This is a genomic window from Chryseotalea sanaruensis (genome assembly GCF_003990915.1).
Taxonomy (GTDB): Bacteria; Bacteroidota; Bacteroidia; order Cytophagales; family Cyclobacteriaceae; genus Chryseotalea; species Chryseotalea sanaruensis.
In genome coordinates, this window is record NZ_BHXQ01000002.1 from 1 (window position 1) to 57671 (window position 57671).

51 protein-coding genes and 1 pseudogene (1 of these 52 running past the window's edge) are annotated in these 57671 nt (G+C 39.0%); 21 read left to right on the top strand and 31 right to left on the bottom strand.

Annotated elements, in window-relative coordinates:
• Nucleotides 1–295 precede the first annotated feature (295 nt).
• The 8 genes from SanaruYs_RS04475 to SanaruYs_RS04510 all read right to left on the bottom strand — a co-directional run bounded on the left by SanaruYs_RS04475 (nucleotide 296) and on the right by SanaruYs_RS04510 (nucleotide 8794).
• Nucleotides 296–1081, bottom strand: coding sequence for a hypothetical protein (locus SanaruYs_RS04475; protein ID WP_127121341.1), 786 nt, complete (start codon nucleotides 1079–1081; stop codon nucleotides 296–298).
• Between the two features lie 297 nt (nucleotides 1082–1378).
• The gene (locus SanaruYs_RS04480) at nucleotides 1379–1936 is read right to left on the bottom strand and encodes a hypothetical protein (RefSeq protein ID WP_127121342.1); all 558 of its coding nucleotides are present in this window, start codon (nucleotides 1934–1936) and stop codon (nucleotides 1379–1381) included.
• 615 nt (nucleotides 1937–2551) lie between these two features.
• Nucleotides 2552–3886 carry an LA_2272 family surface repeat-containing protein gene (locus SanaruYs_RS04485; protein WP_127121343.1) on the bottom strand — a complete coding sequence of 445 codons (1335 nt, stop codon included), beginning with the start codon at nucleotides 3884–3886 and terminating at the stop codon, nucleotides 2552–2554.
• A 287-nt stretch (nucleotides 3887–4173) separates the two neighbouring features.
• Entirely contained in the window at nucleotides 4174–5034 is an 861-nt protein-coding gene (locus SanaruYs_RS04490) for a ChaN family lipoprotein (RefSeq protein ID WP_127121344.1), read from the bottom strand.
• Nucleotides 5035–5651: 617 nt separating this feature from the next.
• Nucleotides 5652–6398: a hypothetical protein gene (locus tag SanaruYs_RS04495; RefSeq protein ID WP_127121345.1), complete on the bottom strand. Its 747-nt coding sequence runs from the start codon at nucleotides 6396–6398 to the stop codon at nucleotides 5652–5654.
• 296 nt (nucleotides 6399–6694) lie between these two features.
• A complete protein-coding gene (locus SanaruYs_RS04500) occupies nucleotides 6695–7453 on the bottom strand; it encodes a DUF4097 family beta strand repeat-containing protein (protein ID WP_127121346.1) in 759 nt (252 codons plus the stop codon).
• A gap of 41 nt (nucleotides 7454–7494) precedes the next feature.
• The gene (locus tag SanaruYs_RS04505; protein ID WP_127121347.1) at nucleotides 7495–8262 is read right to left on the bottom strand and encodes a HEAT repeat domain-containing protein; all 768 of its coding nucleotides are present in this window, start codon (nucleotides 8260–8262) and stop codon (nucleotides 7495–7497) included.
• Nucleotides 8255–8794 (bottom strand): RNA polymerase sigma factor, encoded by a 540-nt coding sequence (locus SanaruYs_RS04510; RefSeq protein WP_127121348.1) that lies wholly within the window; start codon nucleotides 8792–8794, stop codon nucleotides 8255–8257. Before SanaruYs_RS04510 ends, SanaruYs_RS04505 begins: the two co-directional genes overlap by 8 nt.
• 125 nt (nucleotides 8795–8919) lie before the next feature.
• Here SanaruYs_RS04510 and SanaruYs_RS04515 point away from each other — a divergent pair, with 125 nt between their 5' ends.
• Together SanaruYs_RS04515 and SanaruYs_RS04520 are read left to right on the top strand one after the other, a co-directional pair.
• Complete coding sequence (locus tag SanaruYs_RS04515) at nucleotides 8920–9252, top strand: PadR family transcriptional regulator (RefSeq protein WP_127121349.1); 333 nt, start codon at nucleotides 8920–8922, stop codon at nucleotides 9250–9252.
• Nucleotides 9252–11888 carry an ABC transporter permease gene (locus SanaruYs_RS04520; RefSeq protein WP_127121350.1) on the top strand — a complete coding sequence of 879 codons (2637 nt, stop codon included), beginning with the start codon at nucleotides 9252–9254 and terminating at the stop codon, nucleotides 11886–11888. The genes SanaruYs_RS04515 and SanaruYs_RS04520 overlap by 1 nt, the downstream gene beginning before the upstream one ends.
• Nucleotide 11889: 1 nt before the next feature.
• On the opposite strand, the gene dinB is transcribed toward SanaruYs_RS04520, so the two are convergent.
• Nucleotides 11890–12996 (bottom strand): DNA polymerase IV, encoded by a 1107-nt coding sequence (gene dinB / locus SanaruYs_RS04525; RefSeq protein ID WP_127121351.1) that lies wholly within the window; start codon nucleotides 12994–12996, stop codon nucleotides 11890–11892.
• Nucleotides 12997–13562: 566 nt separating this feature from the next.
• On the opposite strand from dinB, the gene SanaruYs_RS04530 reads away from it, so the two are divergent.
• Nucleotides 13563–15236, top strand: a complete 1674-nt coding sequence (locus tag SanaruYs_RS04530) for a S8 family peptidase (RefSeq protein WP_127121352.1) — start codon at nucleotides 13563–13565, stop codon at nucleotides 15234–15236.
• Nucleotide 15237: 1 nt separating this feature from the next.
• Here the strand turns inward: SanaruYs_RS04530 and SanaruYs_RS04535 are convergent, their stop codons facing one another.
• The 4 genes from SanaruYs_RS04535 to SanaruYs_RS04550 all read right to left on the bottom strand — a co-directional run bounded on the left by SanaruYs_RS04535 (nucleotide 15238) and on the right by SanaruYs_RS04550 (nucleotide 19816).
• Nucleotides 15238–15966 carry a hypothetical protein gene (locus tag SanaruYs_RS04535; protein ID WP_127121353.1) on the bottom strand — a complete coding sequence of 243 codons (729 nt, stop codon included), beginning with the start codon at nucleotides 15964–15966 and terminating at the stop codon, nucleotides 15238–15240.
• Between the two features lie 56 nt (nucleotides 15967–16022).
• Nucleotides 16023–17735: an ABC transporter ATP-binding protein gene (locus tag SanaruYs_RS04540; protein WP_127121964.1), complete on the bottom strand. Its 1713-nt coding sequence runs from the start codon at nucleotides 17733–17735 to the stop codon at nucleotides 16023–16025.
• Nucleotides 17736–17840: 105 nt separating this feature from the next.
• Nucleotides 17841–18587 (bottom strand): tRNA pseudouridine(38-40) synthase TruA, encoded by a 747-nt coding sequence (truA, locus tag SanaruYs_RS04545; protein WP_127121354.1) that lies wholly within the window; start codon nucleotides 18585–18587, stop codon nucleotides 17841–17843.
• Between the two features lie 32 nt (nucleotides 18588–18619).
• A complete protein-coding gene (locus tag SanaruYs_RS04550) occupies nucleotides 18620–19816 on the bottom strand; it encodes a thiolase family protein (protein ID WP_127121355.1) in 1197 nt (398 codons plus the stop codon).
• A 74-nt stretch (nucleotides 19817–19890) separates the two neighbouring features.
• Between SanaruYs_RS04550 and SanaruYs_RS04555 the strand changes: the two genes are divergently transcribed.
• From SanaruYs_RS04555 to htpG, 3 genes are all read left to right on the top strand, one after another.
• Nucleotides 19891–20355: a DUF4293 domain-containing protein gene (locus tag SanaruYs_RS04555; protein WP_127121356.1), complete on the top strand. Its 465-nt coding sequence runs from the start codon at nucleotides 19891–19893 to the stop codon at nucleotides 20353–20355.
• Between the two features lie 32 nt (nucleotides 20356–20387).
• On the top strand, nucleotides 20388–20831 hold the full coding sequence (locus SanaruYs_RS04560; protein WP_127121357.1) for a hypothetical protein: 444 nt from the start codon (nucleotides 20388–20390) through the stop codon (nucleotides 20829–20831).
• A gap of 86 nt (nucleotides 20832–20917) precedes the next feature.
• Nucleotides 20918–22816, top strand: coding sequence for a molecular chaperone HtpG (htpG, locus tag SanaruYs_RS04565; protein WP_127121358.1), 1899 nt, complete (start codon nucleotides 20918–20920; stop codon nucleotides 22814–22816).
• A 94-nt stretch (nucleotides 22817–22910) separates the two neighbouring features.
• Here the strand turns inward: htpG and SanaruYs_RS04570 are convergent, their stop codons facing one another.
• The 6 genes from SanaruYs_RS04570 to SanaruYs_RS04595 form a co-directional block, all read right to left on the bottom strand.
• Nucleotides 22911–24146, bottom strand: a complete 1236-nt coding sequence (locus SanaruYs_RS04570) for a 7TM-DISM domain-containing protein (RefSeq protein ID WP_127121359.1) — start codon at nucleotides 24144–24146, stop codon at nucleotides 22911–22913.
• 126 nt (nucleotides 24147–24272) lie between these two features.
• Entirely contained in the window at nucleotides 24273–24743 is a 471-nt protein-coding gene (locus SanaruYs_RS04575) for a DinB family protein (RefSeq protein WP_127121360.1), read from the bottom strand.
• Nucleotides 24744–25211: 468 nt separating this feature from the next.
• Entirely contained in the window at nucleotides 25212–25916 is a 705-nt protein-coding gene (locus tag SanaruYs_RS04580) for a hypothetical protein (RefSeq protein ID WP_127121361.1), read from the bottom strand.
• A 68-nt stretch (nucleotides 25917–25984) separates the two neighbouring features.
• On the bottom strand, nucleotides 25985–26947 hold the full coding sequence (locus SanaruYs_RS04585) for a tetratricopeptide repeat protein (protein ID WP_127121362.1): 963 nt from the start codon (nucleotides 26945–26947) through the stop codon (nucleotides 25985–25987).
• A gap of 39 nt (nucleotides 26948–26986) precedes the next feature.
• Nucleotides 26987–27688 (bottom strand): response regulator transcription factor, encoded by a 702-nt coding sequence (locus tag SanaruYs_RS04590; protein WP_127121363.1) that lies wholly within the window; start codon nucleotides 27686–27688, stop codon nucleotides 26987–26989.
• Entirely contained in the window at nucleotides 27685–28953 is a 1269-nt protein-coding gene (locus SanaruYs_RS04595) for a sensor histidine kinase (protein ID WP_127121364.1), read from the bottom strand. Before SanaruYs_RS04595 ends, SanaruYs_RS04590 begins: the two co-directional genes overlap by 4 nt.
• Nucleotides 28954–29099: 146 nt before the next feature.
• Between SanaruYs_RS04595 and SanaruYs_RS04600 the strand changes: the two genes are divergently transcribed.
• Nucleotides 29100–29468, top strand: coding sequence for a DUF1573 domain-containing protein (locus SanaruYs_RS04600; RefSeq protein WP_127121365.1), 369 nt, complete (start codon nucleotides 29100–29102; stop codon nucleotides 29466–29468).
• Nucleotides 29469–29715: 247 nt separating this feature from the next.
• Nucleotides 29716–30837, top strand: a complete 1122-nt coding sequence (locus SanaruYs_RS04605) for a fatty acid desaturase family protein (protein ID WP_127121366.1) — start codon at nucleotides 29716–29718, stop codon at nucleotides 30835–30837.
• Between the two features lie 53 nt (nucleotides 30838–30890).
• Here SanaruYs_RS04605 and queG read toward each other — a convergent pair whose 3' ends face one another.
• Nucleotides 30891–31823 (bottom strand): tRNA epoxyqueuosine(34) reductase QueG, encoded by a 933-nt coding sequence (gene queG, locus SanaruYs_RS04610; protein WP_127121367.1) that lies wholly within the window; start codon nucleotides 31821–31823, stop codon nucleotides 30891–30893.
• A 176-nt stretch (nucleotides 31824–31999) separates the two neighbouring features.
• Complete coding sequence (ruvB, locus tag SanaruYs_RS04615; protein ID WP_127121368.1) at nucleotides 32000–33034, bottom strand: Holliday junction branch migration DNA helicase RuvB; 1035 nt, start codon at nucleotides 33032–33034, stop codon at nucleotides 32000–32002.
• Nucleotides 33035–33124: 90 nt separating this feature from the next.
• Here ruvB and SanaruYs_RS04620 point away from each other — a divergent pair, with 90 nt between their 5' ends.
• The 4 genes from SanaruYs_RS04620 to SanaruYs_RS04635 all read left to right on the top strand — a co-directional run bounded on the left by SanaruYs_RS04620 (nucleotide 33125) and on the right by SanaruYs_RS04635 (nucleotide 38115).
• Entirely contained in the window at nucleotides 33125–34156 is a 1032-nt protein-coding gene (locus SanaruYs_RS04620) for an FAD:protein FMN transferase (RefSeq protein ID WP_127121369.1), read from the top strand.
• A gap of 4 nt (nucleotides 34157–34160) precedes the next feature.
• Nucleotides 34161–34925, top strand: a complete 765-nt coding sequence (locus SanaruYs_RS04625) for a ZIP family metal transporter (protein WP_127121370.1) — start codon at nucleotides 34161–34163, stop codon at nucleotides 34923–34925.
• 185 nt (nucleotides 34926–35110) lie between these two features.
• Nucleotides 35111–36703 (top strand): hypothetical protein, encoded by a 1593-nt coding sequence (locus SanaruYs_RS04630; protein ID WP_127121371.1) that lies wholly within the window; start codon nucleotides 35111–35113, stop codon nucleotides 36701–36703.
• Nucleotides 36700–38115 carry a DUF5723 family protein gene (locus tag SanaruYs_RS04635; protein ID WP_127121372.1) on the top strand — a complete coding sequence of 472 codons (1416 nt, stop codon included), beginning with the start codon at nucleotides 36700–36702 and terminating at the stop codon, nucleotides 38113–38115. Before SanaruYs_RS04630 ends, SanaruYs_RS04635 begins: the two co-directional genes overlap by 4 nt.
• A 163-nt stretch (nucleotides 38116–38278) precedes the next feature.
• On the opposite strand, the gene SanaruYs_RS04640 is transcribed toward SanaruYs_RS04635, so the two are convergent.
• On the bottom strand, nucleotides 38279–39034 hold the full coding sequence (locus tag SanaruYs_RS04640) for a hemerythrin domain-containing protein (protein WP_127121373.1): 756 nt from the start codon (nucleotides 39032–39034) through the stop codon (nucleotides 38279–38281).
• 129 nt (nucleotides 39035–39163) lie between these two features.
• Between SanaruYs_RS04640 and SanaruYs_RS04645 the strand changes: the two genes are divergently transcribed.
• From SanaruYs_RS04645 to SanaruYs_RS04665, 5 genes and pseudogenes are all read left to right on the top strand, one after another.
• A complete protein-coding gene (locus tag SanaruYs_RS04645) occupies nucleotides 39164–40792 on the top strand; it encodes a S41 family peptidase (RefSeq protein ID WP_127121374.1) in 1629 nt (542 codons plus the stop codon).
• A 46-nt stretch (nucleotides 40793–40838) separates the two neighbouring features.
• The gene (locus SanaruYs_RS04650; protein WP_127121375.1) at nucleotides 40839–42020 is read left to right on the top strand and encodes a cation:proton antiporter domain-containing protein; all 1182 of its coding nucleotides are present in this window, start codon (nucleotides 40839–40841) and stop codon (nucleotides 42018–42020) included.
• Between the two features lie 39 nt (nucleotides 42021–42059).
• Nucleotides 42060–43253: a homogentisate 1,2-dioxygenase gene (locus tag SanaruYs_RS04655; protein WP_127121376.1), complete on the top strand. Its 1194-nt coding sequence runs from the start codon at nucleotides 42060–42062 to the stop codon at nucleotides 43251–43253.
• Between the two features lie 4 nt (nucleotides 43254–43257).
• Nucleotides 43258–43665 (top strand): DUF3592 domain-containing protein, encoded by a 408-nt coding sequence (locus SanaruYs_RS04660; protein ID WP_127121377.1) that lies wholly within the window; start codon nucleotides 43258–43260, stop codon nucleotides 43663–43665.
• Nucleotides 43666–44034: 369 nt separating this feature from the next.
• A pseudogene (locus tag SanaruYs_RS04665) lies at nucleotides 44035–44389 on the top strand (GxxExxY protein).
• A gap of 352 nt (nucleotides 44390–44741) precedes the next feature.
• Here SanaruYs_RS04665 and SanaruYs_RS04670 read toward each other — a convergent pair.
• On the bottom strand, nucleotides 44742–45350 hold the full coding sequence (locus tag SanaruYs_RS04670) for a Pr6Pr family membrane protein (protein ID WP_127121378.1): 609 nt from the start codon (nucleotides 45348–45350) through the stop codon (nucleotides 44742–44744).
• A 97-nt stretch (nucleotides 45351–45447) separates the two neighbouring features.
• The gene (locus tag SanaruYs_RS04675) at nucleotides 45448–46305 is read right to left on the bottom strand and encodes a bile acid:sodium symporter family protein (RefSeq protein ID WP_127121379.1); all 858 of its coding nucleotides are present in this window, start codon (nucleotides 46303–46305) and stop codon (nucleotides 45448–45450) included.
• A 73-nt stretch (nucleotides 46306–46378) separates the two neighbouring features.
• Between SanaruYs_RS04675 and SanaruYs_RS04680 the strand changes: the two genes are divergently transcribed.
• Entirely contained in the window at nucleotides 46379–46828 is a 450-nt protein-coding gene (locus SanaruYs_RS04680; RefSeq protein WP_127121380.1) for an acyl-CoA thioesterase, read from the top strand.
• A gap of 30 nt (nucleotides 46829–46858) precedes the next feature.
• Nucleotides 46859–47320, top strand: a complete 462-nt coding sequence (locus SanaruYs_RS04685) for a hypothetical protein (protein ID WP_127121381.1) — start codon at nucleotides 46859–46861, stop codon at nucleotides 47318–47320.
• Nucleotides 47321–47444: 124 nt separating this feature from the next.
• On the opposite strand, the gene SanaruYs_RS04690 is transcribed toward SanaruYs_RS04685, so the two are convergent.
• Nucleotides 47445–48101, bottom strand: a complete 657-nt coding sequence (locus SanaruYs_RS04690; protein ID WP_127121382.1) for a phosphatidylserine decarboxylase family protein — start codon at nucleotides 48099–48101, stop codon at nucleotides 47445–47447.
• A 147-nt stretch (nucleotides 48102–48248) separates the two neighbouring features.
• A complete protein-coding gene (locus SanaruYs_RS04695) occupies nucleotides 48249–49523 on the bottom strand; it encodes a Glu/Leu/Phe/Val family dehydrogenase (RefSeq protein ID WP_127121383.1) in 1275 nt (424 codons plus the stop codon).
• A gap of 121 nt (nucleotides 49524–49644) precedes the next feature.
• On the opposite strand from SanaruYs_RS04695, the gene SanaruYs_RS04700 reads away from it, so the two are divergent.
• Nucleotides 49645–50316, top strand: a complete 672-nt coding sequence (locus SanaruYs_RS04700; protein ID WP_246011842.1) for an RluA family pseudouridine synthase — start codon at nucleotides 49645–49647, stop codon at nucleotides 50314–50316.
• A complete protein-coding gene (locus SanaruYs_RS04705) occupies nucleotides 50313–50630 on the top strand; it encodes a DUF6787 family protein (RefSeq protein ID WP_127121384.1) in 318 nt (105 codons plus the stop codon). Before SanaruYs_RS04700 ends, SanaruYs_RS04705 begins: the two co-directional genes overlap by 4 nt.
• A 39-nt stretch (nucleotides 50631–50669) precedes the next feature.
• Here the strand turns inward: SanaruYs_RS04705 and SanaruYs_RS04710 are convergent, their stop codons facing one another.
• The 5 genes in view from SanaruYs_RS04710 to SanaruYs_RS04730 are tightly spaced (at most 29 nt apart) and all read right to left on the bottom strand, a layout consistent with a single transcriptional unit that may run on beyond the window.
• Nucleotides 50670–51926 (bottom strand): M16 family metallopeptidase, encoded by a 1257-nt coding sequence (locus SanaruYs_RS04710; protein ID WP_127121385.1) that lies wholly within the window; start codon nucleotides 51924–51926, stop codon nucleotides 50670–50672.
• Nucleotides 51927–51929: 3 nt separating this feature from the next.
• Nucleotides 51930–53102 (bottom strand): type IX secretion system outer membrane channel protein PorV, encoded by a 1173-nt coding sequence (gene porV / locus SanaruYs_RS04715; protein WP_127121386.1) that lies wholly within the window; start codon nucleotides 53100–53102, stop codon nucleotides 51930–51932.
• A 29-nt stretch (nucleotides 53103–53131) separates the two neighbouring features.
• Nucleotides 53132–56500: a type IX secretion system sortase PorU gene (gene porU / locus SanaruYs_RS04720; protein WP_127121387.1), complete on the bottom strand. Its 3369-nt coding sequence runs from the start codon at nucleotides 56498–56500 to the stop codon at nucleotides 53132–53134.
• 10 nt (nucleotides 56501–56510) lie between these two features.
• A complete protein-coding gene (gene pssA, locus SanaruYs_RS04725; RefSeq protein ID WP_127121388.1) occupies nucleotides 56511–57212 on the bottom strand; it encodes a CDP-diacylglycerol--serine O-phosphatidyltransferase in 702 nt (233 codons plus the stop codon).
• On the bottom strand, nucleotides 57209–57671 hold the 3' portion of the coding sequence (locus SanaruYs_RS04730) for an MBL fold metallo-hydrolase (protein WP_246011843.1). Its footprint extends 209 nt past the window's final position; only the last 463 of its 672 coding nucleotides appear in the window; the start codon falls outside the window, past its right edge; it ends in the stop codon at nucleotides 57209–57211. Before SanaruYs_RS04730 ends, pssA begins: the two co-directional genes overlap by 4 nt.

A 57671-nucleotide genomic window follows, 5' to 3' on the forward strand; every position in this document is an offset into this window, starting at 1 on the left:
CGAATTGGTTTTGATTCACAAGTGGTTTTTAGTTGAATCAAAGTCACACGATGGTTTTAATGTCAACCAGAAGTTGTTAGCTATACTAAAGTCAACCGAAGTAGGGTGGTGGTCGTTTAGTCGTCACGGTCTTACGAAGCACTTCAACCGCCTTGTGCCTAACGCTGGGCTACATGGCGTGCCGCTTAGCGAAGCACGTATGATTCCAACGTTACAAAGCGAATTTAGTAGTTTGTGTGTAATTGGCAAACTGTCACGCGGCATGACATGTAGCTATTGTTGTGTGGCGTGCGTATCATTTGCTCAATTGTCTAATTCGTTTCTGTTTAAAATTCTCCCACTTTCTCCTTTCTCTCGGATTATAATATTTAATGTAAATGTCGTTGTCGGTCGTGGGTTCTATATTCAAAAATGTCCAGCTAATTTTTTTCTCTTTCTTGTCCATTTTGTAATTGGATGGTGCAATCGTCTCTACAGTATTTACCTTGACGTTATCCAGTTTAACATTTACTTCAGCTCTACTGATTTTGTCTTTCCAACCTGTCCCAGTGCTTAATAGGTATTTCATAAACCTGTATTCTCCACCGTAGCCAATTCCACTTGGTACCATGTAATTAACTTTAATCGTTTTCGATTCGCCCTTATGAAACTTTACTTTCCAGATGTACCATGCATAATCGCCAGCTGTCATTAAACTGTCAAATTCCATTATTAAATCAGAGTCGAGGTTTGGTTCATTTTCTTTCCAATTGTAAACTTTGGTTTGGGCTCGCTCAAAAGCGGAGTAAGATCCCTTAGTTACTTTTGTCCAATTTCTTTTTTCAATTACTCCAAAGTGTGTATTTATACTGTCTAGTTTTCGTTTATACTCTTCTTCAATATGAATTACTTTCATGTATTTGTCATAAGTCTCTTTCATTTCCTCTGGAACTTGGATGTCACTTTGACTAAGTCTCAAGCCGTCAACGTATATTTCAAATTTTTCTTTGTCCTGCTTGTCGTAAGGGCTAATGCTCCAATGAAAGAAATTCATGACTGGAAAACCAACGGCTAAGGTTAAACTGTCACCGTGATTCTTCATATTAAATGTACAGCTTACAAAAGATGAGTCTGAATATAGATTTATATTAACGATCTCTGAAACCATTTGTACCTCACATGGTTTATTTGTCATTAAGCTTTTCAATACAATCGGATTGGGTGCGATGTCGGTCCGCCCGTTATTTGTCAAAAAGAGTAATAGAATAATTATTGTCGTCTTTTTCATTAATAGTCTGTCCCGAAGCATGCCACACAACGTCTGGCTATGAAGCGTTACTTTTATCCTTTAAAAAATAATTAATCAAAAGTAATGCTTTATAGCCGTTGTTGTGCGCTGTTAGCGTTTACTAAAGATCAAGCTACTGTATCCTTTTTCTGCTTTCCCAGCCACTAGAAATGACATCCAAATATTCCATTTATAATCAGCAACAATAGCATTGTCCGCTTTTCCAATTCTCAGTCTGTTTGTGTTGTAGCCAAATAGAACTGGGACTAAAGGAATTGTCACAAAGAATGGTCTTTTATAAAAGTAACCGTCTTTGAATTTACCTTTCACATTCTTCTCCGATATTATAGAGTCTCCTTGATACAATTTGAAAATGGCTTTCTTTGAGGTCAAAAATTCAATACTGACTGATTGGTTGTCCAAGTCGTAACCTAAGCCAAATTGATCTTGATTCACGTTTTCCCATAAAGTCTTTAATTGGTAGTCACCCGTAAACTGTGTCCAAAATTCTTTTCCCTTCCCATCGTCCGCCTTATTAGAGTATCGTCCGTTTAATTGACGAAAGTCACTTTCGTTTAATTTATCAACTGTCTGGATTGAATCATGCTTGATTGTTGCGCAACCAATTATTAAGGTTGCTAAAATCAAAAGTACAATTATTCTTTTCATCAATCTCAACTATCTTATTTGGGGTTTTGTCCCGCGGTAATAGCGCACAACGCTGGGCTACATGGCGTGCCGCTTATCGAAGCTCGTATGATTCCAACGTTAATTAACGAAGTTAGTAGTTTGTGTGTAATTGGCAAACTGTCACGCGGCATGACATGTAGCTATTGTTGCACACTGGGCGGAGTCGTCCTACGTTAAGTGAGTCGAAATGTTGTCGTTATACGGTTACTGTCACAGGTTGAGTCGCGGTCGCTGGTCAAGACGAGTCCGTCCAGTGTCAAACAGGGTAGGAGAGTTACTTGAATTTGTTTTTGAGTCAAATTTTTTTCGTGAGCCCGATTTTTCAGATTTTCCTTTCCAGAAATAAAAAAATTCGCACTTCACGCGATTCGTTTCTGTCACCGGGGCGGGGTAAAATAGTCCAAAGTCAAATGGTTTTTATCACACGTAATTATCTTACGAAGCACTTCAACCGCCTTGTGTGCAACGTCCTGCTATATTCAACTGTTGAATATATTTCCGATATCCGGAGCCCACGCTGTTGCATATAGCCTCTAATATCGGAAGGTTTTGTGCAAGTCTCCAAATTTTTGAGTGCTCTTAGCTTTAATTCTGCTAATGCACCATCAAGCCCAAAGACACTCCCGGCCAATTGTCAAACTTTAATTCTCTTTCTTCTGTAACTTGTTCAGTACTTTCCTTGTGTAAATAGGCATTCCACGAAAGTGCAGCAAAGAAATAGACGCTGCTGTTTTTAGGTTTTATCCTGCTGCCAATAAGCAACTCAGGCTTACTAATCAAATTCAGTTCTTTTGTTATTTTCTTCTTAGCTTCATTTAAATGTTGCATGGTAATACCATAGGCGTAAAACCATATTTCATTCATCCCCGGTCGTTGCGATCTGTTGTAGATGTACTTCCGCAAGGCATAACCTAGTGCCCACTGCGCATCTTTGTCCACCGACCAGCTACTTCCTTTCGAGTAGATCAGCGCATTGTGTACATATTTGTTCTTATGCGTAGTCACAATCCTACCGTTCTTTATATTGCCTGTAGTCACTTCAATATTAACAGGAAATAATTCTGTTGCATAAAGTGAGAGATGACCAAACGAACCGATGTTCAATAAACCAATAGCAGTACCATCAATGGTTCCTATTTCCTTTCCTCTTTTATAAATGTTAATCAAACCAATTTGTGTACCCTGCATGCGTCCTCCTATGTTTACCAAACCAATCTGGTAACCATTCATGCGTTCTTTGGCTTTGTTTACCAAGCCAATTTGCCAGCCGGTGTAGTCACTATTTTCGTAACCATTTTTTCCTTCTATAAAACCTACCCTGTTAAAAAGAGATAACTGCAAACCATATAAACCACCATCAGTATAATTGCTGAGCGTGGCTATTTGCACACCGTCCATCGATTGATAAGAAGTGTTGGTAAGACCTGCCAACTGAAAACCGAATGAGTATTTATACACCACATTGCTGATACCCGCCAACTGAAAACCAAATAAGGCATTGTGAATCATGTTGACCCCACCAGTGGCTTGCCAGCCATACGCATTGGAGAGCACACTGTTGATAAGGCCTGAGAATTGCGCCCCTATCATATTGGCTTCGAAACCGCTTCTTTGCTTTTGATCTATCTCATTCTCGCTTAAGCCTTTGTATGCATTAATGCCTGTTACATTAACGAGTCCTGCCACTTGTAGTCCGCGGGTTTTTAATTCATTGGCATTTGAAATAAGGGCAAGCTCTAAAAAGTTAGTAGCGCCTGTATAGCCTGAAGTAAAATTGAAAGAGAATACATTGGTCTTATCACTGCCATGTATGCCGTTGGTACTAATGCCAGGACTTAAGGACACATGAAAAAGTTTGAGTTGCCTTTTTCGCGATTGCGGAAAAGCCAGTGTACTGCATGCGCACACTACGAGTAGGATTCGTAACATAAAGAGGGTTAGGGTTACCCTTTTTAACTGTATGTATAAATCTTTAGTATACTGAAATCGATAAAATAACTGATACAGTAGACGAACGACTAGAAGTTATCTCAAAAATACTTCGAACAGTATAATCACAGTTCATTGTGGTGAACGAAGTGTTGAATGTATGCTAGGGTGAGGAAGCAATCTATTGACGGCATTTAAGGCCACCAGCCGGATTGCTTCGCCCACCCCGACACAAACCCTACCTACAGGGCTCGCAATGACGAGTCGTTTTATTTTTGAGATGGCCTCTAGTAGGTCTTTATTATGTCTGAAGGAATAGCAATGACGTAATCTGCTAATCCTTTATTTGCCTCCTCCAGTTGGTTGATGTCTTTTTGTTCCACTACCTGAAGTGTTATGATCTTAATCTTAGCATCGGCTTTTTTAATGTACCACACAATGCCTTCGGAATTTTGCGAGTGATAAGAACCGTTAACATGCAAGAAGGGAAAACTTTTATTCTTTAAAATAAAATGAGCCATAGTCGCATCTTTCACTGCCTGCGAACGCGCCATGTTATCAGCAGTGCCAGGGGCACCATGTCCACCCATTTGATCGATCATTGATTTATAGCCGCTTAATGTCAAGTCAATAATAATAGGCAATGTAGCAATCCAGTTTTTTGCTTCGGGTGCAATTGTATTTAATTGATCAATGCCTTTTTTATAAACAATGTTAGCGTAACGTCTGGGTACATTGGTAGCGATTACACGTTGTTTGTTCTCTTTGGCAAACTCAATCAAAGGTTTATAATCGTTCTTGTAGTTATCCCAAACTTTGGCTTCGCTCAATAAAAGTTTTTCATCAATAAGTCCTGCCAGGTATTCATCAATAATAATTTGGTTGTCGGCTTCGAACATTTCCATACCAATGGTTACAGAACCTCTTTGTGCGAAAAGGTCTTTCATTACCTGTAACTCCAGCCAGTGAGCAATGGAATTGTCGTGCAATTCGCCAAAGAAAGTAAGGTCTGCTTTAGCAGACTCCTTCATCATGGTGGTAAAGTCACTTGGCTTGCCCTCTTTGGTGAAAACCTTATACGTTGCTTTGTCTTGTGCGTAGGTAAATAGTGTGGCGGTGAGGAAGCAGCAAACGAGTAGTTTTTTCATAAAAATTTATTCTCTTTACAAAGTTGGAATAAATTTTGAATTCGTCATATTAAAATTTAATTGGTTTTATGGTTAGAGGTTCTAATTTATTTCGGATAAAGATGCCTCGCGACTCGGAATGACAAGTGTTACTAAAATTAATCGAATCAGCATTAGACAGCGAGTTTTCACTCTCAGGCCGTGGGGCCTCGCATACTCATTCAAGGCTGTATGCTATCCCTGCCTACCGGCAGGCAGGCGCGCAACCTCTGCCAGACCGAAGATAGCATAATGCCTTGCCTGAGCATGCTGTAATGAAGCATAGGAAATTCAGATTTGTGTAGGCGAACAAGTTGCGTTCTAAATTGGCATGTGCGTTATTAAATTCTTTAATCAGCATATCAACACTACAACGAATTAACGAATCAGCACATCAACGAATCAACACATCAACGAATCATCAAATCAACCAGATTGCTTCGTCACCCCAACACACAACCCAGCCCAATTCCTCGCAATGACGTGAGTCTTATTTTTAAATCTTAATATTTTCAAATCAATCAACGAATCAGCACATCAACACTTCAACGAATCAACACATCAACGAATTAACGAATCAGCACATCAACTAATCAATTTTATTGTTTTCTCAAATACACTCTCCCATATTTTGATTCGACTTCCAGTTCATTACCTGTACCCAACTCGTAGCGAACCGAAGTCCAGTTGTCATAATTATCAGGGAAGTTACTTCCATTAGGCTTCTGAGTAAGGTTGGTAAATATCTCTCCGAACTTTGTTCTGGCGCTTAGCATTTTTAAACCTTGTGTGGGCACGGTTACATCAACGCCACCGTAAGTAGCATTAACAGTAAGGGGCGCCTGGCAAGCCAACAATTCAACCATACCATATTTAGCATCAATAGTGGTTGCTTTGTTTTTAGGAATGAATATCTCAAGTTCAATCTCAATGATCACACCATTGTTCATGTAACGGTAGTTCTTACCATTTTCTTCCATAAATTTTTGTACTTCAGGATCACGGTAATTGTCTGTTTTAAAATAGTACTCCTCTGTACCTTGTTTAATTAGCATGCGTTTAGGAAGCTTATCTTTATTACGTATGGATGAAGCAATAACTAAAGCACCACCTTCATTACTACTGGTGAGCTCAAAGGCCTCGTCATTTTCGCCCCGGTTAATGCTTACCGTTCCTTTAATACTTACTTCCTGTTTATCCCACGTGCTGATTTTAATTAACTCGGGGTAGTCAAATTCTAACACCAAGTTTTGTGAAGCCTGTATCGGAAAGTTTTTCTCAATTTTTGTTTGCGCATAGACACAGAGTGGTAACGCAAATACTAAAAATAGTATTCTGGTTTGCATATTAGTCTTTTTAATGTGTGTATTTTAATCTGATGGTGCTAGGTTCCGCGGCACAGTGTTAATTGAATTAATACGCTGCGTCTGATCACCTTAATTTTTAACTGCTAGTTCCATTCTTTGCTAAAATCCGTCTGACCGCTGTAAATTTTCGCATTCAGCGGTCTGACGGATTAGCGCTGATTATTTGATTCTTATCATTTTAAACTAGTAATATTCAAAAGATTAGTATCGATCTCTATAAAAAATACTAGATAGGTATGAAGTAGCTTAGTATTTCATTCGCCTTGTAATTCAGACTATTTTTTGCGAAGATAAATCTTGCCGTAATCAGAGCGCAGGTCGATGGCAAAACCTCCACCATTCAATTTTCCGTCCAGCTTATCGCCCCATTGTGTCATACCATCTTTCTTGTTTACCTCCAGGTTAAAATCTGAGGCCATGTACAACTCACCATAAGAGGTTGTCATTTTCAGATTTGCCTTGGTCGCTATGGGTAAAGTAATGTCGACATGTCCATAAACTGATACAATTGACAAAGGACCTTTTACCGATTCGCTAAAGGAGGCATCCACTCCACCATAAACTGTTTTTAAAGTTAATGGCCCGGTTACATTCTCCAATTCAATGCTATTGTATTGGCAAGAGATTTCAATCTCATTTTCCATGTTTCTGAAAACAGCTTTGCCTCCATACTGCGATTCATGGTTGAAGTAGACTATTACACCTCTCGGCACCAACACCTTAATTTTAGGTGAGTTCATTTTCTTCAGCTGACGAACTTCAACAATGTTATCCTTGGTTGTTACATTAATACCAAGGCCTGTGTTGTCATCGAGGCCCATACCATTTACCGATTTCAGCCCAACAGCTCTTTCGTCTTTATCACGGTCACCATCTTTAGAGGAGAAGATTATTTCATTACCGGCATGGCCCTCTACTGTTACATTACCTGAATAGATTTCAAGTCGCCCGGAACTCTTGTTTACCTTGTATTCTTGCGCAGTAGCTAGTGTAGCAAAAAGCAATAGTGCGCCTGTTATTAATTTCGTTTGCATGTGTTTACCTGATTAGAATGTTCACTTATATATTAAATCTTTCATGAAAGCTTGAGTATGGCTGTATGCGCTTCATCGCGCACAGCTTTTATCGATTGGTCATCTTCGATAATATCTTTTAATTGTGGCATAATCGATTGTTCTTTGATTTGCACCAACAATTGTATTAAGGCAATTTGTACCGAAGGATCTTTCTGTATGGCCAGACTTTGAATCAGCTTGCGTTTCACTGCTGGGTCTGCATGGAATTTTGATAAAGCTTCCAGTGCCGACAAACGCACATTTGTATTCGCATCTTCATTCAGTACATTAAAAAGCGCTCTGGTAATTTCATCATCGGCTTGTGGAAGTGAGTTGGCTACCGATACACCCATCATACGCTGACTAGCTGAGAGTTCATTGTTCATCATGGCCATCATCATACTTTTTGTCTCTTGCAATTGTCTTTTCAGTTCAGCCATTTCGCGTTGTTGCTGCCACTGATTGTTCACCCAAAAGCCTATGCCTCCGGCTACAATGAGTAACATAACAGCAGCGGCTACTCTATACATCATCGGAGTAAAAAACACTTGCTTTGTTTCCTTCTTCAATTCTTGTTGCAAGGCAGCTTCGAATGATTCGCGCAGCGCAGCACTTGGTTTCCATTCAGCGCTTTTTGTTATGCTGCTGTTAACGTGTTTCAGTTGTTCGAACCAGGTGCGCAAGTCTGCATCTTCAGTCAACATACGTTCTGCTTCCTTACGTTCATCTACTGACAAATTTCCATCCAGGTAATCCATCAGCTTTTGTTGTACCGTCTCGTTAATCATACGCCTCTAATTGAAAGTAATGTTCTTTAAGTTTTATCATGGCCCGGTGCACTTTAACTTTAATGTTGGCCACGGTTGTATTTAAAATCTCTGCTACTTCTTCGTACTTCATATGTTGAAAACGGGTAAGCACCAGTAACTCTCTTTGCTCTTCCGACAACAGACTCAATGATTGATGAAGCCTCGCCTCTCTTTCCTCCTCTGCCCTGCTGTCTTCGTCCGGAATAAAATCAGCCAGTCGCTCTACATCTGTTTTCGAATTCATGCTTCTCTTCATCGACTGATAATGATCTGAAAACACATTTCTTGCCAGTTGATAAATCCAGGATTGAAAGCGCATACTCTCTTTATACGTATGCCTGTATTTCAACATGCGCAGAAAAACATTTTGCGTCAGGTCTTCGCCCACTTCCTTATCCATTGCCAAACGTGCCAGAAAGTTGTAGAGGCGCAAGTGGTAGCGCTCGAACAGCACAGCGGCCTGTTCCAGCTTACCATTTTTTACTGCCTCCATGATGGCCTCGTCAGTCATTGGGAAAGGTTTTTATCAAATTTCAGGTTAATTACCATCACGCACTCAAAAGGTTACAAAAGAATTTAAAGATTGTAAAAATACTTCAAAACTATTTTACATACATTTACGTAATAAATAGCATCATGAAAGGAACAAATCTTGGCGAGTTTGAGGAACTCGTATTGTTGACTATTGCCGTATTGCTAAATGATGCCTACAGTGTGGCCATTTGCGATGAGTTGGAAAGACAAACTAAACGCTCGGCAAAACTGGGTGTTGTCCATGCTGTACTCAATAGACTGGAAGAAAAAGGTTATGTGAAGAGTAAACTAGGAGAAGCAACACAAACACGTGGTGGTAAAAGAAAAAGGTATTACACTGTTACCAGCGCAGGAAAATCTGCCTTGTATAAAGCTAAAGAACTACGTGATCAATTGTGGAGCATGATTCCTGAGTTCTCTTTAAAAGCCATCTGATGAAAGTCAATAAAGAATCATCTCCTCCGAAATGGGCAACACGATTGCTTGCCTGGTATTGTAAACCTGATCTGCTCGAAGATCTGGAGGGCGACTTGTATGAATATTTTCTGCGCAATGTTGAACAGAAGGGCTTGAGAAAAGCAAAGCTCATTTACATTATCGATGTGTTTAAATTTTTCAGATTATATACCGTACGCAAACCTGAATTTATCAATTATTTAATCAACTGGATTATGCTGGGCAGTTACATCAAAACCTCCGGAAGAAGTCTTGTTCGCAACAAACTTTTCTCAACTATTAATATTGCAGGCCTTGCCATTAGCATGACCGTTGGCTTACTGCTGATTGGCGTTTTAATGGATGTGTTTTCTTATGATCGCTTTCATGAAAAACATGATCAGATTTATCGTGTTATTAGTCGCTATCAATACCTGGAACATCAGGACAGGAGTTTTATGGCGACAAATTCTCTTCGCGCTGCGAAAGCAATCGAAGAAAGTTTTACCGGTCATGAAGGTGTTGCAATTCTGCGAAGAGGTTTAGCTGGCGATGTTCAATTTGGCGAAAAGGCCGTTCCACTATCCGGGTACTGGGCCAACAATTCACTTCTATCTGTATTCTCCTTTCCATTGGCAGAAGGTAATCCCGCTACTGCGCTAAAAGAACCCTTCTCGCTGGTGTTAACACAAACTGCTGCCCATAAAATATTTGGTGATGAAAGTGTGCTCGGCAAAACAATTTTATTGAATGACGATAAGGAATATACCATAACGGGGGTGCTACAAGACTTACCTGCCTTTTCTCACATGAAATTTGAGATGTTGTGTTCAATCAACACGCTGCCAATAAGCGCTCCAGAGCGCGCCAAAAGTGACGAAGCATGGGATAATGTCTGGAGCCACTGGGTTTATGTTGTTATTCCCGATGAGAGAAACCTTACTGCCTTCAATGAGAATTTAGATAAACTAAGTGCAAAAGAAGACCTCACTGTAAAAAATACGCACATCGAATTGGCGCTTCAACCCTTGGATGATATCATGTTGGGTAATAATATGGGGAATGAAATAGGGCCAACTCTTGGTACTACCATACTTTGGGTTTTCCTGGCCCTCTGCATCATTGTTATGCTTTCTGCTTGCTTTAACTATACCAATCTTTCTATCGCCCGCTCATTACGAAGATCAAAAGAAGTGGGTATTCGAAAAGTAATCGGAGCAGTGAGAGGTCATGTTATTGCACAGTTTACTACAGAGGCTATTGTTCTATCGTTGTTGTCATTGGTGGCTGCCTATGTACTCTTTCTTTTTGTAAAGCCACACTTTATCAGTATGGAGCCAGATTTACAGAAAATATTAGTACTTGAAACATCTCCTTTACTGATCTTATACTTTTTTGCATTCGCAATATTTATTGGCTTGGTGGCCGGTATTTTCCCCGCCATGTTCTTTGCTCGTCTGAATGCCATTAGTGTGCTAAAGAGTAGCTCTCAAAAAATATTCAGTAAGGTAACTATGAGAAAAGCACTGATTGTCTTCCAGTATGCTATATCATTGATGCTAATCACCGGTACTTTAGTTATTTACAAACAGTATAAACATTTTGTAAATTATGATCTCGGCTACACAACAAATAATATTCTAAATATTGCGGTAAGCGACAACAATGCCTCGCTTCTTAAAAACGAATTGGTTGCCTTAAATGAAGTAGAAGATATTTCCCGATCTGCTATGGTACTGGGTGTTGGCAATTATTGGTCAACCCGCATGAAAAATCCCGTGAAACCAATGGATTCTGCTAATGTTTGGTTTATGTCAGTTGACGATAAATATCTACCGTTGCACAACTACCGACTATTGGCAGGTAGAAATTTTACGCCATTGGCTCCTGATGCAGCAGAGAGTGAAGTAATCATAAATGAACATGTGATCAAGCGACTAGAACTTGTCAAGGGTGATTTTATTGATGCCCTTGGTAAAGAAATTTTGGTTGATGGAAAAGCTTTAACCATTGTAGGTATCATCGATGACTTTGAATACGGGCGTGCAAATAATAACAACAACAGAGAGGTACTATTGCGTTATAGTCCAAAAGATTGCCAATATCTTAATATAAAACTGGCAAGCGCAAGCTCCCCCGCTTTAATAGCTAAGATCGATTCTATCTGGAAGAAGATAGATCCCGTACATCCATTGCAGGCAAAACTCTATGATGATGAAATTAAAGAAGCCTTTAGTGGTTTATCTGCATCCGTGAAAGTAGCAGGTGCTATTGCTTTTCTCACCATATGCATTGCCTCTATGGGCATGTTGGGTATGGTTGTATTTACAACAGAAACAAGAATTAAAGAGGTGAGTGTACGTAAGGTATTGGGTGCCAGTGTAGCTCGATTACTGCTCCTGCTTGGTAAAGGTTTTTTTGCACTTATTGGCATTGCCGTAGTAATTGCACTACCCATAACCTATTTATTCTTTGAAGAAATTCTACTACCTAAAGTAGCCAACCATGCTCCTATTGGTTTATTTGATATGCTGGTTGGGGTATTGGCTGTTGGGTTATTGGCAATGCTTCTTGTTTTCTCACAAACTTTAAAAGTTGCCAATGCAAATCCTGCTGAAGTACTGAAAAATGAGTAAGCTAAAATAATGTTAGCTGATCGTTGGGTAGTTCCTGAATAGAATTGATTTTTACATCATTAAAATTTGATAGGGAAATACCTAACAAACGCACTTTTACATTCTCTGTTTCAGTTTGCTGTAATAAACTCAGCACTGTTTCCAGAATGGTTTCTTCATCATCAATACCATTAAGAAATGATCTGCTTCTGGTTATTTGTTTAAAATCGTGATACTTGACTTTCAGTGTAATCGTTCTGCCTTTCAGTTCCTGTTTTTGTAAACGGTTCACCACTAAAACCGACAGCTTCTTCAGTTGAATAACCATTTCCTCCACATCTGTTAAGTCGTAAGGAAAGGTATCTTCTGCGCCAACCGATTTAGCTTCACGATCAGGTTTTACCGGGCGATTGTCCTCCCCTCTTACAATTTTATAATAGAACCTTCCGGCTTTACCAAAATGTTTGATGAGTTCCGTCTCTTTTAGTTTTTTTAAATCCGCTCCGGTATGCAGGTTCATACCTTTCATTTTTTCGGCCGTTACTTTGCCAACACCAAAGAATTTTTCTACAGGCAGCTTCTCAATAAAATTTTCCACCCGTGAAGGCCCTATAAAGGTTAAGCCATTAGGCTTGTTCATATCAGAAGCAATTTTAGCAACGAACTTGTTAATAGAAATGCCGGCTGAAGCAGTTAATTGAAGCTCGCTGTTAATAGCATCTTTTATTTGTGTGGCTATTTCAATAGCTGACCCTATACCGAGTTTATCTTCGGTAACATCCAGATAGGCTTCATCCAGCGAAAGCGGCTCTATTAAATCGGTGTAGCGCTGAAAGATCTCCCTTATTTTATAAGAGACTTCTTTATAAACAGCAAAACGTGGATATACAAATATTACTTGCGGACAAAGTTGTTTAGCTTTTTTGGAAGGCATGGCAGAACGCACGCCAAATTTACGCGCCTCATAACTGGCGGTAGCCACAACACCTCCTCTACCTTCAGGAGAGCCCCCTACTACTATGGGTTTACCGCGATATTCAGGAAAATCTCTTTGTTCAATAGAAGCATAGAAAGCATCCATGTCTACATGAATGATTTTACGAAAAGGCTTGACAATGGCTTCTTCCATGCTTACTTAACATTTAACATTTTTCTAACCGCAAAGGGCGCTAAGGTTCGCAGAGACATTGTCCTTTTCTTTGCGAAACTCCGTGAACTCTGCGGTTAAAATAATGCTTATGCAAATTACAAAGCTCCACTGACAAGCCTATGGCAGGAGCGGAGCATTGATAATGGAAAATGTTTTTATAACTGATAAGGGGGGAGAAACAGCAAGGGATAAAACGAAAAAGGCAGCTTGCGCTGCCCTGATCTCATAAACAAACCTAAAACTAACCTCTATTAACAAGCTCTCTTTCTTCTGTTCTGTTGTTCAACTTGGTGGCGTAGTAAAAAAATACCCCAAAATGAACGAGGACCATGAAGAGAACCAGATATATCATTGCTACCGCCATTTACAATACAAAGGTGCAGCCAAACTTACCGGCAAGTTTGACAAGCTTGCCACTGGTATCACAGAAGTAAGCTTTGTTCATCTTTTGGCATATTTTGTGGTTTACACTTTCAAAAATTCTGTCACAGCGTGTTTTATACTCTTTTATTTCGTTATTCTTACCAATTCTAAAATTCTTACACATGAAGCGTTTCACCGGCTTTGCCTTACTTTTCATTATTTTATTTTCTGGCGGCAGTTCTTTGGCACAATCTGCCCAAACCGATAGCCTGCAGGGCCCACCCCTGAATTGGTTTTTACTCGATCCGGACGCTGACAAGTTTCAGGGAATCAGTATTGAAAAGGCTTACCAAAGTATTTTGAAAGACAGGCCAGCAAAAAAAATAATCGTAGCCGTTATTGATACAGGTGTGGATATAGACCACGAAGACCTGAAAGGGCTTATCTGGATAAATGAAAAAGAGATTGCCGGTAACGGAGTAGACGATGACAAAAATGGCTATGTGGATGATGTAAACGGCTGGAATTTTATTGGTGGTAAAAATGGAAGTACAACAAACGATCATGCGGAAGTTACCCGCGAGTACATGCGACTAAAAGATCAGTTTGAAAATCCGAGCAAGTCTAATAAAAAAGACAAGGAGGCAATGGCCTATTGGGAAAAAGTAAAAACCAAATACGAGAACGACTCAAAAGCTAATCAAAAAAAGCTGGATGAGTTCACGGAGCAGTTTTCTTTATACGCCAATGCACTTTACACAATTGATTATTGTGACAGTATTATTAGACAAAATAGTAAACTCGAACGCATTACACTTAAAGAAATTGATGCTTTTGATGCTAGTAATGATACACTACTCATGGTGCAACGAACCTTGCAGAGTGTATATCAAAGTCTTGATCCAGATACAGAATTGGGTGATTTCTTAACAGAACTACAAACGCATGTAATAGGACTTAAAGAATATATTGACTACCTGCAAGAAGCGGTAAAAAGTTATGACCTTACATTTAAACCTCGAGAAGTTGTTGGTGATGATGAAAACAATGCCAGCGAACGTTACTATGGTAACAATGATGTAAAAGATTCAGGTAAGCACGGCACGCACGTAGCCGGTATTATTGCTGCAAACCGTAGTAATGAAGTGGGTATGAAAGGTGTTGCTGACAATGTACTTATTATGCCAATTCGAGTAGTGCCTTCGAGTGGTGATGAACGTGATAAAGATGTGGCGAATGGTATTCTGTATGCCGTAGATAATGGTGCCAAGGTCATTAACATGAGTTTTGGTAAATACTTTTCGCCTAATAAGGACGTGGTAGAAAAAGCCATTCGCTATGCGGAGCAAAAAGGTGTGCTATTGATTCATGCAGCAGGTAACGATGGTGATGACATCGATGTGAAGGATCACTTTCCTGTACCTAACTATACCAATGGAAAAACAGCTTCAAACTGGATGGAGATTGGTGCTTCTTCGTGGGGTGAAGGAAAAGAATTTGTAGCCGACTTCTCTAACTATGGTAAGAAAACAGTTGATGTATTTTCACCGGGTACTGCCATTTACGCAACTGTGCCTGGCAATGAATACGAGTCGCTGCAGGGCACCAGCATGGCAACACCAGTGGTGGCAGGTATTGCAGCAGTCTTACTTGGCTATTTCCCAGAACTAAGTGTTACTGATGTTCGTGAAATAATAAGTAAATCGAGCAGAAGATTTGATGGCTTAAAAGTAAACAAACCTGGAAGCAGTGATGAAGTTGATTTCTCAAACCTGAGTAAGAGCGGTGGACTGGTAAATGCCTACGAGGCAATTAAGTTAGCCTCTACCTGGAAAAAGACACCCTCTAAAAGATAATTTAGAAGACGTAACGCAGACCTATACCACCCTGTAGATGAGTCCAGCCCGGCTGTTGTTGCATGTCGATGTAATATTCCATTTCTATAAAAGCTGAAATAGGAAGCTGAAAATATGCGTACTCAATTCCAACAGCTGCCTGTACACCCTGCGTTAGTCGTTTAGTTGTAAGGGTACCCGGCTCATTAAAATTAGGGGCCGTTTGATAGAAATAGTCGTACTCAATACTAGTTCTTCTTAACTCCCAACCTAAACCGCCATATACCTGTAAACCCTTTGAAAGTTTATCTGCATCCAGTTGATAAAGCACTTTGGCATCTAATACAAAATCGGACTTAATCTCGTGGGACAAATACTCCACACCTTCCAGATCAGGTGTAAGTTCATCGGTTTTTAAAGTAAATTCTTCTCTAAAAAGCTTACTGTATAAACTGCTGGAGGGTGACCCTACATCTAATACAAAAGCATAATGTTTAACAGGATAGAGCTTGTAGCTGAGTGAGAAGGGATCGCCAACCTTAAAACCAATACCCTGGTAAGGGTACTTACTGTTTTCAAAGATCGGGCAAATTGTTTTGGCTTTATGGTGCCCTACTCTTGGCGCTTTAAAGTTGTGTTTGTTAAGAGTGTAACTGCTTTTACTATAGCCCCCTTTACTCTTTTGTGCATACAGCAGTTGGCTGCTTAGCAAGAAGAGTGTTAGGATAAAGAATGATTTGAAGGGCTGCATTAAAACAAATATACGTCTTTTGCTGTGCCTATAACAAGTGTGACTTGAGCACCGACTCAGACAAACTCTTTATACTGCATTTTGTGAAGCTGAGCATAGTACCCGTCTTGCAGAAGCAATCCATCATGCTTACCCATCTCCTTAATTTCTCCCTTGTCCAGTACAACTATCTTATCTGCGTTTTGTATGGTCGAAAGCCTGTGAGCAATAACAATGGCGGTACGTCCCTTCATCATTTTATCGGTAGCCTGCTGGATCATTTCTTCCGTTTCGCTATCAACCGAAGATGTCGCTTCATCTAAAACTAGTATGCGCGGATCGTAAACCATGGCACGGATAAAGGAAATCAGCTGGCGTTGCCCTACAGATAAGGTAGAGCCCCGTTCCATTACATTGTAGTTCAATTTGCCCGGCAATCTTTCAATAAATTTTCTGGCGCCAACCAGATCAGCCGCATGCCAAACCATTTCTTCGGTTACTTCTTCACTGCCGAGGCTTATATTTTTATAAATAGTATCACTGAATAAAAACACATCCTGCAGCACCACGCCAATATTCTTTCTAAGATGTCCTAGCTCATATTCACGCAGATCCTTGCCATCAATTTTTATTTCGCCCTTATTAATTTCGTAAAAGCGATTTAACAAATTAATAATAGATGATTTACCCGCACCAGTTGCACCAACCAACGCTACAGTCTCACCTTCTTTAATGTCCAGGTTAATACCTTTTAAAACATACTCTTCTTCATTGTAAGCAAACCAAACATTTTCAAGCTTCACCTCACCACGGATATGTTCAGGTACATGAGTTCCATTCTTTTGTACATCTGTTTGATCATCTAACAAATTAAGAATACGCGATGAACTGACAATACCCATTTGTAAAGTATTATAACGATCTGCAATCATCCGGATAGGTCTGAAGAACATTTGGATGTACATGATAAAGGCAATCAGTTTACCAATGGTGATACCTGTCATCTCCTCTTGCAGAACACCTTTTGCACCATACCAAACCAATAAACCAATACCGGCTGCGGCAATAATTTCAGCTACCGGAAAATAAATGGAATAGTACAACACAGACCGAAGGTTTGCATCGCGGTGTTCTTTATTGATTTCCCGGAATTTTTTAGCTTCATGGTTTTCGCTGGCAAAAATCTGCACGATGTTCATACCTGTAATATGCTCTTGCACAAAAGTATTCAGGTTAGCCACAGCATTACGCACATCATTAAAAGCAACTTTTATTTTCTCTTTAAAAATGTAAGTACTAATCAGCATCAAAGGAATGGTAGACAAACTTAGCAGTGAAAGTCTCCAATCGGTATAAAACATGATGGCTAGAATAAAAATGATTTGCAGCAAATCACTTAGCATAGCAGCAAGACCTTCGCTAAAAACATCAGCCAGGGTTTCAACATCACTAATGGTACGTGTTACTAAACGACCAATGGGTGTTTTGTCATAAAACCTTAAACGAAGATTGACTAAATGATCGTAAAGCTTGGTGCGAATGTCGCGTATCACTTGCTGCCCCAACCAACCAGATAAGTAAGTATGTGCGTATTGTGCAATAGACTGGATGAAAAGCATCCCTAGCAAAATCACAATCATCCACAACATGCCCATGTAATCACCATTAGCAACATCCTTATCCAACGTATATTGAATAAGCATGGGACGAACGGGTGACAGCAAACCGATGGCAATGGTTAGAAAAACCACAACATAGAACCTCCCCTTATACGGTCTTACAAAACGCATCAGTCGGCTTAGCACCGACCAATCAATGATATTACCACTACTTACCTTTTCCTTTTCCACTTAAGCCTAGTTATCAGTTACAAGCGATTAAACGCTTATTTATAATTATTGTTGAAAGATTGATTCCGGGTACACTACTCTGGTTAAGAATAAACCATGGGGGGCAACATTCATACCTGCCTGCTTTCGATCTTTCGATTCCAGTATCAATTTAAAATCTTGCAAAGATAGTTTTCCATTTCCAACTTCCAGTAGCGTCCCTACAATTGCCCTTACCATACCTCTTAAAAAACGATTTGCTGAAATATGGAAAATCAATTTGTCGCCTTCTTTAACCCATTCTGCCCGTTTAAGGTTGCAATTGAAGTTATTTACATCAGTTTTTACCTTGCTGAAAGCTTCAAAATCATGAACTCCCACCAAGGTAGCAGCGGCTTTATTCATTAAAGCTAGATCTACATCTTTAAAGTAATAAAGTGCCTGTCCTTCCAGAAAAGGGTTCTTCTTTAAAGTAATTCTGTATTCATATGCACGTTCAGTGGCAGAAAAGCGCGCATGTGCTTCTTCTTTTACCCGCTGTATCGACCGTATAGCAACATCGCTGGGCAAGAAAGAGTTGATCTTGCCGAGAAATGAAACTTCATCTAATGCATGTTCAATATCAACATGAAAAAATTGCTGTTCACAGTGTACACCTGTGTCTGTCCGTCCACTGCCGAGGATTGAAATTTCGGCTCTTAACAACTTTGACAATGCGTTTTCTACTACAGCCTGTACGCCAATAGCATTCGGTTGGCTTTGCCAGCCGGCATAGTTTGTCCCCTTATAAGCTATTTCAAAAAAGTAACGCATCGTTAATAATTTCAAATTTGAAATTTGAAATTTTAGATTTTCTCGTAAAGAATAGCCGAACCTTGCCCCACACCTATGCACATGGTGGCAATACCATATCGCACCTCACGCTTTTGCATTTCGTGAATTAGTGTAGCTGATATACGAACACCACTACAACCAAGAGGGTGACCAATAGCGATAGAGCCCCCGTTAACATTTACGATGTCAGGGTTAAGATTGAGGTCTTGCATACAAGCTAAAGATTGAGAGGCAAAAGCCTCGTTAAGTTCTACCAAACCAATATCCTGAATTTTTAAGCCTGCTCTTTTCAACACTTTATTTACGGCAGGTACCGGCCCCACACCCATGTAAGCAGGATCAACTCCTGCTATGGCCATGGTTACAACGCGTGCCTTAGGTTTCAGATTAAATCTTTTTACTACATCTTCGTTTACTAATAAACTAACTGCTGCCCCGTCATTAATACCAGATGAGTTTCCGGCAGTTACCGTTCCGCCTTCTTTAAAGGCAGGCTTCAACGCTGCTAATTTTTCTATTGATGTAACACGCGGATGCTCGTCTTTATCAAAAAGTAAAGGATCGTTCTTTCCTTTTGGCACTAAAACACTCACCAACTCATCATTAAATTTCCCAGCCTCATGTGCTTTTGCATATCGCACCTGACTTTGGTAAGCAAATTCATCTTGTGCCTCACGACTTACTTTCCATTTTGCAGCAACATTTTCTGCCGTCTCACCCATCGTAAATGGATGATACAATTTTGACAACGCAGGATTGGTAAAACGCCAGCCCATAGTTGTATCATATATTTCAGTCTTACGTGAAAAACCTTCTTCGGCTTTGGCCATTACAAATGGAGCGCGACTCATGCTCTCTACACCACCTGCTAAATACGCTTCACCTTCACCCAACATAATAGCGCGAGAAGCGTCCATGATCGCCTGCAAACCCGATGCGCATAAACGATTAACCGTTACACCACCTACCTCTACTGGTAATCCTGAAAGTAAAGCAGCCATTCGGGCAACGTTACGATTGTCTTCACCCGATTGATTTGCCGCTCCAAAAACCACATCTTCTATTAAACTAAAATCAACCGTTGGATTGCGTTCTACTAATCTTTTAATTACCCATGCCGCCAAATCATCAGGCCTTACAGCAGCTAAACTACCGGCATATTTTCCAATTGGCGTTCTTACTATATCAACTATGTAAACTGATTTCATGCTTAAAATTTAAGGAATGGTTTATTACATTAAAGGATTCCGTAGTTTTGTCGGCAAGTTAAAGCAAGCTTTATATGTGGCAAAGAATTCAAACCGTATTTCTGGTAGTTGTTATTATTTCAATGATCGGACTGATTTTTATGCCCATCTGGGTATTTCTGCCCGATACTGAAAATTCGCACATGTTATTTGCCTTGCACTACACCGAAAAAACAAATGGTGTTGCCAATACGCTATATATGCCCTATGCCATTACGGCAATGCTGGCAATTGCTGCAGCATCGATAGCCTTTATCAGTATTCAAAAATTCAAAAATCGCGCCTTACAAATGAAGCTGGGAGCCCTTAATTCATTGTTAATGCTGGGTGCAATGGTTAGCATTGTGGTTTTTGTAATGGACCTTGCCAAAAGTCACAATGGTGGCCAATACGGTTCTGGTTTTTGGATGATCGCCATGGGGGTTGCGGCTAACTTCCTGGCAAATCGATTTATTAGAAGAGACGAAAAAATAGTACGCGACTCAGAACGCTTGCGTTAGTTTTTCGTATAATCACTCAAAACTTAACAATTATGAGAAAAATAACCATTTTGAGCCTGATGCTCCTGGCTAGTTCAATTGCTTTTGCGCAAGAGTATAAAATTATCACCACTGTAGAGTCTATTGTTCCGCTCGGCATTGGTCGTTCCAGGATGTTAGATGCAAAAGAATCTAGCGACTACAAAAACCTGACTACCGCTCGGGTAGACGGCAAAAAAAGTGATCAGGGTGACATTAAAAGAGAGGATATAAAAATTAACAACTTCGAAGAAACTAAGTTGCTTAATTTCTATAGTGCAGTAGGTATTAACTTTCAAAATATTGCGTCTAACGATGCCGTTGTAACTTCTAAACTTAATGAAATGGCAAAAGAAGGCTGGGAACTTATGTTTGTTACCAGTGGTGTTGAAAGTGAAGCTGGTAAGCAGGATGGTGAAGGTATTTTTATAACACGCTACGTGTTTAAAAAGAAGTAAGCCTGCCAAGCTGTCACTATTTTTACATTGGAACAATAGTTGAAATCCTGCTCAGGCAGGATTTTTCAATTCTAACAAATACAACTATGGCAGAAGTAGCAGAAAAAGGCAGTATCTCGATTCATACCGAGAATATTTTTCCAATCATCAAAAAGTTCCTTTATAGCGACCATGAAATTTTTCTTCGCGAACTGGTATCTAATGCAGTTGATGCAACCCAAAAACTGAAGAAACTTTCTTCATTGGGTGAATTTGGCGGAGAACTAGGTGATGTAAGAATAGAAGTTAAATTTGATAAAGAAAAGCGCACCATTACTGTAAGCGACAAAGGCTTAGGCATGACTGGTGAAGAAATTAAAAAGTATATCAATCAAATCGCTTTCTCAGGGGCAACAGAGTTTGTTGAAAAATTTAAGGATAAGACTGATGCTAAAGATATCATTGGTAAATTCGGTCTAGGCTTTTACTCTGCCTTTATGGTAGCTGATAAAGTAGAAGTAGTTTCAAAGTCTTTCAAAGACAATACTGAAGCAGCACGCTGGATTTGCGATGGTTCAACAGAATTTGAATTGACCTCTGCCACTAAAGAAGGACGAGGTACAGATGTAATTCTTCATATAAATGCAGACTCAGATGAGTTTTTAGAAGAGTCTCGTCTTAAAGGCATCCTTGAAAAGTATTGCAAATTTTTACCTGTAGAAATTAAGTTCGGCACCAAAGACGAAAGCGTTGAGGATGGTGAAGACCAGGACGGAAAGAAAAAATTCAAGACGGTTACCACCGACAACATCATTAATAACCCTGCTCCACTTTGGGCAAAATCGCCTACAGAGTTAAAAGACGAAGACTATATTTCTTTTTATAAAGAACTTTATCCTTTCAGCGAAGATCCGTTGTTTTGGATCCACCTCAATGTGGATTATCCTTTTAATCTAACAGGAATTTTATATTTCCCTAAGGTGAAGAATGACTTCGAAATTCAGAAAAATAAAATTCAACTTTACTCTCGTCAAGTTTTTATTACTGATGAAGTAAAAGATGTAGTGCCTGATTTTCTTATGTTGCTTCACGGTGTTATTGATTCACCAGACATTCCATTGAATGTTTCACGAAGTTACTTACAGAGTGATGGTAACGTTAAAAAAATAAGTCAACATATTACAAAAAAGGTTGCTGATAAACTTCAAGAACTTTTCAAAAAAGACAGAGTCGATTTTGAAAAGAAGTGGGATGATGTAAATATTTTTGTTAAGTATGGTATTATCAGCGATGAGAAATTCTATGATCGCGCTAAAGATTTTACACTACTTAAAAATGTTGATAAGCAGTATTTTACAATAGAAGAGTACAAAGAAAAGATAAGTGCTAACCAGACCGATAAAGACGGTAGCCTTGTCTACCTATATACAACTGATGCCGGTAAACAAGATAGCTTTATACAAGCAGCTAAAAATAAGTCTTACGATGTCCTCCTCCTTGATGGTGTCTTAGACAATCACTTCATTAATACATTCGAGCAAAAGCTTGAGAAAACACAGATCAAACGTGTAGACAGTGAAATTGTAGATAAGCTTATCGACAAAGACACAAAGATGGAAAGTGTGCTCAGCAAAGAGGATGAGGAAAAAGTTAAAGCCATTTTTGAAAAGGCGATTAACAACAAAGCTATGACTGTGGCAATTGAATCGCTTTCAACAGATGAGTTGCCTGTAGTAATTACTATGAGCGAGTGGATGCGCAGAATGAAAGACATGGCCAAAATGGGCGGTGGCGGTTATGCCTTTATGGGTGGCATGCCTGATAATTACAACGTATTCATTAATGGTAATCATGCCATCACGCAAAAAATTCTGAAAGCTGAAAATGAAGATCAACAAACTAAGCTAGCTAAGCAAGCTTTTGACCTGGCCTTGCTTTCTCAAAATATGCTAACTGGTGCAGACTTAACCAGTTTCATTAAGAGAAGCATAGAAATGGTTGGATAGTTTTTATTCAACTATCTATTTTAGCTGAATCAGTTGTGTGTAACAACATAATTGATTCAGCTTTTTTATTTTATGAGGAAGTGTTAGGATACTCCTACTTATTCATCACGTAGTCGTCAAAAGTAAGTGTTTCCGAAACATTCTTCGACTTTGCTGTGGGACTCAATTGATATGCTAAGGCCAAAGCCAACAAAAAGAAGCAGCACAGGTATAGCGTATAAAAGGTAAATGGAGAAAAATCAAATACACCCTGATAACTTAAGTAATTATAAGAGAAAGCTACGGCTAGTGCCATAATACCCGATACACTAAACCAGGCACCATATCTTTCAAATAGCATTGCTCTCAAAATTATAATTACAATACAAAGTAGTACGGCACCTGCCAATGTCAAATAAATGTTAAGCAAATTGGTGTAAACAACAGCAGGTGTTGCCATTGTGAGAAATACGAATATATAGTTGGGGTAAAGAAGAATTTTCTTAATCAACAAATTGGTATCGAAAACATACAGCTTGGCAATAAACTGTATAGCCAGCGCCATCGTAAAGTATAGCGTTATGTATTCAATTTTTAATGTCAGTTCCCAATCAAACCAAGGCATCCAATGAATGGCTAAGTATTGTTCTGAAAAGATGGAACGTAGTCCCCAGGTTAGGCAAAGCATTGCGAAGTAGAGAGCCGCCTTTTCCCGTTTAACAAACACATAAATAATAATAAAAAATAAACCCAGAAAAGTAAGCACTCCCAGCAAGATCATATTAACCAGGTAAGCCTTGCTTTGCTGATTCAGTAAGTCTTCAGGTAAACCAAGACGGATTGGGTTCTTAATACCACCAATTGAGTGATGAAAATTGGCTATCTGCAAAGTGAACTGTAGTGTGTCTTTGGTTACAGGAAAGCTGACGACCTGAGGAAGCCACTGTGGTTGGGTTGTTCTTCTTGAAGAGCTGACGAGTCCATTTTTGGCAATCAGTACACCATTTATCCATAAATTGTAGGCGCAATAAAGCTGGGGAATATCAACGGCCAAATTTTTTTGATCACGATTAACAATAACAGATAGCTTATACGTTGCAATACCCTGACTGCTTTCTTTATTCCAGCGATGAGGAAAATTAACAAGTATTGACCCCTCAGGCTTTTCAAAAGGCGTTACCAGTTGATCGGCATAGATATACCACTGGCCATTTAATGATACAGGTGATTGTTGGAAATTATAGGAACGTGAATCGAAAATTCCGTTCAATGCGATAGGTTTACTCTGCGCAACTACAGACACGAAATAAACACTTAGCAACACTAATGTTGCCATAACTTTTTTTACCATTTGCTTGGGGCTTTGGTAGATTAAAACCAAAGCGAATATACACCAAATTGGGTATTAGCATCTTGCAAACGTTGTCAAACCTTTTAAATGTAAGTTTTTCAGAGATCTATACTTTTTTCTAGAAGTTTAGTCAGGTAATTGGCCTGTTACCACCCTATCGTAAGTGATAAAATCTGTATTTACCGGCTCAAAACCCTTTTGGCGAAGGAGGATAGCAACTTGAGCCCGGTGGTAGGTAGAATGATTTACCAAGTGTATCATAATGTTCTCAACCTTATTCTTATAGGGGTCTCCCACATAATTATTGTATGACAATTCTCTGTCGAAACGCTCGTTTTCGTTGACAAATGCTAGCCAGTTTTTTCCAATTTCATTGCTCATAGCCTCCAACTCCATTAGACTGTACTGCTTCCACAACGGATAGGGAGCCGTTGAGTTTCCCGTTATCCTTGCTAACCAAATGTACAAGGCTGAAAGTGTATGACTCATCAATGTCAAAATCTTTTCATCACTTACTTGTTGCTTTTTTAAACATGTAATTACCTTCTTATTTGCCCAATCGTTGTAGCTATACAGTTTTACAAAATACTCCTTCATCTTCTGCAATCTAAAATGTTATAATTCGCAAGCAAGTTATAAGGTTTTGAGGATTATTTAATTTTTAGAAAGATGCTTTTAATCATATTAGCTCGCCTCATTAAAGGAAAGGGTGTTGGTCTGTTCATCATTACCCTACACTTAATATTTCTGATTGATCTGAAGATGATTTTAAACATCATCTTCAAACTATCTTGTTACGTCTTCTTTATTACCACTAGGGCTGTTTAAAGTACATTGGGATGTCCTGCAATGGACTATCCCAAAAGGGCCTAAGATTTAAGTAATGTCTTCGAACGCTAACAGCAATAGACGCCATTACTATTACTGACACACCTGCTAGTACGACATCATAGTATTGCAAAAACCTTCCGAGCAACATTATCGCAAGAAGGGATAAAATAAATAAATTCCTTGACATCAATTCATTATTAATAATTACGGAATACTTTAGTTGTTGCCATTACTTTATGGTTCGTTTAAATGCTGGAACAGCAAGGACAAATGATCCTGCGAATCCATTTTAAGATTATTTACTTTAATCAATAATTCAGCTTTGGCTGCACTATCTCCTAATCCGCTAATCAAAGATTTCTTATTTTTTAAAAGAATAAGATTTGAATCCCCTTTTGACCAATAAAATTTTTGCTCGTTTGTAAATTCATCTTTTGTTCGGTTGGCACTATACGCTCCCTGATAATCAGCTTTTCGGAACACCTTTGAGTGCTTTATAAACAAGGAGAATTTACCTGTGGTGACAATCTGGTAATAGCCAACTTTCCCCTCATTACTCTTCTTTTTATAAAAAGTCAATGCTGTTCCATTTACATCCATCACAAACGAGTGAACCATATCGCGACTAACCACTAACTCCTTTCCTCCTCTTATGACAAAAATCTCGTCATTGAAAACATCGTAATTCATGTTGTCAATTTTAACGACTTGCTCTTTGTTCATCATAATTCTTCCTTTTACAAAATCTTTTACAAATGTTGGAAAGCCATCAACCCCATCGTAACGGTTATCGAAAGTGCGTGCCGATAGCCCACTTCCACCAACCATTTGTAAATTAGTTTGACCTTCTAGACCCTCCAATACTTGTGCTTGCAAAAGGGCGCCTTCACAAAAGATCATTAAGGCTATGCTCAATACTTTCTTATAATTTTTAATCATTTATAACTCCTTTAAGCTTTATAGAATCAGATAAATTTTTTATCTTATACGAATAGTGATGTTCTATTCTATTTACTAATACGTGCCAGCCCATCTTTCGCCTCCTGTAAAGTCCCATCAAGTTTTAAGGAGGTTTCATAAGCCTTTTTTGCAGCTACTTTATCCCCCCTCTTCTCATAAATATTACCCAACCGCATATAAGCAGCTGCATGAGAAGGCTCACCCGCTTTGGGTTGATAAGTTAAATATTTCTTCATGCTGGATTCTCCAAAATCCAAACGAGTTCCGCTTACTGCACTTAGTCTCCCTAGTTGATAAATCGTCAGCATATTTTTCGGGTCTTTTGAATTGAGCTCTCCGTAAATGGCGAATGCTTTGTCGTATTGCTTTCTGGTTACGTAAAAATTGGCCAACCCTCCTACATAATCAGGCTTTACCTTTGCCATAGCTATAAATTCCCTTTCCGCTTCAGCAAATTTTTCTTCCTTCATATATATCCTGCCACTTGCCAAATGGCCCTCTGCTGCATCAAGTTTTCTGATTTGTAAGGCAACATCGTGTGCCTTTTCAAAACTACCTCCCATAAAGCCTGGTGCTTGGGTGTAATATTCAATCAGGGATCTTCGAGCGTCAAGGTTCCTTGGATCCAGTGCAACAGCACTTTCCCAGGCACTTTTCATTTTGGGTGCTAACAATCCTTGTCGAAATGGATTGGCATCTCTGGCAATAATGCCTAAAGCATTTCCGAGCCAGTTGAAATAATCTGCTACTTTACTATCGACTTCTGTTGCTTCTTCAAAGTAGTCTGCAGCATCTTCATATTGCTTTTCCTCAAAAGCAATCCTTCCTAAAAAATAACGAGAAGCTGCAAAATCTGCTTGGCCCTCGCTGATACCTGCTAATATTTTTTTGGCTTCTGAAAAGTTTTTAGCTTCGAATAAAGTTTTCGCACTATTGATTTTACTACTCTGCGCAAAAATTGTGCAACTGAATAAGAGTAAGATAAATGTATTTGTAATAGGGGGAGTCATACAAAATACAAGTTAGTGCAAAAATGCGAAGCCCTTATATTAGTCGTTGTACTTTTCTTCAATTCGCAGACTAAATCCTACTCCATGTTGATTAATAATCTGCACAGCAGGGTCATGCTGTAAATATTTACGCAATTTTGAAATGAATACATCCAGACTTCGTCCCATAAAATAGTCATCGCTTCCCCAAACATAATTTAATATTTCTTCACGCTTAAGGGTATTGTTTTGATGGCGACAAAGCATTTGAAGTATTAATGCCTCGCGTTGTGTGAGCGTTTTAGAGCATTGTGGGCAATCTAAGGTGAGTTTAGCTGAGTCAAAAACATAGTTCCCCAACTTGGCCACTATATGTTCTACATCAAGTAGTGGCTTTCGTCTGCGTAAAAAAACCTCTATTCTATAAAAGAGTTCTTCAAAACTGAAGGGTTTGGTTATGTAATCATCCGCACCTGTTCTGAAACCCACAAGTTTATCTTCTGTCATATTCTTGGCAGAAAGAAAAAGTATAGGAACCTCTTTATCATACTCTCTAATATACTTTGCAACTGCAAAACCATCAGCCTTAGGAAGCATAACATCAAGTAAGCACAATTGATATAATGATGATTTGAAATTATCCATTGCCTGACGCCCATCACTACATAGTGTTACCTCGTAACCTTTCAGACTTAGGTTATCCTTAATAACAAAGCCAAGGTTGGCATCGTCCTCCACTAAAAGAATTTTGTGTTGCTTCATTCAACTATAGGTAAATATATGCTAAGGGTAGCCCCCTCATTCAATTGACTGCTTACACTAACCTTGCCTTTATGAGTTTCTATCACCTGCTTAACATAACTTAGTCCCAAACCGAAACCCTTCACATTGTGTATGTTCCCTGTTGGAATCCGAAAAAACTTATGGAATATTCTCGCTTGATATTCAGGAGCAATTCCAATTCCGTTGTCGCTAATTTGAATCAAAATGAACTTACCGCTTTGCCTTGTAGTCACTTTTATTGATGGTTTCGCCTCTGTGTATTTGATGGCGTTGTCAAATACATTGATGAACACATTGCTTAAATGATGATGATCTGCAGTAATGTTAGTGCTGGTTGCAGTAAAAGCTAAAGAAATACCTACCTCTTTATCATTAAACTGTGGCTGCATACTGCTAATGACATTGTTGAGGAGTTCATGTGCATCAATCTTTTCGCGTTTCAACTCCATGTCTGCCTTGTCCAGTTTAGCAACCTGCAGCAGTCGTTCCAAATGCTGCCGCATCCGATCTGTTTCCTGATCAATAATGTTGGTGTAACTAAGCGAACGAACCTCGTTATTTTGTCTTGCTTGCTCGCGTAAGACTTCTGCCGAAAGTGAAATAGTGGATAAAGGGGTTTTAAATTCGTGAGTCATATTGTTTATGAAATCCTTTTGTATTTCTGACAAGCGTCTTTGACGTAGAATCACAAACAATGCATAAGCAAAAAATATAATCACAACTAAAAGTACCAGCGAGGAAAATGTCCATATACCCATCTGGTTGATGAGTTGTAGTTCGCGACCAGGAAAACGAACACCGAAATAATAACTTGCGTTTTTCAATTTAGGCAAGGCCTCCAGCTTAGGCTCGCTTTTAATTAATCCTGCTGCGGCAACCTTACCATAAACCATACACTCTTGCGAGCAGTCGTAAATGCCATATTCAAAATCAGCCTTAATGTTTCTCTTCTCAAATTCAGTGCGAAGTAAAAACTCCAACATAGAGGGATTGATATCGCTGTTGAGCATCACCACAAAATAATTAGTCGACAACTGCTCAACAGGATTATTAGCAGGGGGGGGAGTATTTTGGAGCTCAAAAAATTGCTGAGCAACCGACAATAATGCCGTGTTAACTTGCCTGTCGAAATCTGCGCGTTGCAAATCAAAAGCCTTTCTTACCCAATACACTTGAGTAATGGTTATACCCACGATGCTGAGAGCAGCTAAAACAACTACGATTCTGAGGGTAGAGCTTTTCACAAAGTAAAAATACGTTAAACCATTGATTCGAGTTTTCACTTAACAATCATTAACAATTGTTAGCAAACGCTTAACAGCATGCTAAACGATAACTCATAATCTTTACACCATTAATTAAAACAATTATTCATTTAAATAACATCATTATGAAAAAAGTAACAATCATCTTCTTTGCGAGTTTTATTGCCTTTGTTGCCTACTGCCATAGCACTGCAGTTTTTAACTGGAGCAAAACACAGCATGACTTTGGTAATATTACAAAGGACACTCCTGTAGCCCATGAATTTGAATTTACAAACACAGGTTCAGAGCCACTTATTGTTACCAGTGTTACAGCTTCTTGTGGCTGCACGGTTGCTGATTACTCCAAAGAGCCCATTGCCCCTGGCACCAATGGTTATGTAAAAGCCTCTTTTGATGCCGGAAAGTTAGGCGCCTTTGTTAAAACTGTAACAGTACAATCCAATGCAAATGAAAACCCCGTACTTACACTGAAAGGCACAGTTGTAGAATAATGTGCTCCTAAGTTTAAAAAAAAACAATAATTTCTTAGACAAAAGTGGGGTATTGTTTAATGCCCCACTTTTTATTTTGGCATACAAATGTACGTATGCTGAGCCAAATTTGGGTATTTATACAGGCGGCATGAAATATAGTTGCCTAGGGTATGTTCTTAGTCTTTAGAGTGTTACCTTTGAGATGCAGGTAGTACGCCCAAATAAGTTTTAAAGTACTATCTGCCTTGATTAAAATTATAAGTACATGAGTTTACGATCACTTCAATTTGCAAAAGAGCGCCCTGAATTTTTTTCTACGCTAAATCAACGCGTCAATGGCTATTTCAAAACTAACAACATTGACAAAACAGCTAACACAGAAATGGTTATTAAAACTATTTTTATGTTCTCACTTTATTTTACGCCCTATTTCTTAATTATTGGCGGCATTACTACTAACCTTTGGATTCTTTTCGGCTTGTGCATACTTATGGGCTTTGGTAAAGCAGGAATTGGTTTATCAATTATGCATGACGCAAACCATGGCGCCTATTCTAATAAAGCATGGGTTAATAACTTTCTGGGCTACTCCCTCAACCTTGTGGGGGCTCACATGATGAACTGGAAAATACAACATAACGTACTTCACCATACTTATACTAACGTTCACGATGCAGATGAAGACATCAGCCCTAGAGGTGTACTGCGTTTATCACCTGATTCTAAATGGAGACCGATCCACCGTTTTCAACACATTTATGGATGGTTGTTATATGGCTTAATGACGTTAGTGTGGACGTTCACAAAAGATTTTTATAGAGTATTCAAATATCATCAAGAAGGTTTATTGGCTAGGCAGAAGTCCTCTCTCACCAAAGAATTGGCGATTATGATTTTTTCAAAGCTTGCATACTTCGCTTACATTTTTGTAATACCCATGCTTTTGCTTGACGTCACTTTTACACAAGTGTTGGTTGGTTTCATTGCTATGCATTACCTGGCTGGTTTTATTCTGGCCATTATTTTTCAACCGGCCCATGTTATCGAAGGCACAGCTTACCCTGCACCTGATGAGACTGGCACGCTTGAGAATAACTGGGCTATACACCAAATGCGTACTACAACAAACTTTGGCCGGAAACATAGAATTTTTTCATGGTACGTGGGGGGGTTAAATTATCAAGTGGAACATCACTTGTTCCCTAATATCTGTCACGTTCACTATAGAGAAATTTCAAAAATTGTGGAAGCAACAGCAAATGAATTTGGTGTTCCTTATCAATCTAAAGAAACATTCTGGGAAGCAATTAAAGCACATGCCCGTCAATTAAAAACGTTAGGTAAAAAACCTTCTGCCGTTCAACATGTAACCGCAATGGCTGCTTAATTTAAAATCATCAGCATTTAAAAGCTGTTTGGATAAATATCCAAGCAGCTTTTTTATTTACTGGTTTTTACAAACTCAATATTACGCTGCAAGCCCTCAAGCTTCGTTCGTTTCACAGCAGATCTTCTAAACACCAGTTGGAAAACCTCTTCTGTAATTTCCTTCCAATCACTTTTAGAAAGATTCTTCAATTCATCGGAAGGTTCAAATTTTTTTTCGCTGTGTGCCTTTGAGAAGCGATTCCAAGGACATACATCCTGGCAGATGTCACAACCAAAAATCCAATTATCAAACTTACCTTTTACCTCCTCCGGAATTGCATCTTTTAATTCTATAGTAAAATAGGAAATACATTTACTTCCATCCACAACATAGGGCTCAGGTATGGCTTCAGTCGGGCAGGCATCCATGCAGGCTGTACAGGTGCCACAATAATCTTTTATTGGCGAGTCATAGTCTAATTCAAGATCAATAATCAGTTCAGCTAAAAAAAAGAAGCTACCCATCTGTTTATTCAGCAGCAAAGAGTTTTTACCAATCCAGCCAGTGCCTGCACGTTGCGCCCAGGCGCGCTCCATTACCGGAGCTGAATCAACAAAAGCACGTCCATCAATTTCTCCAATGCTTAAGCGAAGTTCTTCCAACAGCGTTTTGAGCTTATCTTTAATCACAAAATGATAATCCTCGCCATATGCATACTTGGCAATTTTTAAATTACTGGTTTGAGATAGATCTGCTGAGGGATAATAATTATACCCTAACGTGATAATGGATTTTGCACCAGGCACCAGTAACCTGGGATCAAGGCGTTTATCGAAATAATTTTCCAGGTAAGACATTTTACCCTGATAACCTCTTTGCAACCACTCCTCTAAGCGTGGTGCTTCATCTTCTAAAAACTCAGCTTTAGCAATACCACAAAAACTAAAACCCAGGTTAGCAGCAGCAGATTTAATGAGAGCTGTATGGGCAGTTTGTGGAGACATTATTCGTTATTCGTTATTCGTTATTCGTTATTCGTTATTCGTTATTCGTTATTCGTTATTCGTTATTCGTTATTCGTTATTCGTTATTAAAAAAATTGTAGCAACATAATTCGTGTAGACATTGTTTTAATTGTACTTATTAACTAACAAATATTAATCTATATCAGACAACAATATCAAACATCAAACAAGCCAGCTCCCCTACCGCCAGGTATGGCAATCTTTAAATGTTTGTATGCTTTTTCGGTTGCTTCTCTTCCTCGCGATGTGCGTTTTAAGTATCCTTCCTGTATTAAAAAGGGTTCATAAACTTCTTCAATGGTTTCAGCTTCTTCTGCCACTGCTGAGGCGATAGTCGAAATTCCTACCGGACCACCTTTAAACTTTTCAATAATGGTCAGCAAAATGCGATTGTCCATTTCATCCAAACCATTTTCATCTACATCCAGTGCGTTGAGCGCCATTTTTGCAATGTGCATGGCAATTGTGCCGTCACCTTTTATTTGGGCAAAATCCCTAGTTCTTCTTAACAACGTATTGGCTATACGCGGTGTACCTCTGCTTCTTCTGGCCAATTCAAATGCAGCATCATCGGCAATGGGTGTTTGTAAAATTGCAGATGACCGCTTGACAATAGATGTAAGTAGATTGGCATCGTAATATTCCAAACGTGCATTTATACCAAAGCGTGCACGCAAAGGTGAGGTCAGCAAACCTGCTCTCGTAGTCGCGCCAATCAGTGTAAAAGGACTAAGCCCAATTTGAATAGACCTTGCGTTCGGTCCAGAATCCAGCATAATATCGATACGGAAATCTTCCATCGCTGAATACAAATATTCTTCAACAATAGGATTCAGCCGATGTATCTCATCAATAAACAACACATCGTTAGCTTCAAGATTAGTAAGTAAACCTGCCAAATCGCTTGGCTTGTCTAACACTGGGCCAGAGGTTATTTTAATACTTGTTTGAAGTTCATTGGCAATTATATGCGACAAGGTGGTTTTACCTAAACCGGGAGGGCCATGCAATAAAACATGATCAAGTGCCTCGCCTCTTTGTTTGGCAGCCTGTACATACACTTTAATATTTTCTACTATCTTCTCTTGTCCGGTGAAATCGCTAAAGGAAAGCGGACGCAATGCCTTTTCGGCATCTTTCTCTGAGGCACTCAGGCCTTCACTTTCACCCGTCAAATAATCTTCTCGCATGCGCGAAGTTAAGCATTAACATGAAAAGGAGTTTTAGCAACATTGTTGCATTTACATCTTTTTTGATAACTTGCGCCTCATTTTACAAACATGACCCTTCGTAACAAGAACATTCTTTACTCGGTGATCGTTTTGGTCGCCATGGCTGCTGTTTGGCAATATAGAAAGGGCAAAACCCCTTCTTTTATTCAGATTGAAGGCGAGACCATGGCCACCAGCTACCACATCTCTTATTTTGACCTGCAAAACAGAAACTTTAAGCAGTCGATCGATTCATTACTGGTGCTGGTTAATAAGGCAATAAACAATTACAACCCCAATTCAGAGGTGTCGCGCTTTAATAAAGGAGACAGTGTTTTTAATGTGGAGTTGCCTTACCTATTGCCTGCCTTAGAAAAAGCTCAAAAAGTATTTGCCGCTTCAAATGGTGCGTTTGATATGACTATTATGCCTTTGGTTAATTATTGGGGTTTTGGCCCTGATAAAACCATAAAGCCTGATAGTTCAAAAATTGATTCATTAAAGGCTCTTGTGGGTTTTGAAAAAATCAGACTTACAGCCAATACCGTTGCTAAAACTGATAATCGTACACAACTTGATTTTGGTGGTATCGGTCAGGGTTATGGCGCGGATGTAATTGCTGATTACTTGAAATCAAAAGGCATTGTAAATGCTTTAGTAGAATTAGGTGGCGAAGGTTTGGCTATGGGCATGAATTTGAAAACACAAAAGCCGTGGGAGATTGGTATTCTTGATCCCAACTCCACACGCGATAATATGTTTTTCAAAGCCTATGCATCATTAAGTAATAAAGCCTTCACTACTTCTGGCAACTATTTCAATTATAAAATAGTTGATGGTAGAAAATTCTCGCATACCATTGATCCAGAGAGTGGCTATCCGGTTAAACGTTCTTTGTTAAGTGCAACAGTTTTTGCAAACGACTGTACAACAGCGGATGCATGGGGAACAGCCATTATGGTAATGGGGCATGAGAAAGCCCTTGAGGTGTTGAAAAAACATCCTGAACTTGATGTCCTACTCTTTTACACAACTGATAACGGAGATATGGAATATTTCGTGACTGAAAAAATTAAATCGTCTATTACTATCAAACCTTAATTACATGACGATAAAACTGCTTGTACTTTTTCTAACACCGCTGTTAGCGGGTTTGTTAGTTTATTTTGTACCCAATGCCCGAAGCAGCAATTTCCGTTTGCTATTGGTCTTTGCAGGGTCATATCTTTTTGGTATTACCGTTACCCACATTCTTCCTGAACTCTATCATCAATCTATAGGAGCCGAATTAATTGGTCTATTTGTATTAGCCGGTTTCTTTTTACAACAGGTGTTGGAATATTTTACTTCAGGTATTGAGCATGGTCACATCCATGTACACAGTCATGGATCTGATCATCATAGTCATTCGCATCATCACAGACAGGTTTCAGCTATCGTTTTATTAACTGCATTGTGTCTGCATGCGTTTCTGGAAGGTGGTATGCTGGCACAACCCTTAGCTATGGGGCCACATTATGATATGAATGCCATTTTGTTAGGTATTGCTTTACACCGTGCACCAGCAGCTTTTGCTTTAATGACAGTACTTGCTTTCCAACTGGGTTCTAAGCGCAAATCCCTTCCATACTTAATAGGCTTCTCAATTGCAGCTCCTATTGGTTTGTTAATAAGTACCTATTTAGCAGAAACAGAAATTTTATCAGGCAATGCACTTATTTATTTGTATGCACTGGTAAGTGGTAACTTCCTGCACATATCAACTACTATTGTGTTTGAGAGCAGTCCTGAGCATCATTTTAATGCTAAGAAACTGGCTGTGGCCATGGTTGGTGCACTTTTGGCAGTTGGCGTAGAATACATTTTATAAATTGTAGTAAATAGCTTTTTACAACATTTAACCAGCTTAAAATAAATGTAATGATCGTCATCATTGCATTTGATATTTGAATTGGTTTTTCTTTGTTAAGGATGGGTTACTTAATCGTAAAACCAACAATAAATCTTTACTAGTTGGAATATTTCCAATAGTTTTATATGCTTTAATCTACACTAATGAAGAATCTCCGCACAATTTGGTGGCGTACGGGTTTTATAGGCATTGCCCTATTATCCAGTTGCGATTTCAATAACTTACTCGACACCGATTTCGAATCCATCAGCACTTCGCCTACTATTGCTATTCCGTTAGGTTTTGGAAGCTTGAGTATACAAGATTTTTTAAATGATGAGGATTCTGCCAACATCAAAATTTATGAAAGTGGCCCTGATCAAGGTGTGGTATATCTTTTTTACCAACAAACATTGAAAACGCAGGGAATTGGTGACCTACTTACTTTTCCTGATAAAAATATTACTCGCGGTTTAAATATTAACCCGACCGCCATTCCAATTCCCGTGCCCGCTAATAGTACAGTGAACTTAAGTCCGGGTAACCTTACTTTCGATCTAGATTTTGATCCGGAAAAATTTAGTGAAATTCTTTTTACGCAAGGAAGTCTTCGCATTATTGCGCAGACAAATCCTATTATTCCTAACCTGCAATTTGAAGGTGAGATAATATTAACTTCTTTTACTAACAATGGTATTCCACTTAGCCAGACATTACAAAGCGGTAGTAGTTCACAATTAATATCTGTTGCTGGCTATAGCGCCATTCTGGAAGATAATCTATTTGAAGCTCAGGTTAGCGTTCGCGTTAGCAGTGGCGCAACACCCTCTGCAGTCCCTCCGGGCACTCAATTCAATTTTACCCTCGACTTTACTGATCTCAATTTTGATTATGTAAAAGGTTTCTTTGGTGATCAGACTGCTGATCTGCCAGATGAAACATTAGAAATAGGTGCCTTTGAAAATGTTTTTGATGATGTGGAGGTGTCACTCGCCAGTCCAAAAATTTCTTTTGTAGTTATCAATGAATATGGCATTCCTGTTAACGTAATATTTAACACACTTGAAGCACGTAAGCCTGGCAGCAGTCTGGCGGTCCAATTAAATCCTGCCAGTCCAATTGTTACCAACATTCCCCAAACAATGGGAGACTCAGCTTTTACTACCGTGGCTGTAACCAATGCCAGAGCCTTACTGGATTTTGCTCCTACGGAATTTTACTATAATGTTAGTGCGCGCATTAACCAAGGACTAACAGATGGTGAAAACTTTTGCCAAAGTGATGCAGAATTAAATGTGCGTATGTCAATTGAAGTCCCTTTTATTGGAAATGCTTCAAATATCATTCTTCAAGACACAGTTGATCTTGATGTAGGTGATCTTGAGTCATCCGAAATTGAAGAGGCCTTGTTACGCATTGCAACCGTTAACCATTTGCCATTAAATGCAACGCTTCAACTCTATTTACTAAACGAAGATCTTACACAACTTGATATTTTATTAGATCCCAATGACAACCGTATTATTGAGGGTGCTGCTACAGATGCCACTGGCACTCCGGTAACCCCAGGAGAAAAAGTAATGGAAATTAATATCAGTAAAGAGAAAATCAACAAACTGTTTGAAGCCAGTAAGCTTGTAATTGTTGCAGAGCTGGAAACAGCAGATAACCCCAAGGATGTAAAATTTCATGCAGCCGATAAGCTCGAAATAAAAGTAGGACTGAAAGCAAAGGTTAAGCTAAATGTTGACCTATGATAAATCTATTTTCTTTCCATTTACCTTCAATCGACTTTCGCATGAAATACTTTAGTCTTTTTATATTTTTATTGGGTTCTGTGCAACTTTTTGCTCAACCAGAAGCCACTATGTACACGCTTTCAGGTGTACCACAACATGTTAATTATAATCCTGCTTTTGTTCCAAATTATAAATTTGTATTAAGCATAGGCCCTGGCTCAGTTCATGGTCATTATTCTAACAGTAGTTTTGCATATAGCGATTTGGCTGTACGAAGAGGCGACTCGCTTGTTGCTGATCTTGTAAAGTTTAATGGAGCCCTTAATAAAAAGAATTACATCACCACGGCTGGAGACGTTGAAGCTTTTCGTTTGGGCATACAATTAAGCAAACGACTTTATTTTAATTGGACAGTAGGTACAAAAGTTTTTGCGAGGCAAATGATCCCGCAAGATTTGACCTCATTATTTATTAATGGGACTTCGAGCTTTGTCAATAGTTCAGCTTCATTCTCACCACAGTTAGAAGCAACATCCTATTTAGAATCTGCTTTTGGTGCATCATACAAAGTGAATGATAAGATAACGGTTGGTGGACGCGTTAAAATTTTGCGTGGTATTGTTAACGCCAGCACTGAAAATTCAGAGTTGACCCTTGCCCTTGCTGATGATTATTCTATGACTCTGACTGGAGATGTGAACGCACGTACCTCAGGAATACAAAATGCCGATAATGGGGATGTAAAAGACTACTTGAAAAATAAAGGTTTGGCCATTGATTTAGGAGCAACACTTAAGCTAACTGAAAAGCTTACGGTTGGCGCAAGCTTGCTGGATGTTGGTGCCATTAACTGGAAAAACGATACCTATGCTTATACGCTAGATCCAAGCGTGGCCACCTACACATTTGCTGGTGTGGACCTGCAAAGAATTATCGATGGTGATGAAGATTACTTTGATGCCGAAATGGATTCGCTGGAATCTAAATTTGAGTTGCAGGAAGGTGCAACGGGTGGCTACAGAACACCTCTTCCCGGTAAAATGTATTTTAATGCCAGCTATAAAATTAAAAAGCAAATAACTTTTGGGGCTCTCTTGTTTATGGAAAAGTTTCAGGGACGATTTCACCCGGGACTTTCAGCTTCAGTTCATAAAGAATTCTGGCGCATAGCAGGAGTATCTGTTAGTTACTCAGCCATCAACAAAGGCTTCGGTAATTTAGGTGCAGGCTTTAACCTAAACCTTACGCCTTTTCAATTTTATGTAGTGGGCGATAATCTATTGCGAATGCCCCTATCTTACTTAGCAAATGGCAGCTATGAAAAATTTGCCAGTAATGTTAGATACTTCAACGTAAGGGCGGGTATGAACTTTGTTTTTGGCAGGGATCGCTCACATGAGAAAAAAGCATATAACCAGCGAAAAAAATAGATTTTCATTTTCTATAAAAGTGCATATCAAGGCTGATAATCTTGGTATGCATTTTTTTTAGACTTGGGAATATCTCTATAGTTATTAAAACAAGGGTGACACTTCGCATTCAATAGCTGTCGTTTTTGATAGAATCAAGATCCGAAGAGTAAAATAATCTCGATTAGTTAAACTTTGTCTTCTCAAAGTATAATTTCTTTACCTTGTTTTCAAGCGCCATAGCTTTCGGAAAAAGAATTTCATTTTCGATACGAGCATGAATAATCAGGCTTTTCTCAAACTCCTTTAGCTCATTGTAGAGTACTTTAATATGCAGTGGGGTGTCGCTGCTCATTTTATAATCTCTGGTAATACTCCTGATCCCCTCCATCTCATCGTCATGTGCCTCATGTTCAGCTGCAAACTTATGAAGTGAGCTTCGTTCTAATAAATAAAATAAACGTGTTGGATTATAGTTGCCTTTAACTGCACGCTCCAGCGATCTTATATAGCTGAATAAATTATCCTCTTCTTCATAGATGTGGTGTATAAAATCTTCTACAAAAAGTGGAAATACTACTTTTAAATCACGCTCTACACTTAAGTAGTCATCATGCTGAGCATTAAACCCCTGAACTAAACCTGCCATATAAGGCAACTTATGCTTTATAAAAATAAAGTGGGCATGTTTTAAGTATTCAATAATAAGATCAATCGGATAAGATGTAAGGGGAAGATCAGTTTCCTGCAAAAGGCTTGGTGACTCTAATTCCCGCAAAACCTGCTCTACACGCAAGCCCTTTTGAAGACAAACCTGCTCAAGGGTCAGTTCAGAAAATTCATAAAATTTTATCCCGAAGTAAAAGAGCACATAAGCATGCACATGGTTTTCCTCCACGAGTTCCCCAATTCTGCGGTTTTTCCAGCTTACTTCTTCCATTATCTATCAAATATAAAAATCAATCCAGAAAAAAATATCCATTTTTGCTCAATATTGGTGCTTTATTCATCCTCATAATATGATAAACGTCACCAACAAATAGATTCGTATTTTCGTTATAGTTGCATCATGAGTGAAATTGGTAATTCTAAGACCCAAATAGCCCTTCCCTTGGTACTTTGTGTAGGTTTGGCAGCGGGCATTTTTATTGGCAGCAAACTTTCTTCTGGCAATCGTTTATCTAGCGATGTGGGCAAAGACGTTCAGAAATTTAGAGAGGCGCTTACTTATATTCAAAAAGATTATGTGGACAAGGTGAATACCAATGAATTGGTAGATGATGCCATTGAGCACATGCTGACCAAACTTGATCCTCACTCCACTTATATTGCAGCACGTGATACTTCTCAGGCAAATGAAAGTCTTCGGGGTAATTTTGATGGCATAGGTGTTGAGTTTAACATTTTCAATGACACTATTACAGTAGTTACACCGTTGAGCGGAGGGCCCTCAGAAGCCTTGGGTATTCGCTCTGGCGATAAGATTATTAAAGTAGACAGCATCCTCGTTGCGGGTATTGGTGTTACTAATGCCGATGTAATGCGCTATTTAAAAGGTCCACGTGGTACTGAGGTTAGAGTATCAATATCACGAAGAGGAGTTGCTGAATTACTTGAGTACACCATAATACGGGATAAAATACCTACTTATTCTGTAGATGTTGCCTACATGGTTGATAACGAGATTGGTTACATTAAAGTAAGCCGCTTTGCTGCAACAACATATAAGGAATTTGAAGAATCGCTGAAAAAATTGAAGAGCCAGGGCATGAAAAAACTTGTGCTGGATTTACAAGGTAATCCAGGTGGTTATATGGACATGGCCATCAGTATGCTGGATGATTTCCTGCCTTCAGGCAATAAAATTGTTTTTACAAAAGGTAAAGCTAGTCGTTATGATCAGGACGCATTCGCTACTAATAAAGGTTCTTTTGAGGAGGGCGATTTAATTGTTTTAGTAAACGAAGGCAGCGCTTCAGCCTCTGAAATTGTTGCTGGTGCACTGCAAGATAATGACAGGGCTTTGTTGGTAGGCCGCAGAACTTTTGGGAAGGGCCTTGTTCAAACTACTTTTGATCTGGATGGTGGAGCAGAAATGCGTCTGACCATTTCACGGTACTACACACCGAGTGGTCGTTCTATTCAGAAACCTTATGACGATGGCACCGAATACGATCGTGATATTGTAAGTCGATACACACGAGGTGAATTTTTCCATTCGGACAGTATCAAGTTTAACGATTCACTCAAGTACACCACTCAAAACGGTCGCACGGTATATGGTGGTGGTGGCATTATGCCCGACTATTTTGTGTCACTGGATACAACCTTGAACAGTCATTACCTGAACGAACTTTATATATCCAATACTATTAATGAATACACATTCGACTATGCAGATAAGAATCGAGAAGCATTGGAGAAAATGGGATGGGACAAGTTTTACAAAACCTTTGTTGTAAGCGACCAAATGCTTGATGAACTCGTGGCTGCCGGCAAGCGTGCAAAGGTTAAACCAGATTATCAGGAGCTTAGAGAAAGAAAGAAAGTTTTCCAGATACACGTGAAAGCACAAATTGCTCGAAAAATCTGGGGCAATGCCGGCTTCTTCCCTGTTTTTAATGAAACAAATGAAGTGTTTCTTCAGGCTATTAAAATGTTTGATCGCTTGCCAGAATTAAACCGACAAAAAATGTGAGACTGAATATGGTTTGTACAAAGTAATTCTACACATTTGAGCGCTTATGAAAGTAGAGATTCCGTTACTTATACTTAGTTCTTTAGTCATTTTCTCTTACATCTTTGATCTTTTTGCACGCAAAGCAAAGATCCCTTCGATATTATTACTATTAGCCACTGGTGTTGGGTTGCAATTTGCAGCTTCTTACTTTGGTTTCTCTACTTTAACGCTCCAGCGCATACTCCCACTAATGGGTACAGTTGGTCTGATCTTGATTGTGCTTGAAGGGTCGCTAGAATTGAAACTTACCAGTGACAAAAAAACTCTTTTGAAACAATCTCTGGCAGCCTCCTTTTTTATTTTACTTGGCACCACCTTTGCAATCACATTATTGTTCTATTACCTGACGGAATCCTCATTACGAAGCGCCTTCATCAACGCTATTCCCTTCAGTATAATCAGCTCGGCTATTGCAATACCTTCAGCCTCCAGTTTACCCGAAGCGCGTAAAGAGTTTGTTGTTTACGAATCATCACTCTCAGATATTTTTGGCATCATGCTCTTTAATTTTGCCATTACAAATACTAACTATGGTTTTATGTCCTTTTCAAAATTGATAGGAGAAACTGTTGTTATAACAATATTGTCTGCTACTTTTTGTATTGCTCTTTTATACTTGTTGTCGCGCATCACGCACCGCCTGAAATTTTTCCTGGTAATTTCTGTATTAGTGCTTGTGTATGCCTTTGGTAAGTTTTATCATTTATCATCGTTGGTTATCGTTCTTGTCTTTGGATTGTTTCTTAGCAACGCAACCGCTATTCGCTCAACATTCTTTAGAAGGTTTTTCCTTTATAAAAATTATGATCAGGATCTCGAGCAGCTGCATTTACTTTCGGGTGAGTCCGCTTTTCTTGTACGCACTTTTTTCTTTCTTATTTTCGGATTAAGTTTAGATTTGACCTCTTTAGCTAATGTTCAAGTTTTTCTGGCAGGCATACTTATTGCGGTTCTAATTTATCTTGTCCGTTTCGTCTATCAGAAAATCTGGATGAAAAGTGCCACAGTTACTGAATTGCTTTTATCGCCACGTGGCTTAATCAGTATTTTGCTATTTATGAGTATTCCTGAAGACCAACGCATTGTTGAGGTGAGCGAGGGGGTGATGCTGCTCGTTATACTACTTACAAGCATTATCATGACAATAGGGTTGCTAAGAGCTAAACCAGGTGAAGCCAATCCATAAATAATTTCGTAAATTGCTCTAAGATCAAAATCATTATTTATGTTTTACCACAAGCTAGGCAATATTCCCCCAAAACGTCATACACAGTTTCGTCAACCCGATGGCAGTTTGTATAAAGAAGAACTTGTGAGCTCAGAGGGTTTTTCAAACATCTACTCTAATCTTTATCACATTAATGCACCCACACGGATAAAAGCTATTATCAAACAAGAACCTTATGGTGCAAAACGAATCGATGATTATAGTCTTCGTCAAACGCATTTAAATACATCTAAGGTAACAAGCACTGGTAACGATTATCTGAGTGCCCGTAAAGTACTTCTGATGAATAATGATTGCTCCATTTCCATCTGCTCGCCCACGCAACGCAAAATGGATTATTTCTATAAAAATGCTGAAGGCGATGAAGTAATCTATATACATGATGGTAAGGGTGTTTTAATTTCACAATTTGGGAAATTAGAAATTCGTCAAGGTGATTATGTAGTAATTCCGCGCACTGTAATTTATAAATTGGAGTTTGAAGAAGGCCCATTGCGTCTACTCATAGTGGAGTCAGCTTCACCCATCGAAACACCTAATCGCTATAGAAACGAACTGGGGCAACTACTTGAGCATGCACCGTTTTGCGAGCGCGATATCAGACCTCCACATGAATTAGTGACTGACAGAACTAAAGGCGATTTTTTAATGAAGATTAAAAAGCAAGGCTATCTGCACCACTACATGTATGATTACAGCCCACTTGATCTTGTAGGATGGGATGGCTTCTTATGGCCTTATGCATTTTCTATACACGATTTTGAACCCATTACTGGTCGCATACACCAACCACCTCCAGTGCACCAGACTTTCCAGGCACGCAACTTTGTAATCTGTTCTTTTGTGCCGCGCTTATTTGATTATCATCCGCTTGCAATTCCTGCCCCGTATAATCACAGCAACATCGACAGTGATGAAGTTTTGTATTATGCTGAAGGGAATTTTATGAGTCGCAGAGGTATAGAGCGTGGCTCATTTACACTGCATCCTGGTGGGTTACCACATGGTCCACATCCTGGAACAGTTGAAAAAAGTATTGGCGCGAAAGAAACGCATGAGCTTGCAGTAATGATCGATACTTTTAAACCACTCTATCTTACTACTGATTCATTAGAATTTCTTGATAAAAATTATCCAATGAGTTGGACTGATGCTTCTACAGAACCTTTTAATGAAGTGAATACACCATAAAACCATGTGGAGACTTTTACCCTATTTAATCTTTTGGTTTCTGGGGATTTTGTTTGGCAGTATTGGTGGTTACTACTATTTCTTTTACAAACAACTTCTACAAGAGGGTAAAACTGTTAAAGGAGTTGTTATGCTGCATTATCATGGGCGTGGAGAAAGATTCGCACCTATTATCGACTATACAATTGAGGGTAAAAGACTTGTTCATGAACATCAACCTGCCATACGTGGAGGAAAGGAATTATACCCTCTTAGGTCAACGGTAGAACTACTCTACATACCCGGGGATCCTGAAAGGGTAGCTCTCAAAAGCGTTGTTGATACACAATGGCTTTTCTATGTTTTCTATGGCTCAATTTTACTATTTCTGCTAATCCCTTTACTGATTTTCATCTATACACGATTTAAATAGTCAAATTCCTCTTACAGAACAGAAGTACTGCGCAATTTCTCTTCGTTTTAAAATCGATACACAATCTTTATCTGTCATAGTGTGATGATGACAAATGAATAGCTCTATGTTCGTGGTCTCTGGTTTAAAAAATGTGCTATTTTCATTTTCGTTCTATTTTTCGTTAACAAAATCATCTGCATCAAGATTTGCAGGATAGAAGGATGAACAGGATTAAAATATAATGAATAAAATATGGTGATGAATATAATAAATGAGATTTGATTTACTCAAACTACTTAACATTAATGCAACCAATACAGCAGTCTGTATCAGGATTTGAAAGCAATGAAGGAAGAGGAAATCACTTATAAGATAATAGGTTGTGCAATGAAAATACACAACCCGTTTGGTAACGGCTTCCAGGAAGTTATTTATCAGCGATGAATTGGAGCGTGCTCGTTTAGGTTTTGGAAGAGAATTAGAGCAGATTATTTATTATGAAGGTATTAGTGTAGGCACAAGAAGAGCGGATTTTATTGTTGAGAATGGCATCGTTGTTGAACTCAAAGCAGTTATTAATCCTGAGGATGTACACCTTGCCCAAGCTAAAAATTATGTAGTCGCTTATGACATGGCAACCGGGTTACTTATCAACTTTGGCGCAACAAGTTTGCAATACAAGAAAATTTTTAATTCCAAGTATAACCCAGTTAAAAATCCTGTTGTTCCGAAAACTCAATAAATCCTGACGCAATCAAGTTTTAAAAATTTCAATTTATCCGCAACCTAGTAAACCTGATGCAGACACTGTATTAAGATTCTGTAAATTCTTTAATCTCAAAAAATCCTGAAACTGACGATGCTTTGAGTGCAAATGAATTATTGAGCTATCTGAAAAGAAGTACAATACTTTAGCAACTATCCAAAAAGAAATCCTGTCAATCCTACAATCCTATAAATCGTGATACAGACTATTCTACTAAGCTAAACGAGCAACCAAGCATTTTAAAAAAAGGACTGTAGTCTACATACCTGCCCAAATAAAAATCCTATCAATTCTCAAATCAAGTAAATCCTGATCCACACATTTTTGATTACCTGTGACTCCTCTTACCTATAAAAATAAACAAAGCAGCTGTCGATGCAAATAGAGCCAACAAAACCAGACTATTCAAGACAACCTTTAGTAAACCTAACGAATTTATATCAACAAACGGATAAGGATAAAACTCGGATAGATTCCCACGAAAGAGAATAAAGAAAAGATAAATAAGTGGATATAAAAGCCATACCGGCAAAGCGCTCCATCTTAACTCATTCTTTGCTTCATAAAAGTACCAAAAGCATATTACCAGCAAAGGGTTTACAGAATGAAGCAGTTCATCAACCAACCTTTGCAAACCCATTGGCTCCCAAATTTGTCGTAGCACCAGTTGATAAACTAAACATACGATAGTAATATAAACTGTAAGCGCGGTGAGAGAGCCTGGTTTATGAACAAGACTATTCCTATTTTCTTTCGAGAAAAAAATGACAGTGAAATAAATCGCCACTAATGAATTCGTCAATATTGTGAAGTAACTAAAAAAGCGAATAGTTATCTCACTAAGCGTGTGTTCACTGTTTTGAATCATTAAATAGTATTGAGCAATGACTGCAAACCAGGCAATGGCGGCAAACAGTAATGAAATTTTCTTTTTCATTTGAGTAGATTTACAAAAAGAATAATTTTCCTATTTAAAAAAATTAAAAGCTATTAAAATAAAAATATTTTCAATCCTCAAATCATATTAATCCTGATCAAGACTTCTTCTGCCTCACCAAAAAACCAAAAGCTGCTGCTGTAAAAAACATTAACAAACTATAAATGGCAGGTGGCACTGACATAGCAGAGTTATTCAACACATTTAATGCAATGTAAATGGCAAGTGTGCCATTATGAATGCCAATCTCCATACCAATGGCAATGGCTTGCTTCTTCTCTACTTTAAAAAATTGCGGCACATAATATCCTATGGCCATACTCAACACATTGAATAATAATATGGGTAAGCCCAACTCACCTGAATAATCAATCAGTACTTGCTTCTCACGAATGGTAACCGAAACAATAATGATCAGTAATACCAATGCTGATAAAATTTTTACCGGCTTATCCATTCGTTGTGCAAAAGAAGGCGCTTTACTTTTTATAAGCATACCAATGGTAACAGGCACTAAAACAATCGCGAAAACCTCTACTACTTTTTTAAATTGTATAGGCACATACTGACCCGAATCCAAAAAATAATCAAGAGAAAGATTTACAAGAAATGGCAGCGTAAACAAAGTTAGTACACTATTAACCGCAGTAAGTGTGATGTTCAACGCAACATCACCATTAGAGAGATGGCTATATAAGTTTGCGGTGGCACCTCCGGGAGAAGCGGCCAGCAACATTAAGCCAACTGCCAGCACAGGATTTAAATTAAATACTATGACTAAACCAAAGCACACCAATGGCAGAAGTACCATCTGGCAGAATAATGCGATGGTCATAGCCTTAGGGTACTTTGTAAGGCGTTTAAAATCTTCAATGGATAACGATAACCCCAAGCCCAACATAATAATCCCAAGGGCAATCGGGAGGAATAAGGAGGTAAGATCGGACTGCTGCATAGATAAATGGTTTAAGCTAAAATACTTATTTTATCGTTCGTATCCTTAACTTTAGACTTACGTTATAAACATCATGCAGAAATTTTCTATCCCCATTCAAATTCGTTGGTCTGATATTGATCAAAATAGACATTTACGTCACAGTGTTTATTACGATTATGGAGCTATGGCCAGAATTGAGTTCTTAAATAGTCATGGCCTAACCTCAGAAAAATTTGAGGAATTACATATGGGACCCATATTATTCAGGGAAGAGGCTATTTTTAGAAGAGAGATTAAATTTGGCGATAGCGTTACAGTTGATGTTGAACTGGTAAAAGCAAGTGCTGATTATTCAAGATGGAGTATGCGTCATAATTTTATTAAACCTGACGGAACACTATCAGCCATTATTAATATTGATGGGGCCTGGATAAATATAGTGGAGCGCAAGATTGCTATACCCACTCCCTTTATCCAAAATATTTTTAATGATTTGCCCAAGGCAAAAGATTTCAGCATGATTGATCTGAGTAAAAAATAAAACTTAGTTGATAACTAGGTTGCTTTATTTATGTTAGAGGATTTTGATTTTCTTATTGGTCAGTGGAAAGTGATTAACAACCGCTTAAAAAGCTGGATGAGCGATTGCCACGAGTGGTACCAGTTTGAATCACAGCATACCGAGAAAAAACACAGTCTTGGCTCAGGCAATTTTGCTGTTCATCAATACGTTTTCAACCACGCCTTATACGAACGAAGTATCCTTAGAAAATTCAACGACCACCATCAGTTCTGGGAAATCAACAGGATGGATCAAATGTCTTCACTCGCTCTTCAATCTTTGAAGGGCACCTTTTGGAAAAACAAAGGCTCTTTCATTTCAAGAGGCTTATTGAATGAGCAAGAAATTTTGGTCTGGGCAGAATGGACAAAAGTGAATAGTAATTTTGCCTATTGGGAGCAATCTGTTTCGAATGACAATGGCGCTACTTGGGAGTTAAATTGGATTATGGATTTTAAAAGGATAAGCTAACGAATACATGCTAAAAATAAAGCATTGATTTCATACATGAGAAAATTTCACTCTATCAATAATATTCTTAAATAATAAAGGCCTGTAAGTTTACAGACCTTTATTATTTAATCAGAATACTCTTTTACACCAACTCCGCAATCACGGTTTCTCCACCAGTAGTCACATCGTTAATGTTAACATTCACTTTTACATCCAATGGCAAGTAAATATCAACACGTGAACCAAACTTGATAAAACCAAACTCCTGGCCCTGATCAAGTTTATCACCTTCTTTTACATACCATTTAATCCTCCGCGCTAAAGCTCCTGCAATTTGTCTGAAAAGCACTTCAGTGCCAGCTTGTGTTTTTACCACAACAGTTGTGCGTTCATTTTCTGTACTTGATTTAGGATGCCATGCTACTAAATATTTTCCAGGATGATATTTAAAGTAGCTGATAGAACCTGCAGCAGGCATCCTGTTTACGTGAACATTAAAAGGAGACATGAAAATTGAAATCTGCTTACGCTTTCCTTTAAAGTATTCTGGTTCCTCCGCTTCTTCAATCACTACAACTTTACCATCAGCAGGTGCTATAATGTGCTTAGGATTTTTTGCAGTATTACGTGATGGATTTCTGAAAAACTGTAGCACAATTAAAAAGAAAACCAAACCTACCCCTATAACCACATTTCGAATAATATTCTGGCTCGGTAAGAAGTAATCAAAGCTATAAATAATAGCTACTAAAATAATCAGTAAAACAAATAACAATGTTCTTCCTTCGCGATGTATCATGTGTTAATATTCAGGGGTTGGAAAATAGAAATCAGAATTTAAAATATAGTATCGGTGAAAAATAAGTACAGCAAGCCTTTCGACCTGCTGTACAAAATTAGATAATATCTTCAATTGTCAATTACTCATCGACCCCTGAAAATCGGCTTAATATCCTCCGCGGTACTTATAAGTCTTAGCTACTTTATCGATAGCCACCATATAAGCAGCAATACGCATAGGCACTTTATAGTCTTGTGAAGTTTTATAAACGTTATTAAAAGCATCCTTCATAATCCTGTCACTTCTGCGGTTTACACGATCAGCCGTCCATTTATATCCTAAGCGGTTTTGCACCCACTCAAAGTATGAAACCGTTACACCTCCGGCATTTGCTAAGATATCAGGCACTACCATGATACCCTTTTCATTAATGATAGCATCAGCCTTAGATGAAGTAGGTCCATTAGCACCTTCTACAATCAATTTTGCTCTGATATGAGGTGCATTCGTGGCTGTAATCTGATCTTCCATTGCAGCAGGTACTAATACATCTACAGGTAATGTCAACAAATCATCATTGCTAATCATGCTTGCCTCTGTGAAGCCCGCCAATGAACCTTTGTTCATGTCGCGGTAAGCAACTGCCTTTTCGATATCAATACCTTTTTCATTGTAATAAGCACCAGATACATCGCTGATCGCCTGAATAATCAAACCACGCTCATGGAGCAAACGCGCTGCCCATGAACCCACGTTACCAAAGCCTTGCACTGCACAAGTTGCTTTGTAAGGGTTGATCTTTAATTTCTCCATAGCCGCTAAAGCAGTTACCATAACACCGCGACCTGTTGCTTCTGTGCGGCCCAAAGAGCCACCCATTACAATAGGTTTACCAGTAACCACTGCGTTAACAGTCATACCTTGTGTTTTAGAATATTCATCCATCAACCAAGCCATTTCGCGAGGCCCTGTACCCATATCTGGAGCAGGAATATCTTTGTCCGGCCCGAAAATATCAATCATCGCGCTTGTATAGGCGCGAGTTAAGCGTTCAATTTCACCAGCTGACATGGTACGTGGGTTGCAAGTAATACCACCTTTTGCACCACCGTAGGGGATATCCACAACAGCACATTTCCAAGTCATCCAGGCTGCCAATGCTTTAACCTCGTCAATGTTTACATGTTCATCATAGCGGATGCCACCTTTTGATGGACCAAGAATGGTGGAGTGGATAACTCTGTAGCCTTCGAATACCTGGATATGACCGCTATCCATGGTAATTGGGAGTGAGACAATCACCTGCTTGGCAGGATTTTTTAATACGTTATAAACTTCTTCTTCCAGACCTAACTTCTCCGATGCCACCTTAAAGCGTGACATCATGGCCTCAAACGGATTTTCTTTGTCTGCGAGTGGAGCCGGTTCTATGTATCCCATAAAGTTTTATTGATTTTGAATTTTCTTGTGCTCAGTGTCTATTTTTAACCCTGCGATTTTTACGAATCCACGAAGGTGCCGCAAAGATAGCAAAATACCATTTTCCACCTTAAGCAATCGTGTGAAAGCCTTTACAGTATTATTTGAAGACAACCATTTATTGGTGGTAAACAAGGCGGCTGGAATACTGGTTCAAGGGGATGCGACAGGCGATAGGCCTTTAGTAGAACTTTGTAAGGATTACATCGCAAAAAAGTACGATAAACCAGGGGCCGTTTTTCTGGGTGTTGTTCACCGGTTAGACAGGCCAGTAAGCGGTATTGTAGTATTGGCCAGAACAAGTAAGGCTTTAGAGCGCATGAATGAGCTTTTTCGGTCGAGGCAAACCAAAAAAACCTACTGGGCTCTGGTAAAAAACAAACCTAGGATAGTAGAAGATACACTCGTTCATTGGCTGCAAAAGGATGAGCGCAAGAATAAAACAACAGCTTTTAATAAAGAAACCACCGGGGCACTGCTTTCTGAGTTGAGCTATCGCTTAATAAAGCCTGTAGCTGATCACTATTTGTTGGAGGTTAATCCGGTTACAGGCAGACCTCACCAAATTAGGGTGCAGTTAGCCAGTATAGGCTGTGTAATCCGGGGAGATGTTAAATATGGCCACCCTATGGCTAATGAGGATGCATCCATTAATTTACATGCCAGAAAACTATCTTTTATTCACCCGGTTAAAAAGGAACTGATTGAATTTGAAGCACCTTTACCAGAAGAAGAATATTGGAATAAAGTATGAGCAAATCGTGGACTGAGAAATTAAAAGAACGCTGGCAGCTAAAAAGTGCCTGGCAGGTATTGGTAGTCTTGCTTGTTTTTGCGTGCACTGGATTTACTGTGCTCTTTATCAAAAAACCTATCCTTAATTTTTTTGCCAGTGAAGCAGGAGACAGCACACTAGCATCTGTACTTTACTATATTTTTATATTGCCCCTATACAATGTTATCTTATTGATATACGGTTTTGTGTTTGGCCAGTTCGAATTTTTCTGGGCTTTTGAAAAGCGTTTCTTCTCGCGTATAAGGAATTTGTTTTCGCGGAAGAAAAACTAGAGGTCGGAGGTAGTTGCTACAAGTTAAAAGCCGATTACTTTAACCCACAGTTACTTCAGTGAAGCTCTCGGTTTTAAAATATTTGGCTGCACAATGTTGTAGGTCTTCGGCCTGTATAACGTTTACACGGTTTATCATCAGCTGGTAATAGTCGGAAGGCAGCTCATTCAGCAAAATGATTTTAAACTTATCCCCATGAGCAAAAGCAGTGGTAACTTCTGATTGAAGTGATCCTATAAAATGATTGCGTGCTGTTTCCAGCTCGGTGTTGCTCACCGGTACTTGTGCGAGTTTTTCTAGTTCTTTTTTAATTTCAAGCATAGTGAGTTCACGATTTTCGCAATTCACGTCTGCACCAATAATAAAATATGATTCGCGTAAGAGCGATTGTACCGATGAAAAAATCCCATAGGTAAGCCCCTTATCTTCCCGAATATTTTTCATCAATCGTGAGCCGAAATAACCTCCTAATAAATGGGTAGTAAATAAGAGGTCAAAAAAATCAGGATGCTGGCGACTAATAATGCGTTTACCATAGCGTATTGTGCTCTGTACGCTTCCTTCTTTAGCTCGATACTCTGTTATTGCAACAGGCATTAAGAAAGATGCTTCCTTTCCGTTTATTTTTCCTGTTGGTAGCTGATCCAAAAATTGCGTCAGCACCTTAAGTGTAGTGTCATTTACATGACCAGATACTACCACTTGAAAGTTTACTAGAAAACTTTTCAGATAAGAAGCGAGTTTTTCTCTTTCTACTTGTTCAATAGCATGAGCATCTAACTCTCTCCCGTAAGGATGGTCACCAAAAATAGCTTTACGGAAATACTTACCTGCCAGATAACTGGTTTTCTCCTCGTTAACCTTCAGATTTTGGAGCGCTATATTTTTTGAAAGCATTAATTCCTGTTCCGGAAAAATTGCCTCATGAATTAACTCCCCAACTACTTCTAAAACTTCACTTAAATTTCTACTTAGCGAGTAAATTGTAATAGAAAAAAAATCATTACCGGCACTTATGTCAAGATGGGCTCCGTATGCATCAAATAAGGAGGCCAGCTGAAAACTGCTTTTCGTCTTAGTCCCCTTATCAAGTTGTGATGCGGAAAAATGAGCTGTGCCTGGTGAGGTCTCATACCATTTTCCTGCTTTGGCGATCAATTCAACGCGTACTACCTCTTGTGTTCCACCACTAAGCACGAACAGGTCTGTGCCTTTGGCTGACTTGTAATGCTGTGGTGTAAGCAGTGTTAGAACAGTATTTTTTTGAAAGGGTGGTGCTAAGGTTCTGTCGAGCATGTGTTAGTCAGTTACCGACTCGTTCAGTGCAGACTGAACTTCAGGCATCTGAAGCATTAAAGTGAAACGAATAGTTTCTGCTAAGGCATTTTCGCGGCCATTAGTAGGTGCAAGGTAGGCCACATCAAGGCCAAAGTTGTTTTTGCGGAAGCCAAGTCCAACAGTTAAATACTTTCTATTACCCTTGTCTTCACTTTCATGGAAGTAACCCAATCGTCCGGCAAACACTGCGTTGTACCAATATTCAATACCTACAGATGTAGTTATCTCTTTAAGCTCTTCTCTAAAACCATCTGGTGCATCAGAAAATGATCCAAACATGCCGCTTAATAAAGGTCTATCGTCATCTCTTCCTGAAATAATATTTCCCTGCAAGTCACGCCTTGGTGGGGTGGGCACCATTAACTTATTAAAATCAAGTAAAAAAGTAATAGAGTTAAATGGATCAAGCTCTGTTTTAAAAGCTGAACCTATTCGAAGATTAACTGGCAGGAAATTAGTGTTGTTAGCATCTGAGTAAGAAATTTTAGCACCAATATTTGAGATAACAGCTCCCAAAGAAAGTTGAGAAAGTCTTGCACTCTGCAATGGTTTTGTGTAAAAAACTCCGGCATCAACCGCCACACTTTGTCCTGGTTTAGCATCAAAAGTTGTGCTTTGAAACTGGCCCGTGAGGTTAGAATAAATATATCTGCCCGTAAGACCAACACTAAAATTTTTTGATAGAAGACGAGAGTAGGTTGCGTCAATGGCCATGTCACGCGGATTATAGTCACCTAATGATTGATTTTGATCATTTCGGAAAAAGACCTCCCCCATATTGAAATATTTCATGGATACAGCAATTACCTCCTCAAAACCCAATTTGTAAAAACCAGACAAATAAACGATGTCCATATCGTTTACAATTTTCCCCAGCCAAGGTGTGTATGACAAAGAACCACCATAGGCATTTTGAATATGGACAAGTTTACCAGGATTCCAATAGGCAGCATTGGCATCTGCTGATGAAGCAACGCCCGCTTCACCTAAACCGGCATGCCGTGCATCAGGTGAAATGGTGAGGAAGGGCGCAGAAGTTGTAATAACATTAGGGCCGCTGGTGCCGGTTACGGACTGCGCTGAAACTGAACCTGCAAATGAAAGAACGGAGATTGCAGCAATTAGATATTTCATCAGAAATTGGGTTCTAAATTCAAAGATAATCAATTCAATATAATAAGCTTGGCTTGGGCACTAGCCCGCTTGCCACTAGTTTGAGAACGCAAAAATAGCTTGGCAATATATACACCGGCCTTTAAATCATTACGCTTAATGGTTGCCAAGTCTACTCTAAAGGCACTATTTTCACTAAATATGGTTTCGCTTAATATTTGGTCTCCCTGCGGGCTGTAAACTACGATTTGCGCGGACACGTCTTCACCAGCTGTATTATGGGTAAAAAATAAGGTGCTTTCTATTGAAAAGGGGTTCGGATAATTTCCAAATTCTTCAATAACCATTGCGGTGCCGTCTGTTACTACAAAGTCAACCGTTGCTTCACCTGGATTATTATATGTATCCCAAGCCATTACTCTAAGACGATGTTTGCCTGGCTTTATATCACGGAGGGGGAAAACAACTGTCCCTTTTGTAAAATCATTTATATCAGCCAAAAAGTAATCACCCAACTCATAAATGGCTTCATCATCCAATACAGCCACGAGGTCATTTCCAATACCGTAATTTGATATAGTAATACCACTCTCGTCACTGATGCGAACTACCAAACGACTATCGGCCGAAACTATACCGCCATTTACAAAAGTAGCATCATTCATAAATGCCGTAAGCTGAGGTGCCTCAATATCATTACCAGAAATAGTCGCAGATCCACCTACTTCTATAGAAGAAACACCGGCTGCAGCTTTATTTCCGTCTTTTGCAAACAAACTCATACGGCCATCGCCCAAAGCGTAAGCAATATTTTTAGGCACGATAAAATTGAATTCGAACACTCCGCTTTCAACACTTGCCTGTCCTCTAAAAAGAAGTGAAGACCATTGCTTGTAATTGAATGGAGGATTCTCATCACCTAATGTTCTAAGTGTACCTGCCTTATCATATACAGATGCCTCCAAAAGCCCATTAAAATTTTCGTCTGCCTGATCGGGGGAACCCTCAACATATCCTTTAACAGTAACACGTGCCAATGCTTGCAGTGTACTTACATCTTGATCGGTTGTTATCGATTCAATTTTTATAGATGATTGTGGTGCAGCCAGGTGCATTGATGGATCTCCCAACAAAGAAAAATTCCTGTTGGCTACACCACTGGATGAATTATTTTTTGTGTCTTTAAAAATTTCGCCTAATGTCCTGAACCTTCCATTTTCTTTTTGAAGAAAGGCTTCATAAAAAGCTTTGTTTAAGTCAAAATTTGTGCTGGAGTTTACAGGGCGAGCTGTGGTAACAAGACCTATAGCACCATATTTCTCACGCAATAAAATAACTTCTGCTGCTGAACTTACCTGCACATCATCATGTCGACCAAACTCACAAGTTGCAGTAACTAGAAAAGGAAGGCTTTCATTTTTAAGATCAAGGATCATCAACTCATCAAAAACTTTTTCTTGTGCCCATTGGTATTCATTACCATGACCTGTGTAATTAATGATAAGCGCTCCTTTATCAAAAATATTCTCAATGGCGATATTAGCTTCTGGCGCAATTTGTCCGGCAGGCCTTGAAATTTGTGCGTAATTATCTATGTATAGCTTTTCTGCATTAAACACAGAGTTATTGATGTTCTCTACTTGAGCTGCCAATAAATCAGCTTGGGCATGATGCACATTAAAGTCACCATCATCTGCTACAAAAGCTATACGATTTTGCCAGCCGCTTTGCCCTTCCTCTTTAGTCTCGTAAGTAATAATTTTATCAACAATGTATTTAGCTTGTACTGATTCCTTAATAGGTAAGCGACCAACTGCTATGTCCAGTGTTTCGTTGCACGAAAAACACTCACGCCATTCTCCCTCATGCGCTTCAAGTAAACCATAATAATCATCAGATGAATACGTTTCCAAAGGGCTTAAAGAATTACGTGAAGTGTAAGTGAAAACACGGTTTTTATTGTTAGGCAAAGTATTCTTATAGTCGTATGTTCCCTTTCCAAAAAGTAATAGACTTTGAAACGCTTGCGGATATTTATCACTGAGCAATCTGGCATAATCCCGTATGGCGGTTACATCAGGTCTGCCCCCTGAAAACTCATTGTAAATCTGATCAACTGTTACAACATTAACTACAATGCCTGAATGTGTAGTGCGGTGATCGGCCAGGCGCATCGCTTCAATCTTCAGTTCTTCATCTGTTACAATTAATAAGTTAAGTGAGGCGCTACCGCGTAAGTTTTGGTTTTGAATGCGGACAGGTGCTTCCGCATTCAGTGCCTGATTAAAAGCAAAGAACTCTCGAAGAATTGTTGTATTTGCGGTAAAACTTGCTGTGTTTCCAACAAGCTGAACAGTATAGGAGGCAATAGAAGCAGGGGTTGTTACATCCCATACTTGGGTATTACTGTTCCCATTTTCTAATATAAACTGTGATGCTTGTTGGTTGAGGCTTTGTGCAGAACGAAATGAAACTTGATCGTTGTATACCGCCAGTTTACGTGTAACGTGAAGGTTAAAAAAATCAAGGTGGCCATAAGCTCCCGCATTTCCGTTTTTGGTAAAGCGATATGTAATTCGTTGGGCAGTACGATTTACAGCATTTACGTTAGTGGCATTTAATAAAAAAGTATCACGCTTGTGCCTTGCCTTTAAACCATACTGTGAATTAGGAACTTGATCAATCGACTGAATACCTACCTCCTGATCATTAATTTTTACTGCAAAAGCGGATCCTGCTAACGAGTAGGCCACTACATCGGAGACAAATTTTATAGTGCTCCCGGCAACAATACCTTCAATGTTGAGATTAATACTTTGCTCAACATTATTCTCAAATCGTTCTCCATACCACTCTCTCCCAGATTCTAAAATATTCGTTCTGGTTAATTCATGATGTAACACATCCTGATATTCATTTACATCAACTGTTGCCTCTGGACTATCTGCCCCGTGTATTCTTTTACCTGATTCTCCACCAAAGGTTAGAAATGCATAATTTTTATCTGCGTACAAGTTGTATTCATAATAGAAAACTTGTTTGGATAAATTATAAGAATGTTGATTGGGACCTTGAGCATAAAAAAGTATGAGGTCTGAATTATTAAAAACGCCATCACTTTCACCCTGCACAATAATAGATGACTCAATAAGATCTATAGGCCTGTCCGTTGCGTTTGACTGAGGCAACATTCCCCCAGGGTTTGTGTATATTTTAATTGTCCTGGGATCCACCTGGTCAATATCTACACCAGCATCTCTTAGTTGGGCGTGTGTAATTTTGTAGACACCTGTTTTTGAAACCGGAATTTTAAGCCAAGTACCTTCGCTTAACACCGAGGATTGTCCATAAATAGTCTCAACCATACCACAGAGGGAGATGAATGCTGCACTAGCTACTATTGATTTAAGGTTAAGCAATGCTATAGACTTAGGTTATACTTTTTTTTCCGACAAGACGGCCCCAACTAGCTGCTAACGAAAGCAGTATATACAATAGTATAATTACTGGTAAAGAAGATTTGTGCAAAACTACAATTAAAACTAACGCTAATCCTAAGAAGGTAAACCGCAATTCATTCCCTTGCCATGCGAAATTTTTGAATTTGAGGGCAAAAAGCTCGATTTCTGCCACTAAAAGCAATGAAAAAACAATAATAACAACAACTAGCACCCATGCTTGTTGCATAAAAAGCAATATGACTTCAGGCAAAAATGGAAGTGCCGTTATAAACAAAGCGTTTGCAGGCGTTGGCAAGCCAATAAACGAGCTAGTCTGACGCTCATCAATATTGAATTTAGCCAAGCGAAGTGCTGAAAAAACCGCAATAGTGAAGGCTATGAATGGAAGATAGGAATGGTCACTCAGGTTGCTGAGCCAGCTATACATCATTACTGAAGGAAGTACGCCAAAGCTTACCATATCGGCCAATGAATCCAGCTCCTTGCCAATAGGTGAACTCGCTTTTAGCCAGCGGGCAGCAAAACCATCAAAAAAATCAAAAACGCATGCAGCCCACACAAAGTAAGCTGCTGGCACAGGATAGCCTTCAAGAACAAACACAATACCTATACAACCACAAAGGAGGTTTAAACAAGTAAGCGTGTTAGGAATATGTTTTAATAATTTCATTTCGCGATAGCACAAAAAGGATTGTTCACTTTTTCGTAACCTATTGTTGTTTCCGGCCCATGTCCGGGGTAAACCGTAACATCATTGGGTAACGTAAATAGTTTGGTATGAATACTTTTGATCAAGGTATCGAAGTTTCCACCCGGTAAATCTGTTCTGCCTATGCTTTCTCTGAAAAGTACATCCCCTCCAATTAGGATTGCTTGCTTAGCAATATAGAAAGCAACATGAGCTGGAGAGTGTCCGGGTACTGACAAAATCTGAATCACTTCTTCTCCTAAACTTAAGTAAGTTGCTTCTGCTAAAAAACCAGCTGGTTCTGCCTCTTGGTATTGTTGAAACCCATAGTTTGGTGCGTAAGCTTTTACCGCTTTAAGTACAGCTTCTTCCCCACTAGGAATAAAAAGAGGCGCCTTATAAGTGCTCGTTACAAAATAATTACCCAACACATGATCTATA

Coding starts and splice junctions, on each gene's coding strand:
- SanaruYs_RS04475 (WP_127121341.1), bottom strand. CDS start 1,081: ATGAAGAATCACGGTGACAGTTTAACCTTAGCCGTTGGTTTTCCAGTC.
- SanaruYs_RS04480 (WP_127121342.1), bottom strand. CDS start 1,936: ATGAAAAGAATAATTGTACTTTTGATTTTAGCAACCTTAATAATTGGT.
- SanaruYs_RS04485 (WP_127121343.1), bottom strand. CDS start 3,886: ATGTTACGAATCCTACTCGTAGTGTGCGCATGCAGTACACTGGCTTTT.
- SanaruYs_RS04490 (WP_127121344.1), bottom strand. CDS start 5,034: ATGAAAAAACTACTCGTTTGCTGCTTCCTCACCGCCACACTATTTACC.
- SanaruYs_RS04495 (WP_127121345.1), bottom strand. CDS start 6,398: ATGCAAACCAGAATACTATTTTTAGTATTTGCGTTACCACTCTGTGTC.
- SanaruYs_RS04500 (WP_127121346.1), bottom strand. CDS start 7,453: ATGCAAACGAAATTAATAACAGGCGCACTATTGCTTTTTGCTACACTA.
- SanaruYs_RS04505 (WP_127121347.1), bottom strand. CDS start 8,262: ATGATTAACGAGACGGTACAACAAAAGCTGATGGATTACCTGGATGGA.
- SanaruYs_RS04510 (WP_127121348.1), bottom strand. CDS start 8,794: ATGACTGACGAGGCCATCATGGAGGCAGTAAAAAATGGTAAGCTGGAA.
- SanaruYs_RS04515 (WP_127121349.1), top strand. CDS start 8,920: ATGAAAGGAACAAATCTTGGCGAGTTTGAGGAACTCGTATTGTTGACT.
- SanaruYs_RS04520 (WP_127121350.1), top strand. CDS start 9,252: ATGAAAGTCAATAAAGAATCATCTCCTCCGAAATGGGCAACACGATTG.
- dinB (WP_127121351.1), bottom strand. CDS start 12,996: ATGGAAGAAGCCATTGTCAAGCCTTTTCGTAAAATCATTCATGTAGAC.
- SanaruYs_RS04530 (WP_127121352.1), top strand. CDS start 13,563: ATGAAGCGTTTCACCGGCTTTGCCTTACTTTTCATTATTTTATTTTCT.
- SanaruYs_RS04535 (WP_127121353.1), bottom strand. CDS start 15,966: ATGCAGCCCTTCAAATCATTCTTTATCCTAACACTCTTCTTGCTAAGC.
- SanaruYs_RS04540 (WP_127121964.1), bottom strand. CDS start 17,735: ATGCGTTTTGTAAGACCGTATAAGGGGAGGTTCTATGTTGTGGTTTTT.
- truA (WP_127121354.1), bottom strand. CDS start 18,587: ATGCGTTACTTTTTTGAAATAGCTTATAAGGGGACAAACTATGCCGGC.
- SanaruYs_RS04550 (WP_127121355.1), bottom strand. CDS start 19,816: ATGAAATCAGTTTACATAGTTGATATAGTAAGAACGCCAATTGGAAAA.
- SanaruYs_RS04555 (WP_127121356.1), top strand. CDS start 19,891: ATGTGGCAAAGAATTCAAACCGTATTTCTGGTAGTTGTTATTATTTCA.
- SanaruYs_RS04560 (WP_127121357.1), top strand. CDS start 20,388: ATGAGAAAAATAACCATTTTGAGCCTGATGCTCCTGGCTAGTTCAATT.
- htpG (WP_127121358.1), top strand. CDS start 20,918: ATGGCAGAAGTAGCAGAAAAAGGCAGTATCTCGATTCATACCGAGAAT.
- SanaruYs_RS04570 (WP_127121359.1), bottom strand. CDS start 24,146: ATGGTAAAAAAAGTTATGGCAACATTAGTGTTGCTAAGTGTTTATTTC.
- SanaruYs_RS04575 (WP_127121360.1), bottom strand. CDS start 24,743: ATGAAGGAGTATTTTGTAAAACTGTATAGCTACAACGATTGGGCAAAT.
- SanaruYs_RS04580 (WP_127121361.1), bottom strand. CDS start 25,916: ATGATTAAAAATTATAAGAAAGTATTGAGCATAGCCTTAATGATCTTT.
- SanaruYs_RS04585 (WP_127121362.1), bottom strand. CDS start 26,947: ATGACTCCCCCTATTACAAATACATTTATCTTACTCTTATTCAGTTGC.
- SanaruYs_RS04590 (WP_127121363.1), bottom strand. CDS start 27,688: ATGAAGCAACACAAAATTCTTTTAGTGGAGGACGATGCCAACCTTGGC.
- SanaruYs_RS04600 (WP_127121365.1), top strand. CDS start 29,100: ATGAAAAAAGTAACAATCATCTTCTTTGCGAGTTTTATTGCCTTTGTT.
- SanaruYs_RS04605 (WP_127121366.1), top strand. CDS start 29,716: ATGAGTTTACGATCACTTCAATTTGCAAAAGAGCGCCCTGAATTTTTT.
- queG (WP_127121367.1), bottom strand. CDS start 31,823: ATGTCTCCACAAACTGCCCATACAGCTCTCATTAAATCTGCTGCTGCT.
- ruvB (WP_127121368.1), bottom strand. CDS start 33,034: ATGCGAGAAGATTATTTGACGGGTGAAAGTGAAGGCCTGAGTGCCTCA.
- SanaruYs_RS04620 (WP_127121369.1), top strand. CDS start 33,125: ATGACCCTTCGTAACAAGAACATTCTTTACTCGGTGATCGTTTTGGTC.
- SanaruYs_RS04625 (WP_127121370.1), top strand. CDS start 34,161: ATGACGATAAAACTGCTTGTACTTTTTCTAACACCGCTGTTAGCGGGT.
- SanaruYs_RS04630 (WP_127121371.1), top strand. CDS start 35,111: ATGAAGAATCTCCGCACAATTTGGTGGCGTACGGGTTTTATAGGCATT.
- SanaruYs_RS04635 (WP_127121372.1), top strand. CDS start 36,700: ATGATAAATCTATTTTCTTTCCATTTACCTTCAATCGACTTTCGCATG.
- SanaruYs_RS04640 (WP_127121373.1), bottom strand. CDS start 39,034: ATGGAAGAAGTAAGCTGGAAAAACCGCAGAATTGGGGAACTCGTGGAG.
- SanaruYs_RS04645 (WP_127121374.1), top strand. CDS start 39,164: ATGAGTGAAATTGGTAATTCTAAGACCCAAATAGCCCTTCCCTTGGTA.
- SanaruYs_RS04650 (WP_127121375.1), top strand. CDS start 40,839: ATGAAAGTAGAGATTCCGTTACTTATACTTAGTTCTTTAGTCATTTTC.
- SanaruYs_RS04655 (WP_127121376.1), top strand. CDS start 42,060: ATGTTTTACCACAAGCTAGGCAATATTCCCCCAAAACGTCATACACAG.
- SanaruYs_RS04660 (WP_127121377.1), top strand. CDS start 43,258: ATGTGGAGACTTTTACCCTATTTAATCTTTTGGTTTCTGGGGATTTTG.
- SanaruYs_RS04670 (WP_127121378.1), bottom strand. CDS start 45,350: ATGAAAAAGAAAATTTCATTACTGTTTGCCGCCATTGCCTGGTTTGCA.
- SanaruYs_RS04675 (WP_127121379.1), bottom strand. CDS start 46,305: ATGCAGCAGTCCGATCTTACCTCCTTATTCCTCCCGATTGCCCTTGGG.
- SanaruYs_RS04680 (WP_127121380.1), top strand. CDS start 46,379: ATGCAGAAATTTTCTATCCCCATTCAAATTCGTTGGTCTGATATTGAT.
- SanaruYs_RS04685 (WP_127121381.1), top strand. CDS start 46,859: ATGTTAGAGGATTTTGATTTTCTTATTGGTCAGTGGAAAGTGATTAAC.
- SanaruYs_RS04690 (WP_127121382.1), bottom strand. CDS start 48,101: ATGATACATCGCGAAGGAAGAACATTGTTATTTGTTTTACTGATTATT.
- SanaruYs_RS04695 (WP_127121383.1), bottom strand. CDS start 49,523: ATGGGATACATAGAACCGGCTCCACTCGCAGACAAAGAAAATCCGTTT.
- SanaruYs_RS04705 (WP_127121384.1), top strand. CDS start 50,313: ATGAGCAAATCGTGGACTGAGAAATTAAAAGAACGCTGGCAGCTAAAA.
- SanaruYs_RS04710 (WP_127121385.1), bottom strand. CDS start 51,926: ATGCTCGACAGAACCTTAGCACCACCCTTTCAAAAAAATACTGTTCTA.
- porV (WP_127121386.1), bottom strand. CDS start 53,102: ATGAAATATCTAATTGCTGCAATCTCCGTTCTTTCATTTGCAGGTTCA.
- pssA (WP_127121388.1), bottom strand. CDS start 57,212: ATGAAATTATTAAAACATATTCCTAACACGCTTACTTGTTTAAACCTC.